54 protein-coding genes, 1 tRNA gene, 1 rRNA gene and 1 riboswitch are annotated in these 54,679 nt (G+C 46.2%); of the genes, 18 read left to right on the forward strand and 38 right to left on the reverse strand.

The features are described from left to right. Positions 1 to 571 precede the first annotated feature (571 nt). Entirely contained in the window at positions 572 to 1,027 is a 456-nt protein-coding gene (locus QTO06_RS19525; RefSeq protein WP_331409440.1) for an RNA-binding protein, read from the forward strand. Here QTO06_RS19525 and murI read toward each other — a convergent pair. The 3 genes from murI to QTO06_RS19540 form a co-directional block, all read right to left on the reverse strand. Next, on the reverse strand, positions 990 to 1,796 hold the full coding sequence (murI, locus tag QTO06_RS19530; RefSeq protein ID WP_045381901.1) for a glutamate racemase: 807 nt from the start codon (positions 1,794 to 1,796) through the stop codon (positions 990 to 992). The genes QTO06_RS19525 and murI overlap by 38 nt on opposite strands. Before the next feature lie 40 nt (positions 1,797 to 1,836). After that, the gene (locus QTO06_RS19535) at positions 1,837 to 2,520 is read right to left on the reverse strand and encodes an ATPase (protein WP_331409442.1); all 684 of its coding nucleotides are present in this window, start codon (positions 2,518 to 2,520) and stop codon (positions 1,837 to 1,839) included. An 82-nt stretch (positions 2,521 to 2,602) separates the two neighbouring features. After that, complete coding sequence (locus QTO06_RS19540) at positions 2,603 to 4,477, reverse strand: TonB-dependent receptor domain-containing protein (protein ID WP_331409443.1); 1,875 nt, start codon at positions 4,475 to 4,477, stop codon at positions 2,603 to 2,605. 58 nt (positions 4,478 to 4,535) lie between these two features. Continuing rightward, positions 4,536 to 4,736, reverse strand: a riboswitch (cobalamin riboswitch). A 184-nt stretch (positions 4,737 to 4,920) separates the two neighbouring features. Between QTO06_RS19540 and trmA the strand changes: the two genes are divergently transcribed. Then, positions 4,921 to 6,030 carry a tRNA (uridine(54)-C5)-methyltransferase TrmA gene (gene trmA / locus QTO06_RS19545; RefSeq protein ID WP_005451984.1) on the forward strand — a complete coding sequence of 370 codons (1,110 nt, stop codon included), beginning with the start codon at positions 4,921 to 4,923 and terminating at the stop codon, positions 6,028 to 6,030. 64 nt (positions 6,031 to 6,094) lie between these two features. Here the strand turns inward: trmA and QTO06_RS19550 are convergent, their stop codons facing one another. After that, the gene (locus tag QTO06_RS19550; RefSeq protein WP_005430908.1) at positions 6,095 to 6,460 is read right to left on the reverse strand and encodes a YijD family membrane protein; all 366 of its coding nucleotides are present in this window, start codon (positions 6,458 to 6,460) and stop codon (positions 6,095 to 6,097) included. Continuing rightward, the gene (gene fabR / locus QTO06_RS19555; protein WP_005430912.1) at positions 6,460 to 7,101 is read right to left on the reverse strand and encodes an HTH-type transcriptional repressor FabR; all 642 of its coding nucleotides are present in this window, start codon (positions 7,099 to 7,101) and stop codon (positions 6,460 to 6,462) included. Before fabR ends, QTO06_RS19550 begins: the two co-directional genes overlap by 1 nt. Before the next feature lie 261 nt (positions 7,102 to 7,362). Here fabR and sthA point away from each other — a divergent pair, with 261 nt between their 5' ends. Next, positions 7,363 to 8,793: a Si-specific NAD(P)(+) transhydrogenase gene (sthA, locus tag QTO06_RS19560; RefSeq protein ID WP_012126563.1), complete on the forward strand. Its 1,431-nt coding sequence runs from the start codon at positions 7,363 to 7,365 to the stop codon at positions 8,791 to 8,793. Between the two features lie 68 nt (positions 8,794 to 8,861). Here the strand turns inward: sthA and dinF are convergent, their stop codons facing one another. The 3 genes from dinF to lexA all read right to left on the reverse strand — a co-directional run bounded on the left by dinF (position 8,862) and on the right by lexA (position 11,910). Further along, positions 8,862 to 10,205: an MATE family efflux transporter DinF gene (gene dinF, locus QTO06_RS19565; RefSeq protein WP_050932463.1), complete on the reverse strand. Its 1,344-nt coding sequence runs from the start codon at positions 10,203 to 10,205 to the stop codon at positions 8,862 to 8,864. A gap of 55 nt (positions 10,206 to 10,260) precedes the next feature. Beyond that, on the reverse strand, positions 10,261 to 11,055 hold the full coding sequence (locus QTO06_RS19570) for a class I SAM-dependent methyltransferase (protein WP_009695929.1): 795 nt from the start codon (positions 11,053 to 11,055) through the stop codon (positions 10,261 to 10,263). Positions 11,056 to 11,289: 234 nt separating this feature from the next. Continuing rightward, complete coding sequence (lexA, locus tag QTO06_RS19575) at positions 11,290 to 11,910, reverse strand: transcriptional repressor LexA (protein WP_005438488.1); 621 nt, start codon at positions 11,908 to 11,910, stop codon at positions 11,290 to 11,292. Positions 11,911 to 12,278: 368 nt separating this feature from the next. Between lexA and plsB the strand changes: the two genes are divergently transcribed. Next, entirely contained in the window at positions 12,279 to 14,705 is a 2,427-nt protein-coding gene (gene plsB / locus QTO06_RS19580) for a glycerol-3-phosphate 1-O-acyltransferase PlsB (RefSeq protein ID WP_331409447.1), read from the forward strand. Positions 14,706 to 14,794: 89 nt separating this feature from the next. Here plsB and ubiA read toward each other — a convergent pair whose 3' ends face one another. Continuing rightward, the gene (gene ubiA / locus QTO06_RS19585) at positions 14,795 to 15,649 is read right to left on the reverse strand and encodes a 4-hydroxybenzoate octaprenyltransferase (RefSeq protein WP_005438493.1); all 855 of its coding nucleotides are present in this window, start codon (positions 15,647 to 15,649) and stop codon (positions 14,795 to 14,797) included. Further along, a complete protein-coding gene (locus QTO06_RS19590; RefSeq protein ID WP_005438494.1) occupies positions 15,650 to 16,189 on the reverse strand; it encodes a chorismate lyase in 540 nt (179 codons plus the stop codon). A gap of 153 nt (positions 16,190 to 16,342) precedes the next feature. On the opposite strand from QTO06_RS19590, the gene QTO06_RS19595 reads away from it, so the two are divergent. After that, positions 16,343 to 16,753 carry a flagellar basal body-associated protein FliL gene (locus QTO06_RS19595; protein ID WP_005438495.1) on the forward strand — a complete coding sequence of 137 codons (411 nt, stop codon included), beginning with the start codon at positions 16,343 to 16,345 and terminating at the stop codon, positions 16,751 to 16,753. 102 nt (positions 16,754 to 16,855) lie between these two features. On the opposite strand, the gene glpG is transcribed toward QTO06_RS19595, so the two are convergent. The 6 genes from glpG to ftsY form a co-directional block, all read right to left on the reverse strand. Further along, the gene (glpG, locus tag QTO06_RS19600; protein WP_331409448.1) at positions 16,856 to 17,698 is read right to left on the reverse strand and encodes a rhomboid family intramembrane serine protease GlpG; all 843 of its coding nucleotides are present in this window, start codon (positions 17,696 to 17,698) and stop codon (positions 16,856 to 16,858) included. After that, complete coding sequence (gene glpE, locus QTO06_RS19605) at positions 17,698 to 18,018, reverse strand: thiosulfate sulfurtransferase GlpE (protein WP_009701354.1); 321 nt, start codon at positions 18,016 to 18,018, stop codon at positions 17,698 to 17,700. Before glpE ends, glpG begins: the two co-directional genes overlap by 1 nt. Before the next feature lie 412 nt (positions 18,019 to 18,430). Continuing rightward, a complete protein-coding gene (gene rpoH, locus QTO06_RS19610) occupies positions 18,431 to 19,288 on the reverse strand; it encodes an RNA polymerase sigma factor RpoH (protein ID WP_005438499.1) in 858 nt (285 codons plus the stop codon). Positions 19,289 to 19,463: 175 nt separating this feature from the next. Continuing rightward, the gene (gene ftsX, locus QTO06_RS19615; protein ID WP_009705153.1) at positions 19,464 to 20,432 is read right to left on the reverse strand and encodes a permease-like cell division protein FtsX; all 969 of its coding nucleotides are present in this window, start codon (positions 20,430 to 20,432) and stop codon (positions 19,464 to 19,466) included. Continuing rightward, positions 20,422 to 21,096, reverse strand: a complete 675-nt coding sequence (ftsE, locus tag QTO06_RS19620) for a cell division ATP-binding protein FtsE (RefSeq protein ID WP_005535654.1) — start codon at positions 21,094 to 21,096, stop codon at positions 20,422 to 20,424. Before ftsE ends, ftsX begins: the two co-directional genes overlap by 11 nt. A gap of 22 nt (positions 21,097 to 21,118) precedes the next feature. Then, positions 21,119 to 22,357 (reverse strand): signal recognition particle-docking protein FtsY, encoded by a 1,239-nt coding sequence (gene ftsY, locus QTO06_RS19625; protein ID WP_331409449.1) that lies wholly within the window; start codon positions 22,355 to 22,357, stop codon positions 21,119 to 21,121. Between the two features lie 223 nt (positions 22,358 to 22,580). Between ftsY and rsmD the strand changes: the two genes are divergently transcribed. Together rsmD and QTO06_RS19635 are read left to right on the forward strand one after the other, a co-directional pair. Continuing rightward, positions 22,581 to 23,180: a 16S rRNA (guanine(966)-N(2))-methyltransferase RsmD gene (gene rsmD, locus QTO06_RS19630; RefSeq protein ID WP_038896753.1), complete on the forward strand. Its 600-nt coding sequence runs from the start codon at positions 22,581 to 22,583 to the stop codon at positions 23,178 to 23,180. 25 nt (positions 23,181 to 23,205) lie between these two features. Beyond that, positions 23,206 to 23,472 carry a DUF1145 domain-containing protein gene (locus QTO06_RS19635; protein ID WP_005438504.1) on the forward strand — a complete coding sequence of 89 codons (267 nt, stop codon included), beginning with the start codon at positions 23,206 to 23,208 and terminating at the stop codon, positions 23,470 to 23,472. A gap of 57 nt (positions 23,473 to 23,529) precedes the next feature. On the opposite strand, the gene QTO06_RS19640 is transcribed toward QTO06_RS19635, so the two are convergent. The 4 genes from QTO06_RS19640 to QTO06_RS19655 all read right to left on the reverse strand — a co-directional run bounded on the left by QTO06_RS19640 (position 23,530) and on the right by QTO06_RS19655 (position 26,524). Continuing rightward, on the reverse strand, positions 23,530 to 24,114 hold the full coding sequence (locus tag QTO06_RS19640) for a YhgN family NAAT transporter (protein ID WP_005438505.1): 585 nt from the start codon (positions 24,112 to 24,114) through the stop codon (positions 23,530 to 23,532). A 112-nt stretch (positions 24,115 to 24,226) separates the two neighbouring features. Then, positions 24,227 to 24,448 (reverse strand): YecH family metal-binding protein, encoded by a 222-nt coding sequence (locus QTO06_RS19645; RefSeq protein ID WP_331409451.1) that lies wholly within the window; start codon positions 24,446 to 24,448, stop codon positions 24,227 to 24,229. A gap of 69 nt (positions 24,449 to 24,517) precedes the next feature. Continuing rightward, on the reverse strand, positions 24,518 to 25,138 hold the full coding sequence (locus QTO06_RS19650; protein ID WP_020197731.1) for a lysoplasmalogenase: 621 nt from the start codon (positions 25,136 to 25,138) through the stop codon (positions 24,518 to 24,520). A gap of 1,020 nt (positions 25,139 to 26,158) precedes the next feature. Next, a complete protein-coding gene (locus tag QTO06_RS19655; protein ID WP_331409452.1) occupies positions 26,159 to 26,524 on the reverse strand; it encodes a DUF4145 domain-containing protein in 366 nt (121 codons plus the stop codon). Between the two features lie 240 nt (positions 26,525 to 26,764). On the opposite strand from QTO06_RS19655, the gene QTO06_RS19660 reads away from it, so the two are divergent. Further along, positions 26,765 to 27,094: a DUF2500 domain-containing protein gene (locus tag QTO06_RS19660; RefSeq protein WP_005438509.1), complete on the forward strand. Its 330-nt coding sequence runs from the start codon at positions 26,765 to 26,767 to the stop codon at positions 27,092 to 27,094. 1 nt (position 27,095) lies between these two features. On the opposite strand, the gene QTO06_RS19665 is transcribed toward QTO06_RS19660, so the two are convergent. Then, positions 27,096 to 28,109, reverse strand: coding sequence for an acyltransferase (locus tag QTO06_RS19665; protein ID WP_331409453.1), 1,014 nt, complete (start codon positions 28,107 to 28,109; stop codon positions 27,096 to 27,098). A 229-nt stretch (positions 28,110 to 28,338) separates the two neighbouring features. On the opposite strand from QTO06_RS19665, the gene QTO06_RS19670 reads away from it, so the two are divergent. Beyond that, entirely contained in the window at positions 28,339 to 28,713 is a 375-nt protein-coding gene (locus tag QTO06_RS19670; protein ID WP_331409454.1) for a cystatin domain-containing protein, read from the forward strand. Between the two features lie 90 nt (positions 28,714 to 28,803). Here QTO06_RS19670 and arsJ read toward each other — a convergent pair whose 3' ends face one another. The 6 genes from arsJ to rhtB form a co-directional block, all read right to left on the reverse strand. Beyond that, positions 28,804 to 30,021 carry an organoarsenical effux MFS transporter ArsJ gene (gene arsJ / locus QTO06_RS19675; protein WP_331409455.1) on the reverse strand — a complete coding sequence of 406 codons (1,218 nt, stop codon included), beginning with the start codon at positions 30,019 to 30,021 and terminating at the stop codon, positions 28,804 to 28,806. 258 nt (positions 30,022 to 30,279) lie between these two features. Beyond that, positions 30,280 to 30,774, reverse strand: a complete 495-nt coding sequence (locus QTO06_RS19680; RefSeq protein ID WP_010444506.1) for a cyclin-dependent kinase inhibitor 3 family protein — start codon at positions 30,772 to 30,774, stop codon at positions 30,280 to 30,282. An 11-nt stretch (positions 30,775 to 30,785) separates the two neighbouring features. Further along, positions 30,786 to 31,787 carry an ArsJ-associated glyceraldehyde-3-phosphate dehydrogenase gene (locus QTO06_RS19685; RefSeq protein ID WP_331409456.1) on the reverse strand — a complete coding sequence of 334 codons (1,002 nt, stop codon included), beginning with the start codon at positions 31,785 to 31,787 and terminating at the stop codon, positions 30,786 to 30,788. 43 nt (positions 31,788 to 31,830) lie between these two features. After that, the gene (locus tag QTO06_RS19690) at positions 31,831 to 32,166 is read right to left on the reverse strand and encodes a metalloregulator ArsR/SmtB family transcription factor (RefSeq protein ID WP_331409457.1); all 336 of its coding nucleotides are present in this window, start codon (positions 32,164 to 32,166) and stop codon (positions 31,831 to 31,833) included. Between the two features lie 102 nt (positions 32,167 to 32,268). Continuing rightward, positions 32,269 to 33,492 (reverse strand): EAL and HDOD domain-containing protein, encoded by a 1,224-nt coding sequence (locus QTO06_RS19695; protein ID WP_331409458.1) that lies wholly within the window; start codon positions 33,490 to 33,492, stop codon positions 32,269 to 32,271. Between the two features lie 28 nt (positions 33,493 to 33,520). Next, a complete protein-coding gene (gene rhtB / locus QTO06_RS19700) occupies positions 33,521 to 34,135 on the reverse strand; it encodes a homoserine/homoserine lactone efflux protein (RefSeq protein ID WP_005430372.1) in 615 nt (204 codons plus the stop codon). A gap of 65 nt (positions 34,136 to 34,200) precedes the next feature. Here rhtB and QTO06_RS19705 point away from each other — a divergent pair, with 65 nt between their 5' ends. Further along, positions 34,201 to 35,190 (forward strand): alpha/beta fold hydrolase, encoded by a 990-nt coding sequence (locus QTO06_RS19705; RefSeq protein WP_331409459.1) that lies wholly within the window; start codon positions 34,201 to 34,203, stop codon positions 35,188 to 35,190. Positions 35,191 to 35,361: 171 nt separating this feature from the next. Beyond that, positions 35,362 to 36,186 carry a Cof-type HAD-IIB family hydrolase gene (locus tag QTO06_RS19710; protein WP_005438534.1) on the forward strand — a complete coding sequence of 275 codons (825 nt, stop codon included), beginning with the start codon at positions 35,362 to 35,364 and terminating at the stop codon, positions 36,184 to 36,186. A 70-nt stretch (positions 36,187 to 36,256) separates the two neighbouring features. Here the strand turns inward: QTO06_RS19710 and QTO06_RS19715 are convergent, their stop codons facing one another. Further along, positions 36,257 to 36,727: an EVE domain-containing protein gene (locus QTO06_RS19715; RefSeq protein WP_005452022.1), complete on the reverse strand. Its 471-nt coding sequence runs from the start codon at positions 36,725 to 36,727 to the stop codon at positions 36,257 to 36,259. 41 nt (positions 36,728 to 36,768) lie between these two features. Here QTO06_RS19715 and QTO06_RS19720 point away from each other — a divergent pair, with 41 nt between their 5' ends. After that, positions 36,769 to 38,319 carry a COG3650 family protein gene (locus QTO06_RS19720; RefSeq protein ID WP_331409461.1) on the forward strand — a complete coding sequence of 517 codons (1,551 nt, stop codon included), beginning with the start codon at positions 36,769 to 36,771 and terminating at the stop codon, positions 38,317 to 38,319. Then, the gene (locus QTO06_RS19725; RefSeq protein ID WP_331409462.1) at positions 38,319 to 38,915 is read left to right on the forward strand and encodes a tRNA-uridine aminocarboxypropyltransferase; all 597 of its coding nucleotides are present in this window, start codon (positions 38,319 to 38,321) and stop codon (positions 38,913 to 38,915) included. The genes QTO06_RS19720 and QTO06_RS19725 overlap by 1 nt, the downstream gene beginning before the upstream one ends. A 110-nt stretch (positions 38,916 to 39,025) precedes the next feature. On the opposite strand, the gene QTO06_RS19730 is transcribed toward QTO06_RS19725, so the two are convergent. The 7 genes from QTO06_RS19730 to lptM form a co-directional block, all read right to left on the reverse strand. Further along, positions 39,026 to 41,512 (reverse strand): bifunctional diguanylate cyclase/phosphodiesterase, encoded by a 2,487-nt coding sequence (locus QTO06_RS19730; RefSeq protein WP_331409463.1) that lies wholly within the window; start codon positions 41,510 to 41,512, stop codon positions 39,026 to 39,028. A gap of 139 nt (positions 41,513 to 41,651) precedes the next feature. Next, a complete protein-coding gene (gene yigB, locus QTO06_RS19735; RefSeq protein WP_331409464.1) occupies positions 41,652 to 42,368 on the reverse strand; it encodes a 5-amino-6-(5-phospho-D-ribitylamino)uracil phosphatase YigB in 717 nt (238 codons plus the stop codon). Positions 42,369 to 42,380: 12 nt separating this feature from the next. After that, positions 42,381 to 43,322 carry a tyrosine recombinase XerC gene (gene xerC / locus QTO06_RS19740; protein ID WP_005533635.1) on the reverse strand — a complete coding sequence of 314 codons (942 nt, stop codon included), beginning with the start codon at positions 43,320 to 43,322 and terminating at the stop codon, positions 42,381 to 42,383. Continuing rightward, positions 43,288 to 43,992, reverse strand: a complete 705-nt coding sequence (locus QTO06_RS19745; protein WP_038890549.1) for a DUF484 family protein — start codon at positions 43,990 to 43,992, stop codon at positions 43,288 to 43,290. Before QTO06_RS19745 ends, xerC begins: the two co-directional genes overlap by 35 nt. A 20-nt stretch (positions 43,993 to 44,012) precedes the next feature. Further along, positions 44,013 to 44,843, reverse strand: a complete 831-nt coding sequence (gene dapF / locus QTO06_RS19750) for a diaminopimelate epimerase (protein WP_331409465.1) — start codon at positions 44,841 to 44,843, stop codon at positions 44,013 to 44,015. A 10-nt stretch (positions 44,844 to 44,853) separates the two neighbouring features. Beyond that, positions 44,854 to 46,107 (reverse strand): diaminopimelate decarboxylase, encoded by a 1,254-nt coding sequence (lysA, locus tag QTO06_RS19755; protein ID WP_009705173.1) that lies wholly within the window; start codon positions 46,105 to 46,107, stop codon positions 44,854 to 44,856. Positions 46,108 to 46,167: 60 nt separating this feature from the next. Continuing rightward, positions 46,168 to 46,284 carry an LPS translocon maturation chaperone LptM gene (gene lptM, locus QTO06_RS25570; protein ID WP_005533626.1) on the reverse strand — a complete coding sequence of 39 codons (117 nt, stop codon included), beginning with the start codon at positions 46,282 to 46,284 and terminating at the stop codon, positions 46,168 to 46,170. A gap of 74 nt (positions 46,285 to 46,358) precedes the next feature. On the opposite strand from lptM, the gene cyaY reads away from it, so the two are divergent. Next, positions 46,359 to 46,673: an iron donor protein CyaY gene (cyaY, locus tag QTO06_RS19765; RefSeq protein WP_005430390.1), complete on the forward strand. Its 315-nt coding sequence runs from the start codon at positions 46,359 to 46,361 to the stop codon at positions 46,671 to 46,673. A gap of 75 nt (positions 46,674 to 46,748) precedes the next feature. Here cyaY and QTO06_RS19770 read toward each other — a convergent pair whose 3' ends face one another. Continuing rightward, positions 46,749 to 49,277 (reverse strand): class I adenylate cyclase, encoded by a 2,529-nt coding sequence (locus tag QTO06_RS19770; protein WP_331409468.1) that lies wholly within the window; start codon positions 49,275 to 49,277, stop codon positions 46,749 to 46,751. Positions 49,278 to 49,625: 348 nt separating this feature from the next. On the opposite strand from QTO06_RS19770, the gene hemC reads away from it, so the two are divergent. From hemC to QTO06_RS19790, 4 genes are read left to right on the forward strand one after another with little or no spacing between them, the layout of a single operon-like run. Next, positions 49,626 to 50,564 (forward strand): hydroxymethylbilane synthase, encoded by a 939-nt coding sequence (gene hemC / locus QTO06_RS19775; RefSeq protein ID WP_005430387.1) that lies wholly within the window; start codon positions 49,626 to 49,628, stop codon positions 50,562 to 50,564. 2 nt (positions 50,565 to 50,566) lie between these two features. Next, positions 50,567 to 51,295 carry a uroporphyrinogen-III synthase gene (locus QTO06_RS19780; protein ID WP_331409470.1) on the forward strand — a complete coding sequence of 243 codons (729 nt, stop codon included), beginning with the start codon at positions 50,567 to 50,569 and terminating at the stop codon, positions 51,293 to 51,295. 17 nt (positions 51,296 to 51,312) lie between these two features. Then, positions 51,313 to 52,524 carry a uroporphyrinogen-III C-methyltransferase gene (locus QTO06_RS19785; RefSeq protein WP_005452033.1) on the forward strand — a complete coding sequence of 404 codons (1,212 nt, stop codon included), beginning with the start codon at positions 51,313 to 51,315 and terminating at the stop codon, positions 52,522 to 52,524. Further along, entirely contained in the window at positions 52,524 to 53,705 is a 1,182-nt protein-coding gene (locus QTO06_RS19790; RefSeq protein WP_331409471.1) for a heme biosynthesis protein HemY, read from the forward strand. Before QTO06_RS19785 ends, QTO06_RS19790 begins: the two co-directional genes overlap by 1 nt. 724 nt (positions 53,706 to 54,429) lie before the next feature. Here the strand turns inward: QTO06_RS19790 and QTO06_RS19795 are convergent. Together QTO06_RS19795 and rrf are read right to left on the reverse strand one after the other, a co-directional pair. Beyond that, positions 54,430 to 54,520 (reverse strand) — tRNA-Ser (locus QTO06_RS19795). A gap of 84 nt (positions 54,521 to 54,604) precedes the next feature. After that, positions 54,605 to 54,679, reverse strand: a 5S ribosomal RNA gene (gene rrf / locus QTO06_RS25575); the annotation flags it as partial.

Here is a 54,679-nt window from a genome sequence, read left to right on the forward strand (position 1 = left end):
ATCAAACTCTTCAATTTAAGATTTTGTTCGGCTCAATGAATACTGAACATTACATAAGTAATGTTTGAATTGACTGTGCTGAATCTTTCGATTCAATGGTCACTTCGTTTCATTGAAACCTAATTTGATACCGAAGTATCTAATTGGATTATCATCAACGAGTGCCCACACAGATTGATAGGTCTATATTTTTAAAGAACTTTTCTAACTAACTCACCGCCTCAGCGCCTCGTCGTTAGGGGTGCATATCTTACGCTTCCCAATTTGAGAGTCAAGCATTTTTTCAAATTCTTTTTTCTCTCTTCCCGACTCGCTGTGTGACTTTCGTCTCACTCCGTGTCGGTGGATGCGCAGTATAGGGAATCCAGAAATGAGCGCAACCCTTTTTTTGAAAAAAACATTCCAAGCGGTTACTTATCCATCAAATGCGTAATATCTGCATATTTCTTCGTCACATTTGAGACATATCACAGCAATTGGTTGGAAAAACACCAACCATATACGTAAGATTCATGTGTCTATTTTGTTAATAGGCAGCCAATCTCTTTATCATCTATATGTAGTAATCAAAATGACGTCTAAAAAAAATCTGATCTTGTGTGCTGGGTTGGCGGTCATTGGGGGAATCATCTTCTCTCAGTTACCTGTGCCACCTGCCTTGAGCTTTGTTATCGGTGTTGTCGCTACTGCTTTTCTTTTTTCACTTTCTAGCAAAACACCTGTTCTTCAATCTTCGGATTCCGATCCTTCAACTAAAACGCTGTATGTCGGCAACCTTCCTTATAAGGCAAATGAGAGTCACGTTCGTGATTTGTTTGCTGAGTACGGACAGGTTTACGCGGTACGCTTAATGAAAGATAAGCGTACAGGTAAAAGAAGAGGGTTTGGTTTCGTAGTGATGGCAGCGGCAGATGCAAAACCTGCTATCGCTAAACTTAATGAGAAGGAATATATGGAGCGTACGCTTAAAGTGCGTATTGCAAACGACCCTAAACACCCGGAAGGCGGTAAACCTGAACAGGATTAAAGCCTAAGTTCGCCAAACAGGTATTCAGTGCATCTTCTTGCCAAGGAGGTGCACTGGCATAAATCTTCTTACTCCCCTCTTCTCTACTCTCTTGCTTCATGTCATTAAGCAATAATGCTTTCACACGACGCGCAATGGCTTCACCCGAATCAACTAACGTTACTTCACCACCCAATGCTTGATGTATTTCTTCTTTGATTAGAGGGAAGTGAGTACAGCCCAGTACTGCGACATCTACTTTATTACGCAGTGGGAGAAGAATGCTTTCCAGCTCTGAAAGAGAAATACTTTCACCACGCAGCTTTTCTTCTGCCATATCCACTAGTCGAGTCGAGCCTAATAACTCGACAGGTTTACCTTGAGCAAAGTCGCGAATCAGTTCATGGGTATATTGACGAGTCACTGTCGCTGGCGTAGCAATTAAACCAACGCCTTGAGAAGCAAGTAGTGATGCCGGCTTTATCGCAGGAACTACACCAACAACTGGGATAGATAGATTAGCACGCAGTGAAGGCAGCACTATGGTACTTGCGGTATTGCAGGCGATGACCACGATGTCAGCTTGATGCTCTTCGACCAACGCTGCCACCAGCTTATTAACGCGAGTAATCAACACATCTTGATCGAGCTCACCATACGGGTAGGCTTCGTTATCGAACAGATACAAGTAATCCATATGTGGCAGAAGTCGGTGGATTTCTTGGAAGACCGATAACCCTCCGACACCGGAATCAAACACTAGGACTTTTTTCTTACTTGATGCTCGCACGAGTCTTACCTGCAAATTAGAGACTCGGCGATCATACTGGTTAGATTTGTTTTGGCAATGCTTTGGCTTGGTATCTTTGATGACTGAATCGCTCCCCTATTTCCACTTCAAGCATAGTCAATTCTATATGTCCTTGAAATGAAGGGGTTGATGTCACCAATGTATGGAATTCGCCATTTTCTCCGCAGGGATCAATATGACCGGGGAATGACTCTATTAGTGCTTTGTCATACCAACGTCCACACCACTCAGACTGCAACACTTCTCCATCGGTCGTTACCAGCATGGTTTGAATGCCACGCTCGACAATTTCAATTGCTAACACCCTGCTCTCTTCTCCTAGCAAAGGGAAGACACACTCCCAACCAGCAGGCTCAATATAGCTACGTCGATAATCGGCGATACCATTACAAAACATATCGCCAAACGCGACCGCTTCTAAATTCAGTCCACTGTTTTGTAATGCATTAACGATAATCGATTGATAAATGTCGTTACTCGGGAAGACTTCTGGCAGCTCAATAGTAATGAGTGGAAGACCAAGTAAGTCTGCCTGCATTTGCACAACCTCTAATGGCGTCGCTTGGAAAGGCACTTCTTTATCAACGTAGGTGGTGTACAAGCCAACCACCTGATAAAGCGGATTCTCGTTTAGTCGCTCCAACGTTAGCGTAGAGTCTTTGCCACTCGACCAGCTGACCACGACACGTTTTGCTTTTGTCATTAACTTTCCTCGTTACCTATTTCCACTCGGACCTGACTCACAATAAGAAAGACCGCCGATGTGGCGGTCTTATTAGATTTGATTAGAAGCGGTAGTCTGCCGAAACAAAGTACTGGCGCCCTGGTGTCGCGTAGCCCACGTACATCTCGTAATCTTTATCAAAAGCGTTGCTTAGCTTCGCGTTGATATCCCAGTTTTGGTTTACTGCGTAAGAAGCCGTAAAGTTCCATAGGCTGTAGCTCGGCAACCTTGTGCTGCCATTAAAGCGTTCACCTTGGTAAAGATATTGCGAGCCCAACGTCCATTGGTCAAACGTCGCGTAAGCGTTCCACTTAGCACCACGCTTAGAGCGGTAAGCGAGTTGCGTATCTTCTGCGCCAGATTTATCGACAGGGTCTTTATAATCTAGGTAGAACTCATGAGATACGATATCTGTATCGAGTTTCACTTCTAGTTCGACACCCTTGATCTCAGCTTCACCAACATTTTGCATGCCAGCGCCTTCCCAAATCAACATGTTCTCAATTTGGTTGTAGTAACCCGTTACCGTCCAATCAACAATCGATACAGCACCAGATAGCGACAGCTCGGTATTTTCTGATTCTTCTGGTTTTAGGTTTGGCATTTCGTAGCCTGGGTAATACAAATCAACAAAGCTCGGCGCACGGAAAGCAGTACCATGGCTCAGGGTTAACTCATAACCTTCGTAAAAGCTCCAACCCGCAGCAGTTTGCCACGTGGTGTTGTTACCAAACTGGTTGTTGTCGTCATTACGTACACTTGCTTCTAACGTCCATACGTCATAAGCGTATTGAGCAATGGCGCTTATACCAAAGTTGGTTCTTGGGTTCTTTTCTGGATCGTAACTCTGGGAAGGTCCCCAATCACTTGGCGCAATGTAGCCCTTAGCGAGCTTTTCTGTGCGGTAGTCCAAACCACCACCAACGCTCAACTCTTCGTTTACGCTGTACGAGTTCAACCAAATCGCATTGAACTGCTCAATAGCAACGTGATCGCCGGTTGATTTGCTTTGACCTGATTTATGGTCATAGTTGTCTTGTTGGCCGTAAGCCAGTTTCAATTCAGATGAGTAAACGTCTTTGTTGTATTCCAACGACAGATCGGCGCCTACATACTCTACTTCACCGGTTTTCTTCTCGTGCTTATCAACCTTGCCCCATGCAGGATTACCATAGCTACTGTTGTCGTAGTCGTACTCATTGTTGTAAGCACTCACCCCAACATAACCAGATAAGTTGTCAGAAAAGTTTTGTTGGTAACCTAACTTCAGGTTGAGCGTTTCAAAGCCGTGCTCATCGCCATCATTTACACCCGGCAACGGTTTCACATTAAAACCATCGGTTTTCTCGTAACCTAGAACACCTTTAAAGTGTTTACCGTCACCTACCGGCTTAGAGACAACAAACGTCCCTTTCTTATGGTTATCCGACCCATAACCTGCGGTCACATGGCTCGCATCACTATCAATGTTCGCTCGAGTAATAATGTTGATTACGCCAGAAATCGCTTCTGAGCCATAAATAGAAGCACGCGCACCACGAATGTAGTCGATACGTTCAATAGAATTGATTGGAAACTGATTAAAATCGACGCCGCCCATAATCGCACGAGGCATACGAACCCCATCGACTAAAACAAGAACTTGGGATGAACTACCCCCTCGCACATAAATAGAGGCGGATTGACCACGTCCACCGTACTGGGCAACTTCAACACTCGGTAGTGTACGGAACACATCAAACAGACTGTTTGCTTGCAGGCGCTCAATATCTTCTTGAGTTACCGTAACGGTTTGTGCGAGAACCGCACCATCAATTTGCTGGAATCGGTTTGCGGTAACCACAACAGTTTCATCTGCGGAAACTTCTTGAGCGTGTAAATAAAAGGTAGGTGAAAGCAGCGATGCACACGTGATCGCAAGAAATGTTTTTCTCATTGTATTGTCCTAAATCGCGTAATTCCTACCGAGCCCTACTCATATTGAGCAGTCCAGTGCTGTGGCTCAGTTGCTGGCAGGTATTCGGACTTAAGAGCAAGGTTGTACCGCCTACTTGCTCGACTTCCCACATAAACTAATGCAGTGTCTTGTTGAGCGTTCGTTCTCTTTTACCGCTGCGCGTCAGTTCTGGATTTCCACCAGATTCCCATTTCAGCCATCTAGATTGCTAGATAGCACCAGCTTGGGGCAAATACTATTAAGCTATTGATTATTTGTCCAGCCAATATTACCCCTGACAATTGTAACGATTTGGTTCATTGGTGTATCAACTGACACAGAACACACTATCTTTAAATCAATTAGGGTACAAAACTGGACATCCTATTGAGATTGAATAAAATCTGCGCTCTTAAATTGAATGCACCATAAAAGGTAAGATCATGGCTACTCTTGATGTAAACCCACAACGCTACCAAGAACAACTGGCTGAAAAAGTCGAACGTCTGAACGATATGTTCGCGCCATACAACGTGCCAGAACTGGAAGTGTTTGAATCACCAGAGCAGCACTACCGCATGCGTGCTGAGTTCCGCGTTTGGCATGAGGGTGAAGACCTTTACTACATCATGTTCAATCAAGAAACTCGTGAGAAATACCGCGTTGACCAATTCCCAGCAGCAAGCCGTCTGATCAACGACCTGATGCCACTACTAGTTGAAGCGATGAAAGACAACGAATCGCTACGTCGTAAACTGTTCCAAGTGGACTTTCTATCAACGCTTAGCGGTGAGATTCTGGTTTCACTGCTTTACCATCGCCAGCTTGATGAAGAGTGGATTGAAAACGCGAAAGCCCTTAAGCAGCGTTTGAATGATGAAGGCTTCAACCTAAACATCATTGGTCGTGCTCGTAAAATGAAGATTGTCCTAGACCGTGACTACGTGATCGAGAAGCTAGACGTAAATGGTCAAAGCTACATCTACCAACAAGTAGAAAACAGCTTCACTCAACCAAACGGCAAAGTCGCTGAGAAGATGCTGGAATGGGCAGTCGACTGTACTCAAGAAAGCACTGGTGATCTCCTAGAGCTTTACTGTGGTAACGGTAACTTCTCTTTGGCGCTGGCACAAAACTTCGACCGCGTTCTTGCAACTGAATTAGCGAAGCCATCTGTGGTTTCTGCGCAATACAACATTGCAGCGAACGAGATTGATAACGTACAAATCCTACGTCTATCAGCAGAAGAGTTTACTCAAGCAATCGAAGGTAAGCGTGAATTCCGCCGCCTACAAGATGCAGGTGTGGATCTGAAGAGCTACAACTGTAATACGATTTTTGTCGATCCACCACGCTCAGGTATGGATGTCGACACTTGTAAGATGGTGCAAGGTTACGAGCGCATCATGTACATCTCTTGTAACCCAGAGACACTTAAAGAGAACTTGGACATTCTATGCGAAACCCACAACGTGACGCGTTTTGCTCTGTTTGACCAATTCCCTTACACGCACCACATGGAAGCAGGTGTACTGTTGGAACGTAAAGCGTAATCAACCAGCATCAAACATAAAAAAAGCGAGCTCATGGCTCGCTTTTTTGTTGGATTCGTTTTGCTTATTCAGCGGTGGTCTTCTTTTCCATGAAACCCAGCTTCTTACCGATCCACGCTAGGAGAATCATTGAAACCAGAATAGCGAAGAAGTTAGAGCCTGCTTCTGGGTATTGCGCTTTAATAAACGCAGAGTGACCAAATGCACCTACGAAGAAACACGCCAGACCAACAAGTGGGATATCTTCTGATACTGGGTTGTTAAGGTATTCTTGGTACAGCGCCTGTACAGCTAGCACGAGTGCAATCAGAGGGAAGATTGAAAAAGATACTTCGCTCATGGTCAACCATGACAACAAAGCATCACCACACATACCTGCAACCAGTGCCAAAATCAGCGTTTTCTTTTCAGATTTATTTCCATTCGACATTATTCTATCCCGCCTTTTAATCGGTTACGTTCACGTTCTTTGCGATACCAATAGGCCCCTTTGGCTATCATTCGCAATTGCATGATCAATCGCTCGGCGAGTTCATCGCGCTCGCGTCGATCTAAATCTAAAGCTTCCGCACCAGAGCTAAACACCAAAGTAACCGACGCCTCTGCTTGAGTGAACGCCTCTTCTTTGGTCATGCCGGTGCTCATTAAGTACTCAGTTAATTCTGCCGCAAAATGCTGAATTTCTCGAGCGACGGCAGTACGAAATTCAGAGGAAGTGCCGGAGCGCTCACGCAACAATAAGCGGAAAACGTTAGGACTACTTTCAATGAATTCCATGAAGGTTTCAACTGAAGTTCGAATCACACTGCCTTCTTTGACAATACGCTGACGCGCCTGACGCATCAGCTGTCGCAACAACAAACCACCTTCATCAACCATGGTTAAGCCCAGCTCGTCCATGTCTTTGAAGTGACGGTAAAAAGAAGTCGGTGCAATTCCTGCCTCTCGGGCAACCTCACGCAAGCTCAGATTGGAAAAGCTGCGATCCGCACTGAGTTGATTAAATGCCGCATCGATCAACGATCGACGTGTTTTTTCTTTTTGCTGCGCGCGGATTCCCATCGATTTCATTCTTTAACTTGCTCTTTTTCTATTGGGTACGAGAGCTTCAATATAACGCATATCGCCCCCACGTATAAAGCGACGTTATCTGCCGATAAGCGGCGAGCACGTTACTATCGCCATGCATCTAATTGCAATCGCCTCACTTCAAATAGTAGACATACAGCATACCAATTAGTTCTTTTGGGCGATTCTGCGTGATCACTTCCACTCTCTAGCAGGCATTACGTGTTCCCAATAGAGTAAATGAGTTAAAATCCCGCTACAGCAATGTTAAGCAAATATAACAAGGAAGACATCATGGCGCATGCTAATCACTATGACGTGATCGTAATTGGTAGTGGCCCGGGCGGTGAAGGGGCGGCGATGGGATTGACCAAAGCCGGACTGAATGTTGCCATCGTAGAAAAGGAAAGCAGTGTTGGTGGCGGTTGTACGCACTGGGGAACCATACCATCCAAAGCATTGCGTCACGCAGTTAGCCGTATCATTGAATTCAATAGCAACCCGTTATTCTGCCGCAATAACACCAGCCTTCATGCAACATTTTCTGACATTTTAGGTCATGCAAAATCGGTAATAGATAAACAGACTCGACTTCGTCAGGGCTTTTATGATCGCAACTCATGCACACTGTTGTTTGGTACAGCCCGCTTTATCGATAACTACTCCATCGCCGTCATGCAAAGTGATGGTACGGAAGAAGTATACTCAGCAGATAAATTTGTTATCGCCACGGGATCTCGTCCATATCAACCAAATGATGTCGACTTCTTGCATGAACGCATCTACGACAGTGACTCTATCTTGAGCCTGAAACACGATCCTCGCCACATCATCATTTACGGCGCGGGCGTGATTGGTTGTGAATACGCATCAATCTTCCGTGGTCTAGGTGTGAAGACCGACTTGATTAACACTCGCGACCGTCTGCTCTCCTTCCTAGATAACGAAGTCTCAGATGCATTGTCTTACCACTTCTGGAACAGTGGCGTGGTAATTCGTAACGATGAAACGTTCGAGAAAATCGAAGGCACAGAAGATGGTGTTATCGTGCATCTTCAATCTGGCAAGAAGATGAAAGCCGACTGCCTACTGTATGCCAACGGTCGAACGGGTAACACAGACAAACTCAACTTACCTGCGGTTGGACTTGAAGGTGATTCGCGCGGACAGCTCAAAGTGGATGGTAACTACCGTACAGAGGTGGAACACATCTACGCCGTCGGTGATGTGATTGGCTACCCTAGCCTAGCGAGTGCAGCGTATGACCAAGGTCGTTTCGTGGCACAAGCCATCACTAAAGGACAAGCTGACGGCAATCTGATTGATGACATCCCAACGGGTATCTACACCATTCCAGAAATCAGCTCAGTAGGCAAAACTGAGCAAGAACTGACTGCGGCGAAAGTGCCTTACGAGGTGGGACGCTCTTCATTTAAGCACTTAGCTCGTGCGCAGATTGCAGGTAAAGACATCGGCAGCTTGAAAATCCTCTTCCATCGCGAAACCAAAGAGATTCTTGGTATTCACTGCTTTGGTGAGCGCGCCGCGGAAATCATCCACATCGGTCAGGCCATCATGGAACAAAAAGGTGAAGCCAATACGATTGAATACTTCGTCAATACCACCTTCAACTACCCGACGATGGCAGAAGCGTATCGCGTAGCGGCGCTAAACGGTTTGAACCGATTATTCTAATTCAATTGGGTTGCCATGATCCAAAAGCTAAAACAGCAGGTTTCGACCTGCTGTTTCTATTTGAGTGACTAGGCAAGAAAACTTCCCTTACGCCATTGATAAAAGAAGATAGCGCCGAGTCCAATCCCTCGCATTGCCATGAAACTGGTCATCGCAAACCATAGTGCATGGTTTTGCCAGCCAGAGAACAAAAAGAAGATTGCAAAGAAGCAGCAAGTCGCCACGAACATACTGTTTCGCATGTCTTTACCTTTGGTGGCACCAACAAAAATGCCATCAAACAGGAAGCACCACATCGACGCCAATGGCATGACCACCAGCCACGGCAGATATACCGCCGCTTGCTGCTGCACCGCTTCAATCGAAGTGATCATGGCGATCAAGTGCGATCCCGCCAAACCAAATACCGCAGTCAAACCTAAACAGATGATAAGGCTCCAAAAGAAAGTACCAATCAACGAAGCACTGAGCTGCGCTCGGTCTTTGGCACCAATCGCTTTGCCAACCATGGCTTCCATGGCATAAGCAAAACCGTCCATGCCATAGGAAATCATCATCAAGAAACTCATCAATACCGCATTGGCCGCAACCACATCATCACCAAAGCTCGCACCTTGGAAAGTCATAAAGCTAAACGTAGCTTGTAAACATAGCGAGCGTAAGAAGATATCGCGATTGAGTTTTACGAACCGCCCTAGCCCATGTTGAGTATCGGTTAGCAGGCTCTTAGGTGATGGCAACAGACGGGCACACCACGTCCTCCATACACACATCAAGCCAAACGCCATGCCAGAGTAATCAGCAATCACTGAGGCTAGCGCTGCCCCTTCAACTTTCCAACCCAAACCAATCACAAACAGTAAATCGAGCGCAATATTGGTCACGTTGGTGATGATCACCATCCACATTGGGGCTTTGGAGTTTTGCGTTCCGAGTAGCCAGCCCAACAAGACAAAGTTCATCAGCGCAGCGGGGGCACTCCACACTCGGATAGAGAAATATTGCATGCCGTAGTGCTTCACTTCAGCACTGGCATCACTCCAACCAAATATCAGATCCGCGATCGGGTTATGGGCAATAAGGAAGACTAACGCAAACAGCAGTGCCATCAGTGAGCCTTGCATAAACACCAAAGCAAGTTGTTTTCGGTCTTCACCACCATAGGACTGCGCCGCTAATCCAGTGGTCGACATACGTAAAAAGCCAAGCAACCAAAACGTCACACTGATCATGGTGCTACCAAGCGCAACACCACCTAGATACCAAGCGTGTTCAAGGTGACCGATCACCGCAGCGTCAACCAAGCCCAATAGTGGAACAGTAATATTCGACAGCACCATAGGGATAGCGAGCGCTAACACTTGGCGATGCACTTGAGGATTCGATAAAGGAGAGAAGATAGAGTTTGTCACAGGCACCTCGTTGTTTAGATCAGCGAGTGTACCTGAGTGTTCAATGCCTAGCCAATTACCACTTGATGTGAACGAGAACTGGCGTGAGACGATGCTTCAACATTGGGATCTTATTCAGCCAGCGCTGCCATGCTTTCCAGCGTGAGCAAAATCGGTCGAATGGCGAGAAGGCTTTGACCCATTGCGCCCATGGCAGCCAATGCAGTACTTGTTGTGCTGGTGCTTCAAAACCATGTGCATACGTATCTGAGCCGAGCTTCTGACCCCATTTACTTTCGGTTAAGTCACCTGCTAGTACCATGCACACTTCTGCCGATACAAAATGACGACCCAGAGTTTGGATGAAAGTCGCAACGCGCGATTCATCACAATCGAGTAAAGCCATCTCACACAGAATCAATACTGGTGCTTTTTCAGGAATGCGCAGTTCATCTAACCAATTCATGTCTTCTACGCTGCCACAACGATGCTCGTAGCGTTCGTTTTTATGAAACAATCGCTGACGCCAAACCAGATTCTCGGTGACATCCAGTTCAATCCAGTGACAACGACCATTGTCCAAACGGTAGAAACGCGTATCTAAGCCCGCACCAACGTTAATGATCCAAGCGTCTGAGTGTTGTTGAAGAAAGTGACTAACCTGCTGATCGCACAGCTGAGTTAAAGTCACGTGCAGCAACTGCTTCTGATCGACGTCGCCACTGATGCAATCTGGTGCCATCTTGCAGCTCAAGCACGCTTTTGCAGCGATCGGATCGTACACCAAGCCGTTATCAACCAAGCTTTCGCGGCTACGCAAAAACAACGGTTTCAACAGATGATTGGGTACGTGATGTTGAGGCTTGGACATGGGCATTTCCTTGCGCCGAAAAGAAAATGGTTAAATGGAATTAGATGATAATAAATCTCAATATCACTTGCAAGTTTTAACGCAACAGCCAAACGCTCTGAATCAGTGCGAGCGTAACTATGCTCGGAAGAAAAGAAATATGCTTTGAAGAAAATAAAAGTGGGAATAGAAAGTGCAGAAAACACAAAGCCCAGCAGAACGCTGGGCTTTATTAGAATGCTTGAGGTAAGAAACCTACATCCAGTCAGTGTTACGGATGATGCCAACCGCCAGACCTTCAATCGTCAGGTGTTGCGATGTTAGGTCAACTTGGATTGGTGAAAACTCTTCATTCTCTGCATGCAGTAGAACTGTAGAACCTTTACGCTCTAAACGCTTCACCGTCACATCATCATCAACACGTGCAACCACAACTTGACCGTCGCGCACATCTTGAGTTTTGTGCACAGCCAGCAAGTCGCCGTCCATAATACCGATGTCTTTCATACTTTCGCCATTTACGCGAAGTAGGAAGTCTGCTTTTGGTTTGAACATCGCAGGATCCACTTGGTAGTGAGACTCCACATGCTCTTGAGCCAGAATCGGCTCACCAGCAGCAACTTGACCAATCAAAGGCAGACCTTGATCGTCGTTTGCCGCATCTTCAAGTAGGATTCGGATCCCGCGAGATGCGCCTGGAATAATTTCAATCGCTTGTTTACGAGCAAGCGCTTTTAGGTGTTCTTCTGCGGCATTCGCAGAGCGGAAGCCAAGCTCACGCGCAATCTCTGCACGAGTTGGTGGCATTCCGGTGTCTTCGATTTTGCTTTTAATCAAATCGAAGACTTGTTGTTGGCGTGGCGTTAACGGCTTCATATGTCACCTGTCTTTTTATACAGTTAACTGTGAGTATATCCAGTAAATGGACAAATGAAAACCCAATTGGTTGTTTTTTAATTTATTTGCGCCAGTTTCAGATCCTACCCACAAACCTTAAGCGAACATGCGTTTTAAACACGAAACAACCAATTCGTCTAATGAAAGCAACAACCCAGGGGTTAGACTAATTTCCGCTCAATAAAATTAAAAGGTTTGACCAGTTTCTGGTATCCTTGCTGCGCTTAAAATTTATCGCCTAGGCTTATTTCTATTGCCGTATCTATTTCCTTTCCTATAGAAGATGGGGAAGCGGACGCAGAAATAAGGTTAGGCTTGTTTGAATACCTATTGAGGCTGTGAACTTTATGTCTTCTGGACAATCATTTTCACGTTCATTACTAAAACTACCTTTATCGGTAATGGTAAAGGGCACCACAATCCCATCGAATCCGATTGATGATCTCAACATCGACCTCACTAAACCGATTGTGTATGCCTTGCCGTTCCGTTCGAACGTGGATTTGCTGACACTGCAAAAACAAGCTTTGAGTCTTGGTCTGCCTGACCCGCTCAGTCCATTGGAAATCAATGGAAAGACATTAACTCGTTACGTGTTTATCGCGTCTCGTCCAACCGTGATGAGCAACGATAACGATGTACCAAGCGAGTCTGTTTCTCTGTTTACAGAGTTACTAGAACTGCACAAACTCGACAGCGAGCTAGACGTGCAAATGATCCCAGCAACTGTGCTTTGGGGTCGTAAGCCTGGTAAAGAAGAAAACCATAAGCCGTACCTGCAACCAATGAATGGTCCGCAAAAGGCAAAAGCGGTCATGGCAGCTGGTCGTGACTGTTTGGTGCGTTTTAGCCCAGTGGTTTCACTGCGTTACATGGCAGACTCTCACGGTACCGACAGCGCTATTGCACACAAGCTAGCGCGCGTTGCACGTATCCACTTCTCTCGTCAGAAGCTTGCGGCATCCGGTCCAAACCTGCCTCAACGCCAAGTGCTGTTTGCACGCTTAATGAAATCGCCAGCGATTGAAAAAGCGATTGAAGACGAAGCGCAAAGCAAAAACATTTCTATCGAGAAAGCACGCAAAGAAGCCCATGACATCATGGATGAGATTGCAGCTGACTTCTCTTATGGTTTGGTGAAAAACGGCGACCGTATTCTTGGCTGGTTGTGGACGAAGCTATACCAAGGTCTGCACATCAACAACGCTTCAACCGTTCGTCGCCTAGCGCAAGATGGTCATGAGATCGTGTACGTGCCATGTCACCGCAGTCACATGGACTACCTACTGCTTTCTTACGTTCTGTACCATGAAGGTATGGTGCCACCGCATATCGCTGCGGGTATCAACCTGAACTTCTTCCCAGCGGGTCCAATCTTCCGTCGTGGTGGTGCTTTCTTTATTCGTCGTAGCTTTAAAGGCAACAAGCTGTACTCAACTATTTTCCGTGAGTACCTATCAGAGCTGTTTGCTAAAGGTTACTCGGTAGAGTACTTCAGTGAAGGTGGTCGTTCACGTACTGGTCGTCTGCTTCAAGCAAAAACCGGTATGTTGGCAATGACGATTCAAGCCATGCTACGCGGTCTAAACCGTCCAGTAACACTAGTGCCTGTGTACATCGGTTACGAGCACGTCATGGAAGTGGGTACTTACGCCAAAGAGCTTCGCGGTTCACGCAAAGAGAAAGAGAACGCAGGTCTTGTGTTGCGTACTCTGCGTAAGCTGCGCAATTTTGGTCTTGGTTACGTTAACTTCGGTGAGCCAATTCAACTAAACCAATACCTAAACGAACATGCGCCAGAATGGACGAAAGACATCGATCGCATGGGCGGCAGCAAACCACAATGGATGAACCCTGTGGTGAACGGTCTGGCAAACAAGATGATGACGCACATTAACGATGCGGCAGCGACTAACGCGCTTACTCTATGTGCGACCGCGCTGTTGGCGTCTCGTCAGCGTGCATTGTCTCGTGACTCTCTAATCAACCAGATTGAATGCTACCTGAAGCTACTTAAGAACAACCCATACTCAAACACTTCAACGGTTCCAACAGAAACGGCTGAAGAGTTGGTGGATCACGCTATCTCACTTGATAAGTTTGTGATTGAAACAGACACCATGGGTGACATCATTTCGTTGGATCGTAGCCAGTCGATTTTGATGACTTACTACCGCAACAACATCATTCACTTGTTCGCCCTACCATCATTGATTGCTCAGATGATTATTCGTCAACGCAACGTGACCGTAGAGAAGATTCAAGAAAACGTCGCTCAAATTTATCCATTCCTGAAAAAAGAGCTATTCCTAAGCTACAAGGAAGAAGAGTTGAACGAGCTGGTCGTGAAGATTTTGAACGAGTTCATTGAACAGAAGATGGTTTGCCAAGATGGTGACAAACTGGAAATTAACCAGTCAAACAACCAATCATTGGTTCTGTTGGGTCGTACTATCACAGAAACACTGCAACGTTACTCCATCGCGATGAACCTACTGGTGGCAGACCAAGAGCTGGGTAAATCTGACCTTGAGCAGAAGAGCCAAGATATTGCGCAGCGTTTGGGTCGTCTGCACGGCATCAACGCACCAGAGTTCTTCGATAAAGGCGTATTTACTGCAATGTTCAATACGCTGAAAGAGCAACAATACCTAGATAGCGACGGTAACTGTGACCTTGAGAAGACACAGCAATTTGCCAAACTGCTATTTACCCTGCTTTACCCAGAAGTGAAGTTGACCATCGAAGAGAGTATCCACCAGCTGCAAGCATAGTTCGCTTAAGCTCGATATTCATCTCGACAAAAACACAAAAGGCATCCAATCGGATGCCTTTTTTCTATCTGAGTGTCTGTACTATGCCGTTACCAGAAAGCGATAACCAGACCGACCGCAATCACCATTCCCACATAGTTATTGTTAAGGAAGGCTCTGAAACACAAGTCGCGATCTCGATGGCGAATCAAATGTTGCTGGTACACAAATAATGAAGCAGCCACCAGAATCGTCCAGTAGTAGCTTTGGCCAAGTTCATAGTGCTGACCAAGTAGTACCAACATCGCCAAGGTAATCAACTGTAGAACGCCAATCACCAGCTTATCGTGGCGACCAAACAAGATAGCCGTTGATTTGATGCCAATCTTTAAATCATCATCTCGGTCGACCATCGCGTATTGAGTGTCGTAGGCGATCGTCCATAAAGCATTAATCGCAAACACAAACCACACAATCAAAGGCAATTCGCCTGTTTGTGCTGCCCACGCCATCGGAATCGCCCAACTAAAAGCCAAACCTAAAAACAGCTGAGGCAAATGGGTGTAACGCTTCATAAATGGATAAATGAACGCTAAAAAGATGCCCGCAAAGGAGAGCTTGATCGTCAGTGGGTTCATGGTCAGCACTAATAAGAAAGAGCTGATACCCAAAACCAAAAACAGACCAATCGCTTCTTTCGAGGTTACTTTACCCGATGGTAAAGGACGCTGTTTAGTGCGTTTCACATGCCCATCAACTTTACGGTCGGCAAAGTCGTTAATCACACAACCGGCACTACGCATTAGGAACACGCCTAGCACAAACACGATGAGTACATTCCAACTTGGTATGCCTTGGGCGGCAATCACAAGTGCCCAAACCGTCGGCCACAATAACAAGAGTGAGCCAATTGGGCGGTCCATTCGCATCAGTTGCCAATATGCTTTGGCTTTGTCTGCGGACATTTACACCTTCTCCTTAGCGTAAACTGGTGAATTTGGTAAGAATAACTCAGCAACCAGCATGGGTTTGTGATTCATCCACAGTCTTGAGCGTCGCGCTAAAAAGCGCCCCTGTGGCAAAGTAACCCATCCCATTTGCAGAGCATCGCGTTCAACGTTATCGGCGCTGAACACAGTTAAACCCAGCGGGATATCTCCTTGCTGAGCTAAGTCATATTGTTGATCGACCAAGGTTGAACGAGGAATGAGCGTGCGGCCAATGACCCAATCCGTATTGTCGCCACATAAAATCACCTCTCTCAGTAGGCAATCTTGCTCAGACAATAGCTGGCTCTCATCCTGTTTTAACGTCTTGGCTGTGACGATCTGATTGTGCAGCAATTCCACTGTTAAGCGTTGGCAATGCTGACCTAAACGACGTGACAAAGAGCCCTGTTCTTCAAGCCAATGCTTGGCGAATTCGCTAGGGAATTCAAAATCTTCGGGGTTTTGCCACTCTACTTCCAATAAAGAAGTAAGATAGAGTGATGTCGGCTGATTCATACTAGTATTCAATTGGAGGCTTTATGCGTACAATAAAGCAACAACTTACCGTCTTATTGAAACCGTAAGTTCCGTTATTTGTTTTAGACGGTCTATTGTATCAAGACTGAAGCGATTCGAATATCGCGATCCAGAGAAAGAAAAGTTAGAAATATGTACAAACGTTATGTAGCCCAAATTATTTTCGCGCTAAGTCTGCTTATTTCAGCACCAAGTTGGGCTGAATCAGAAGAAGCTGCACCTAAGTTAGCCTACTTCACGCTAGAACCCGATTTGACCACAAACTTCTACACCAAAGGCAACAAACTGGGCTATGTGCAAGTACGTATCGACATCATGGTCATGAGCCAACAAGACCTTGCGGTTGTAGAACATCATCAACCTCTGATCCGCGATGCGGTGATTGAGCTTCTAGGTAAACAAACAGAAGATACGATCAAGTCTTTGTCTGGCCGTGAAGATCTGCGCAAAACCCTGGTGAAAGAGCTCAACGAGACCTTGCTGCCAGAGACTGGCAAAACCATCATTGCTGATTTGCTGTTTACCAAATACCTTTACCAATAATGTGAACAGCTAAAGCTGACGAGCTGCTCCTATTAAACGAAAGACAGATAAACAAAAGACCACCGATTGGTGGTCTTTTGTTGGTATCTGTAAATCATTAACTCAGGAGGCTTGTTGGTATTTCTGTTTACCAGAATCAAACAACGCTATCGCCATACCAGAAAGTAAGCCAACTAAGTGGGCCGTGTTGGCAATCGCCATAAATGACTGAACAAAACCAAGCACTAGCCACACCAACATAAAGCCAATAATAGGTTTAGGCAGTGTTAAACCGAGATGTGGGCAACGGTAGCCAAGGATCCACAAGTAACCAAGCAGCGCATAAACCACACCAGATAAACCACCGAAGTTTGCCCCTTCTACATAAAACTGCCCCGCACCAGATAGTGCTGCAGAGATAAAGAAGATTTGCAGTAACTTACCAGAACTCAAACGGCGCTCGATATCCCCGCCCAATTGCCACCACCACAAGAGGTTGAACACAATATGGGTAACAGAGAAGTGCAGCAGTGCATGACTAACCCAACGCCAGAGTTGCCACTGTTGTCCTTCGAAAGCTGGGAAATGGAGCAGAGCAAACACGCCATCACCAAAACCGAACATCTGCAAAAAGTAGATAACTGTACAAACAGCCATGATCAGTAAGGTCACTGGCCCAGCTTTGGCCTTCACCATGCCCATGATACTCGGGCTGGAGTAATGAAATTTGCTCTTACGCGAATCGGCAACGTCCCACGAGGCGGCGCTGTATTTTGAAGCAGAGGGATTGTCCAAGAACTGTTTAAGCTCAGCTTCGACTTCAATTTCATGCTGCGCGTCCGTCAGCCAAAGAGCAAATTGCCCTTCACCTTCTGGCATCATCTGGATATCTATCTTGCGCGATGCCATGTAATCAATGAAGGCTTGCGCCATACGTGGATTATTTAACGTTACCAATCTCTTCATTAACTTCTCACTATCGGTAGTTCTGCTCGTTGCCAGGCTTCAAAGCCACCATCCACACTGTACACCTGTTCGAAGCCTTGGTTAACCAAATATTGCGCCGCACCTTGGCTACTGATGCCGTGGTAGCACATCACTAGGATTGGTTGTTCGAATTCCACATCGTTCATGAAAGGAACGATCGAATCATTAGTCAGATGAAAAGCGGACTCGGCATGCGCCACAGCAAAAGATTGTGGGTCACGAATATCAACAAGCTTTGCTTCACCTTGTTCGAGCAATGCTTGAGCGCCTTGTACATCGATATGTTGAAACTGGTCCATTTACTTTCTCTATGTCGTTTTCGTTATTGACGCCATTGTAACCTATCCAAAGCCAAACTTAGACACAGAGATAGTCAGGGCATTAAACGCTGTACACATTCGCACCGTTTGTGGATAAATCTGTGAATTGCGTTGATAAAGTGTATTTGGATCATTTGATCCACAATATGTAGTAATGATCTTGATCTAACTGTGTGTATATTCACAACTATCCCCAAACCAAAAACTGCTTCAAAGCCTTATTTTGTCCGGCTTTCGAACAGTTGATGAATAATTACTTCACAGAGTTATGCACAGGTAGCACAGATAAATTAGATCGCAAACGCTGTCTACTTTCGATCGAAAATAAAAAAGCCGAGATCACATGATCTCGGCTTTCTATGAAAATCTTACTTGAGATTAGAAGCGAAAGTTAGAACTCACCAACAGCAAGTTTCAATTTCTTCATCGCGTTCTTTTCTAGCTGACGAATACGCTCAGCAGAAACACCAAACTCATCCGCAAGGTCTTGCAAGGTTGCTTTCTCATCATCTAACCAACGAGAACGAACAATGCGCTGGCTGCGCTCATCTAGACTTGCAAGTGCATGGCCTAGACGGTTGTTGGTGTGTGTTTCCCAGTTCGCAGCTTCAATGTTATCGGCAACATCAGAAGACTTATCTTCTAGGTACACCATTGGCGCCGTGTACGAGTTTGCGCTGTCGTCATCGTCCATTGGCATATCAAACGTAGAGTCTACAGCCGCTAGACGAGATTCCATTTCGCGAACTTCAGAAGGCTCAACACCTAGCTCACGTGCAACGGTTTCTACCTCACCGTTGTTGAACCAACCTAGACGCTTTTTCGACTTACGTAGATTAAAGAACAACTTACGCTGTGCTTTGGTTGTCGCGATCTTAACGATACGCCAGTTACGCAGCACGTATTCATGGATCTCAGCTTTGATCCAGTGAACAGCGAAAGACACCAAACGCACACCTACTTCTGGGTTGAAGCGCTTAACAGCCTTCATAAGACCGATGTTGCCCTCTTGCACTAGGTCTGCCATCGGCAAGCCATAGCCTGAGTAGCCACGAGCAACGTGAACAACGAATCGTAGGTGTGACAAGATCAGGCCTTTCGCCGCATCTATCTCACCGTTGTAGTGTAATCTTTCTGCCAGCCCACGCTCTTCTTCTGGTGTCAGCATTGGGTAGCTGTTTACAGAACGGATATAGCTATCAAGGCTATCTTGCGTGACTAGAGCCATCGGATACGCTTCTTTTGTCATTCAATTCCTCATCAATCTCTGATCTGGAGCATTACATTGCAATTTAGCTTGGCCATCTTGAACTCAAAATGAACAAGTTTCAAGAAGGGCGAGTAATTATCCATAAACAAATAGTCTATACAAGGGGTAAAAATTAGCTTGTGCTAATAAATTCCAAGTATAAGACCTTTATCACCTAAACTGGTTCAATTTCTTTCAGGTGACGCTGCGCGGATACTCGAGCGGCAATACAACCTAATAGACTACCAGTCATAATTAGTAGCAGAGATTCATCCCAACTCAAGCCAATCAATCGGAATTGACTGTCGTAAAGCGAGGCTAATTGCTCAACCGCATTGTTCATAACAACCGTAATCAACGCCGTCACTAGCCACGCAATGCTTGCCCCAAGCACACCGAACCACATGCCAGTGTATAAGTAAGGGCGCAGAATGAAACTGTCGGTTGCACCAATCAGCTTCATGGTTTGAATCTCTTCTTTGTTCGCCAGCACATTAAAGCGCAATGTATTGCCGACGATTAAAAATACAGCACCCAACATCAGCACTGTCAGGGTGATGACAATAATGCTAGCAAGGGTTTTTATCGCATCAAGGCGTGCTAGCCAGTCTTCATCGAGCCTAACGTCGGTAACGTCTTGTTGCTCACGAACTTCTTTAGCAAGCGACTGAATATCACTTTTTTGTTCTGAATCTGGCGTAATCACCAACACACCAGGGAGCGCGTAACCACTCAATAAGCTCAACGCTTGGTCAAAGCCGGCGTATTGGCTTAGATCAGATAGACCCTGTTGCGGCGAAATATATTCCACCTCTTTTACCAAAGGCCAAGTTTCAATCTGATCTTTTAGCACCATCACTCGCGCGTCAGGCATGCCTTCGACTAAGTAAGCACTCACTTGAGATGGCGACGCGACGTCTTGCGCAGCACTCGCCACGTTTTTACCCAGCAAATACAAACAAGCCGGCATCGCTAACGCTACCGAGATTACAGCCAAGGTAAGAATGTTACCTAATGGACGACGCCATAATGCGCCAAAAGAAGATTTTGCTTGTTTTACATGGACAGAGAAAAAACCATCGGTATTTGCACGCTTGGCACTGCGACCTTTCCCTTTTTTCTGGGTGCGCTTGTTACCTACCATAGTCTTCTACCTCACTTAGGAAGCCTTGGTTCAATTCAAAATGGCGATATTGTGGGCGAGTGTTCACTAACCCGATATCGTGCGTCGCAAGCAGGATCGTTACGCCAGCACGATTAAATTCTTCAAACAGTCGTAACACACGGTTAGACAGTTCAGGATCTAGGTTACCAGTCGGCTCATCGGCCACCAGTAAGGTTGGTCGGTTTACGACTGCACGCGCAATACCAACGCGTTGTTGCTCACCACCCGAAAGTTGGCTTGGCAAACAACGGGCTTTATCCAGCAAGCCCGTTTTATCCAACGCCGCAGAAACACGGCGTTTGATTTCGTTTTCAGAAATCGATTCGATGCGCATCGGCAGTGCAACGTTATCGAATACACTGCGATCCATTAAGAGACGGTGATCTTGAAAAACAATCCCGATGTTGCGGCGCAAAAACGGAATGTCTTTGTTTGAGATACGAGTAATGTCATGACCATTGAAGTGGATTTTGCCATCCGTTGGTCGCTCTATCGCGCATATCAGTTTCAACAAGGTACTTTTACCTGCCCCGGAATGCCCGCCTAAAAACGCCATTTCTCCGCGTCGAAGGTGAAAGTCGACTTTCTGTAAGGCTTGTCGACCACCTCGGTAAGCTTTGCTCACTTGCTGAAATTTGATCACCGTTGATTTCCTCTAACTCTTGTTACTCTTCACGACTAAACAGAGCGTCAATGAACTCTTGAGTTTCAAATGGACGCAAGTCTTCGATGCCTTCGCCTACACCAATGTAGCGAATTGGAATTTCGAACTGATCAGCGATAGCGAAGATCACGCCACCTTTCGCTGTACCATCCAGCTTAGTCAATGTAATCCCGGTTAGAGGGGCAACATCGCTGAAAAGTTTCGCTTGGCTAATCGCATTTTGGCCTGTGCCTGCGTCTAGCGTCAGCATGATCTCGTGTGGCGCTGAGTCATCAATCTTCTTCATTACACGTACAATCTTACGCAGCTCTTCCATTAGGTTGGCTTTGTTTTGTAGACGACCTGCAGTATCGGCAATCACGACATCGACGCCACGCGCTTTTGCCGCTTCAATCGCATCATAGATAACCGAGGCACTGTCCGCGCCAGTGTGCTGAGCAATCACAGGAACGTTGTTACGCTCGCCCCAAACTTGTAGTTGCTCTACGGCTGCGGCGCGGAAAGTATCGCCCGCTGCAAGCATGACTTTTTTACCTTGGCTTTGGAATTGCTTCGCTAGCTTACCGATTGTCGTTGTCTTACCAACACCATTCACACCGACCATTAAGATAACGTAAGGCGTTTTGTTGGTATCGATCTCAAGCGGTTGCTCTACTTTAGATAGGATTTCGGCCATCTCTTCTTTTAGCAAGCCGTAAAGCGCTTCGCCATCTTTCAAATCACCGCGAGAGGCTTTCTCTGTCAGGTTATTGATGATTTTCGTGGTGGTATTCATACCCACGTCGGCGATAAGCAACTGTTCTTCTAATTCTTCGAAAAGGTCTTCATCGATTTTTTTACCGCTGAACAAACCGAAGAAACCCGCACCAATGTTTGCCTTGGTGCGACTGAGGCTGCGCTTAAGGCGAGCAAAGAAGCTTTCGGTTGGCTTTTCTTGTTCTTGGACACGAGGCGCAACCGGCACTTGTGGCTCTTCTGCTTCTGCTTCTGCTTCTGCTTCTGCTTCTGCTTCTGCTTCTGCTTCTGCTTCTGCTAGGACAGCCTCAACATCCTCTGGTTCTTGTTCAACCGTTGTTTTTTCTTCTGCTTGCTCGGCAACGTCTTCTGTTGGTTGTTGCTCGGCGGCAGGTGCTTCCACTGCTTCTTCTTTTACTGATTCTTCAGTTGTCGGTTTTTGGCTTTGCTCTTCATCACCAAAACCTAGCCACGAAAGTAATCCGCGCTTCTTTTTTTCCGTCATCTGGGGCTATCCTAGATTGTCTTCTTATCTATTAATGACTCTTTTCTGACAAGATTATTATCTTTACTGAAAAGGCGAATGACAAAGTTATGAAAACTTTCCAATTAGGTGAATCTAATCTTATTAGTGTTACACTCTGTCATCTTGAATATTCTGGGCTGTATCCAAGCTCAAAGCTTGGGCGATTGGATATAGTATCACTTTATTAGCGGTCAAAAAATCTATGGTAAGACGTCGCCAGCAAAACTCATCACAAAAAAAGCCAACAACGGGCTTTGTGCGCATTATTAGTGGCTTATGGAGAGGCAGAAAGCTCCCTGTTCATGATGCAGAAGGCTTACGCCCAACCACGGATCGCGTAAAAGAAACTCTGTTTAACTGGTTGGCTCAAGATGTCCCACAAGCGAAGTGTCTTGATTTGTTCGCTGGCTCTGGTGGCCTTGGCTTCGAATCCGCTTCTCGCCAAGCCGAACTTGTGACTATGATTGAGCTAAACCCGCAAGCATTTCAGCAACTGCAAAAAAATGTGTCCTCTTTGAATGCCAATAACATTCACGTTGTGAACACCGACGCTATCAGCTTTTTGCAACAACCAGGAACACCGCACCACGTAGTATTCATCGATCCGCCGTTCCGCAAAGGATTATTGGATGAAACCGTGACCTTGCTGGAGCAAAACGGCTGGCTTGCTGAAGATGCGATGATTTATATTGAAACGGAAAAAGAGCTAAGCATTGCTGGGCTGCCAGAAAGCTGGCGCTTGCACCGTGAAAAAACGGCAGGCCAAGTGAGTTATCGTTTATACGAACGCTCACCAGCTTAAAGCCTCGATTTAAAAGGATAGTTAAATGAAAGCACTATTGATACTGGCTAAAGCAGCCATCGCCTTCGTATGGTTCGTGTTAATCCTCAACTTCTTTATGCCATTCCCTGGTAAAGCGGCGATTGCGTTGTACATCATGACCGCTTTCTTGTTCATCATGCACGGTCTGCAAATGGCCATCTTTATTGGTGCATTTGGTGACAAGATTAAGATGAGCGCATGGGAAAAGTATTCGATTTTGATTTTTGGCATCTTTGCTCTGCTCGACATTCGCCGCAAGCATATGATGTAAAAGCCTCAGATAAACAAAAGCCGCTCACAAGAGCGGCTTTTTTGTATTTGTTTGGCGCTAGCCTAGGTAGCTTTTCACACCATCAAGAAACATTTGGGTAGAAATCATGACCAACAGCAAGCCCATCAATCGCTCGACGGCTTTTAAGCCACGTTCACCCAAAATACGGTGGAAGAAACTGTAGAACATCAAGATAAAGAACGTCGCCCCCCACGCAATCAATACCGCGGCGGAAAGCTCCATAATTTTGTCTGGGTGTTGAGAGGAAAGCAAAAGCAACGCGGCAATCACAGACGGCCCCGCAATCATCGGAATCGCCATCGGCACAATAAACGGCTCTTCACCCGCTGCAAGCCCAGTAATGCTGCCTGCGCTTGGGAAAATCATCTTAATCGCGATGATAAACAGGATGATACCACCAGAAATACTCAAGGTCTCAGGCTGAACATGAAGGAAGCTCATGATGCTTTGTCCTGCGAACAAGAACAGCATCAAAATCATCAAGGCGAACAGCAACTCTCGGATCAATACTTTTCGGCGACGCTTCGCATCAAGGTGTTTAAGAATGGAGAGCACAATCGGCAAGTTACCGAGCGGATCCATAATAAGAAACAGCATGGTCGCTGCAGAAAGAATGTCCATGTTCTGACCTCGACGGAAAAATTGGCGGCCAGTATAACAAAGTGATTGAGTGAATATATGGTTGAAGGCGAAATGAATGTATCGCCTTCATTAATGATGGGTTAGCCGCCGCTTAGTGATTACAAACGCGCGCCATATTGACGACAAACTTACCTTCCAGTTCGCGTACTTTTTCACGCTTTAGTAAAAACTCTAGCAATGCACCTAAGTCTAGATCATTCAGCTTGCAGGTATGAAAACGCACTTCACTACCGAAGTGAGCTGCTAGCTCATCACGATTCATTGGGGTTTCACGAAGTAGGTTCAGTAAGCTGTGAGCATGAATTTCAGTCATTATCGACTCCAGTCATTAAATGGAATCCACCCAGTTTACTCAAAACGTAGCCGCTGACTTTGACCTAAGTTAGTAAATGATAGAGGCAACAATAAGTGCATGAGCCAAGAAGTAACTGCCACTCACCCAAACATACGCTCGCTTCATCGGTTTACGATATCCATGTATCGCGTAGGCTAAGGCGGAATAAATCATGACTAGAGTGCCGCTAAAGCCGAGAGCATTGGCAAAGCTCGGCACTTGTAACCACACCTCTCCTGCTGCCCAAGCTAGCTGAACCAACATGATACCCATGATAACGACAGGAAAGACCATAGAATCTAGTTGAGGGAGCAACAAGAAAAAGGCCACGATACTCGCTGCAAGAAGCAAAGCTAACAGCCACCAAACGATGTCACCATTGAGTTGAACCCAGAACGATTTGCTGTAACAGATTTGTGCCAGTAGATAACCGGCAAAATAGAGAGGTTTTCGAGATTTAAACGAATGGAGGGTATCAGCGAACATTGATACCAATAAGCCACCAGCAATCCAGTAGGTGTGAGGTGCCGAAGCCCCCTCCGTGAGTGCCAGAACCAGCAGCAATAGCAGAGTAAAGATTTTAAATGCCAGAGACTGTGTCGGATTGGCCTGTTTCGCCCCCAACACGGAATATACTCCTGATAGCCCTATCGCTAACCAACTCCACATGCCGATACACCTTTCACGTAATCTCGCCGCTAGTCTAGGTAGACCAATCTTGATGTAAAGACACAATCAGTGAAAGTTGGATCTCGATAGCGAATCACGACATTTTGTAAACGGAACTTACTCAATTACTGATTATCGTTTTTCTCACAATTATTGAGCCCAACTATCTGACTTTGGATGTTATGGATAATTTCATCAAAAGACCTAACCTTCAGAAATTGAAAAACAAACCACCAATCTGTTCGCCATACAACCGCTATGGGCAAATAACCGACACAAAAGCCAGATCCACCACCTCTGACCACTCAAAAAGGTAAAAACACCGCCCCATAACAAGATAAACAACTACTGGCTCAACAATTGTGTAGAGTAAAAATTCAAACGATCACACTTAACTACCTGATATAACAAAGCATAATTCAGAAAAACAATAAAAACCTAACCTTAGCTATTGTGGATTAAAGCTAAACCCTTTTGGTGCTGAGATTTTCTCATTGGATAGGAAAAAACGAACAAGATGGACGTCCATAAATGTGAGCCTCATTAGCATAAAAGCCAATTTTCTCAACTTTTGAGAAATTCAGCAAAAATAGCCAACCAACCTCCCTACTGACACAAGAAACACTATTTCATCATAAGATTACTCATATTTAACACATTAAAATCATGAACTTAAAACATAAAAGAAGATAAAAACAACAAGTCGAACACTTAAAGAACAGCACAAAAAACACAGTTTTATTAGTCAATTCAGGGTAAAAACACTTAAGTTAAGTGCGAGTTTTGAAAACTTTTCCGCTTTGAAGTTGATCAAAGCTCAAAAACAGTGCTATATTATTTACATCGAGTTCATCAATGATTTTAGGGGTAGTGTTATGATTTCTTCTTCTCAAAAACAAGGGCTGGTAATGATTGCAGTGGTTGTTGGCTTAATGACACTGCCAATGATGTACTAAGTTACTGTTTCAAATAAAAAAGGGACGCTTTCGCGTCCCTTTTTTATTATTCAAATTTTGCTGTCTAAAAATGCTTAACTAGAATGTCCCAATGCATGTAGTAGAAGCCGAGTGCAGCAAGCGTTATCAAGGCCATTAACAAAATCGCCGCTCGCCAAATAAAGCGTGAACTTCTCGGTGTCAGCTCTTTTTCGCATGCATCACATGCCGCTAAAAAGCCTTTTCGATCGTCCAGTTTATAATCCTCTTCATGAACAACCTTATTCCGCACTGTTGCGATAAAACGCAGCTTTGCTACCACATCATGTGGTAAGCGCTCCTCGCAGCTAGTGATCAATTGATGTAGCCCTTTCCCTTCTGCATGGTATTGCGTGCGCAGAAGTTTTTCGATCGTTCGGGTACGCATGACTACTTTCTCAATATCTGACATCGTAACCCTCCTTACTGACCTTTCCTTTGTCCGTCATTTCATTCTTCTATAAATTTAGAGCTTTTTCGAGCGGTTAGGTGCAAATTTCCTTTTAAATTGTGCTCTTGCACGCATATAAAATGTGAGGTGCGCCGAATAAAATCTACGACACTTTTACTAGATCACGAATAATTTATCTCAACTCATAGTTTAATCAGGGAGTTCTGTAAAATAGGCACCAATGAAACATTGGAGGTTATCATGCCAATCTCACTTATTTTGGCTCTGTTCGCCCTGATCGCACTAGGTGCATGGGCATTTTTCCGCTTCTATAGCAAACATTACTTTGGTGAAGACGCGCCAGAGCAAAGCGCGCAAGTGACCATCTTAGACAAGCAAGCCATAGAGGTTCCGGATGCCGAGTTAGGTCAAGACGACCAAGAATATTGGATCTACGTTCAACGTGGCGCTATTGGCCCTAAACGCGAGTTCCAAATCGGTGTGCACTATTATCACGCGCTGAATCCTGGTGATAAAGGCACACTGACCTACCGTGGCGACAAGTTTTTACACTTCGCCCTAAAACGCTAGCCTACGGCAACAGCCAACGAGTCTTGGCGGATTTCGAGAATAGATAGCTCATCCCCAAGGCTCCTGCACCACTCAGAACAATCCATACAGGAATCACCCACGCAGGGTGGCCTTCATACCAACCAAACGCTTTCATCGGCCACAAGAAGATTGGATGTAACAAATAAATCCCTAAGCTGTGCTGACTAATAAAGCTCACTACTTTTTGTGTCTTCGGAGCCAAACCTTCACCGAAGTAGCGACATAACATAAAGATCATTGATGCCGCTAAAATCACATTCAATGTTTTGTATGAGAACCAACGCCCTACGGTGTACTTATCCAATTCCAAACTGTTGGTCACCACCATGGTGAAAGTCACGGCCAAAGCGACTAATCCTAAGCCAGTAAAGATAGAAACGGTAGAACGACTGAGAGGCATCTTTTTAAATAGCACATAGCCGAGCGGCAAATATCCCATGTAAAGCCAGTATTGATTGCTCCATGGACCATCAATCTTAAATAGGAACAAAGTGCTGGTCAGCAGCCAAACAGCAAGATACGCATAGAGGACATTATCATCGCAATTGCGGACCACCCATTGGAATAACGGAATAACAAAATAGAGCGGGATAAAGTAGTAGAAGAATCCAAGGTGGTAATAAGTCGCATGATGTGGGCTATTACCAACGACTTCTTTGACGGTCTCGAAATCAAAACCTTGCGCTGTCCAACCGGATAGATAGGCGTAGAACATCGACCAAACTAAGAAAGGCACCAACACTTTCCCCAAGCGCCGTTTAACGTAGTACTTGCCATCAAAAGGACGAGTATCACTGAGCATCAGCGCACCAGTGATCAAAATGAATACGGGCACCGCCCAGCGAGTCACACTGTTTACGCCTACCGCTGTCAACCATTGGTCAAATGGAATCACTCCCAACTCATTACGATATGGCGCTAACACATGAATGGCAATCACCGCGACCGCAGCAACACAACGTAATAAGTCGAAAAACAGAACCCTTTCTCTCATACCCTTACCTACTTTGATTGGCTTTACGTCTATAGCATAGGGTAATTTTCATCCAGTGAAATAGTTAACAATCTGTTTTTGCTTATTTTTAACGCTCAACTGATAAAACTCTACTATTGTTTATCCGGTCATGATTAATAGGCACTAACATGCATTGTTTAATATTTTAATGCCTACTTATCGTATTTCTAAGCAATTATTATAGTCATCTAATAAATGAGGTCCTGTTATGAAAAAAGCACTTTTAATTTCTGTTCTTTGTACTACTGCACTTGCTGGGTGTAATCAAAAAGAGGAAGCTACAGTAGCTCCACAACAAGAAGCTAATCCAGTCTGTAATACACAACAACTTCCTGGCGGTTGGACAGAAACAGAAGTTACTCCGGAGGCTAAAGAGGCTCTTGATTTCGTCTTAGGTCAAATGAACACCGCTACAAAATTAAAAGAAATCCTAACGGTACGAACTCAAGTAGTAAATGGACTAAATTACGCAATCGAGTTTGAGATGGATAACGATCAAGTCTGGAACACTATCGTTTACCGCTCACTGAAAGGTGATATGGAAATGACGCAACCTGCACGACAAGGTCGTCTTTGCCCATAAGCAAGACTTGCTGATTTTCGATACTGAATCGTAAAAACAAAAATGGCTCCCAATATGGAGCCATTTTTTATTTCTAAGTCGTAAACCGATTTAAGCCGTAGCCACTTTGGCCTTTGGTAGCTTGATAGAAATTAGAGTTGTTAGTGCTAAGAAAGCAAATGACACCCACAGACATGCCGCTAGACCCGCTTCTTGGTAAACCCAACCAGACAGAACCGTACCGATCAAACGTCCCATTGCATTCGCCATGTAGTAGAAGCCAACATCCAGTGATACTCCATCGCCCTTCGCATAACTAACGATCAGGTAAGAGTGCAGAGATGAGTTCACCGCAAACACAGCGCCGAAAATAATCAAGCCCACCACAATAACAAGCTCTGGTTGCCAACCGATTTGCACGCCATAAGCAATCGCACCAGTGATGACGGCAAGGATTCCTGCCCAAATCAGAGCCGCGCTGCCATCTGGCACTCGACCTTGAGCTTTGCCAGTAATACGAGGTGCAAAACCTTGAACGAATCCGTAAGCAATCACCCAAGACGCAAGGAAGCCGCCTACCATCAGATGATCCCAACCAAACACGCTGCCAAGATAAATAGGCAGTGCAACAACAAACCACACATCACGCGCGCCAAATAGGAACATACGTGCAGCGGAAAGAATGTTCACCGATTCTGACTTGGAGAAAATCTGACGGAACTTAGGTTTGCTCTTCGCCTTACCCATATCCGCTTCTAGCCAAATCAAGCTGCATACAAACACAACAGCCAGCACACTTGCCATGATGATCATCGAAGTTTGGAAACCAAACACTGATAGCAATAAACCACCAACGAAGAAACCCGCACCTTTCAGTGCATTCTTCGACCCCGTTAAGATCGCAACCCACTTATAAAGTGCACCTTGCTGTTCGTCTGGCACCAAAGTTTTGATCGCGCTCTTGGCACTCATCTTATTTAAGTCTTTGGCAATCCCCGAAATTGCCTGCGCCGCCATCACCCAAGGAATGGTCAACCAAGCATTAGGCACTGCCAGCATCAGCAGGGCAAAAATCTGCATCCCTAAGCCGACGTTCATGGTTTTGTTCAAACCAAGTCGAGCACCTAGCCAGCCACCAACCAAGTTGGTCACTACGCCAAAAAATTCATAGAAAAGAAATAGCGAAGCAATGGCTAAGCTTGAGTAGCCTAAGTCATGAAAGTAAAGCACCACCAACATACGGAGTGCACCATCCGTCACGGTGAAGTTCCAATAGTTGAACGTCACCAGCATATACTGGCGGATACTTTTGCTTAGTTTTGAAATCATAACGACCTCAGATGTACAGCGTTTAGGGCATTTAGATCATGATGTTCCAAATGCTCTATGACCTGAACACCAGTATTGAGTCATCTCAATACTGGCGCTAAATTGTGAAACAACAACTGATGAGAAAGCCAAATATTATTTATTAATAAACAATAAGTTAGGCATAATCCCAGTAAGCAAGAATCACATAAATTGGTAAACCATTACGGCATAAAGAGAGCTTTTGGATCATGATATTCCAAAAGCTCTATAAGCTGATCAAGCGTTTTGAGCTACACGCTCGATGTACTCAACTTGGACTGGCTTTGTGAAAGCACCTGGACGCAGCGCCTGCACTTCACGTACGATATCTTCTAGCGCCCAATCTTTCTCTAGCAGTAGGTGCGCAGCAAACAAACCTGTGCGACCAGAGCCACCCATACAGTGCATTGCAACCTTGCCACCTTGCGCAAGAATCGCGTGCAGTTCAGGACTCGCTTGTGACCATTTTGCCGCGAACTCTTCGCCCGGAGCACAGTCATCTTCAATCTCAATTTGGAACCATTTCATGCCCAATTGTTGAGTCAATTCGCCCAACGCAGACACATCTTTGGACGCTAGTTCAGCATTATCAAGGGCAGTAACAATCGCTTCTACGCCTTGCGCTTTTAGCTGCTCTAGCGAAGCTTGCAGCTCAACACCTTTAGTACCAGGACATGGAGTCAGTACCAAAGCGCCCGTTTCTAAATCTAATTGCCATGTAGGATGAGACATCTTAAAACTCCTTATGCCATACCAACGTTACGAACCAATTCTGCCGTACGCGTCGCGTAACCCATTTCGTTATCGTACCAAGCGTAAATCTTCACCATACGAGAGCCCACCACCATGGTTGATTGCGCATCAACGATAGTTGAACGTTGGTCGCCTTTGTAATCGATAGAAACCAATGGACGCTCTTCAAAGCCAAGGATGCCTTTTAGCTCGCCTTCAGAAGCTTCTTTCAGCAGTGCATTAACCTCTTCTTCCGTGGTATCACGTTTCACATCAAAAATGATGTCAGTGAGTGAGGCGTTTGCTAGAGGAACACGAACCGCGTGACCGTTAATCTTGTCTTTTAGGTCCGGGAAGATTTCCACAATAGCAGTCGCACTGCCCGTTGTGGTTGGGATAAGACTCATGCCACATGCACGTGCACGACGTAGGTCTTTGTGCGGCGCATCCAGAATCGTTTGTGTGTTAGTTAAATCGTGAATCGTTGTGAATGACGATTGTTCAATGCCCAGTTTCTCGTGAATCACTTTCACGACTGGTGCAATACAGTTCGTTGTACAAGACGCTGCGGTTACGATGCGGTGCTGAGCAGGGTCGAAGATGTGGTCGTTCACACCCACGACGATATTAGCTACGCCGTCTTCTTTTACTGGTGCGCTAACCACAACACGTTTTACGCCTTGTTCTAGGTATTTGTTTAGGAATGAGGTTTTGCGATGAACGCCCGTTGCTTCAATCACAACATCACATTGACCCCAGTTCACAGCATCAATATCACGCTCTTGTGAAGTCGTGATGCGCTTACCGTTGATCACCATGTCTGTGCCTTCAACTTGCACTGCATGGTTCCAACGACCTTGAACTGAATCGAACTCAAGTAAGTGGCCAAGAGTCGCTGCATCACCCGCTACATCGTTGATGTGCACGAACTCTAGCTCTGGCCAATCAAACGCTGCACGTAATGCCAAGCGACCAATACGACCGAAACCGTTAATACCTACTTTAATCGTCATAATCTTCTACCTTTTTAAACCTATAAACTGGTAACACTTACTATTAGCAGCAAGCTGCACGAGCTTTATCGTGCAATCGTGAAATGTCTTCTCGGTACTCTTTCTTCAAACAGTTCGAGGCCACCAAGTCATCAATCAATTTTTGCATCCATCCCGGTAATTGATCGGACAGCTCGTAGTACACCCATTGCCCCTGACGTTTATCAACTAAAATACCATTCGATCTTAGCTGGGCCAGATGGCGAGAAATCTTGGGCTGGCTTTGTTGTAATGCATGAGCCAAATCACCAACACAGGTTTCCCCTTCACGAACCACCAACATTAAGCAGCGCACACGAGTCTCGTCGGAAAGAAGTTTGAAGAACTGATGTGGAAGCATAAACACATACCTATATATGGATATGCGTATATAGTTATTTAAAACTGAGATGCCGTCAAGCGATCGCGCTCGACTGTAATAAAAGTTTAATATTTGATCAGATTAGGCGACAGAAAAGGTCTGACTCCAACGAACGGCTTCGCCAAGCTCAGACTTCACATCGTCGACAGAAAGCCCGAGCTGCTGAGAGAATTGCTCCACGCCCGCCCAATCGGCACGCTCGTAGCACTCTTCAATTGCCAGTAACGCGCCGTATTCACCTTGGCGATGCAACAAGGCTTGCTGCACGGAAGGACTTAACGGTAATTGTCCAACTAAAGATTCGACAGACAAATCGAGCATGGCATCGAGAATCGACAATAAGCCGATCATAAAACCCTGCTCGTTGAGATGCGCAAAAGGTTGATAGCGCGACATGGCTTCACAGAATTGAGCGCGTTGCAGAGATAAGTTGTACAACTCACGTGGCTTGCTACTGGAGATATAAGACGCCACCACCAGCGAGACAAACATTTTGAGCTTTTCTTGCCCAAGGTAAATCAAGGCTTGGCGGAATGACGTGATGGTCACTTCCAACGTAGTCGATTGTGTGTTCACAAAACGCAGTAACTTGTACGACAGCGTGACATCCTGAGTAATGATGTTTTCAATCCGGCCAAAGTCTGGATCAGGCACGCACACTTCTCTAAATAACTTGAGCGCCAGCACTTGTTCGGGGCTCACATATTTAGTCTGCATCACTTCGGGCTTACTGAAAAAGTAGCCTTGGAAGAATTTAAAGCCCGCCTCTTTGGTCGCTTCAAACTCGGCTTCAGTTTCGACTCGCTCAGCTAAGAAATGATACTTGGTGCGCTTTTTGGTGTGCTGCTTAACCAATTCACATGCTTTCTCAAGCCCCATCGCCATGATATCGAGTTTTACAATGTGGACATAAGGCAAGAAACGACGCCACTCATCAGTCAAAGTGAAGTCATCGAGCGCAATCAAATAGCCTTCACGGTAAAGTTCGCGAATGGCTTCAAGCAGTTCATCGGTCGGTTGGCAGGTTTCGAGTACCTCAACCACGATTTTGTTTTTCGGCAAACTCCTTGGTAGCCGACGCAACAAGCTCTGTTGAGGGAAGTTGATGAAGCATCGTGACGATGCAATCAGAGGGTTGGTTCCGACAGAGAGAAAATTCTCTACAATCAATCGGTATGTCGCCCTGTTTGAGTCGATGTGTGCAGGATAGGCATTACTTTCACCATCACGGAACAACAACTCATATCCCAGCGTCTGTCTTTTACGATTAAAGATAGGCTGGCGGGCGACATACGCATTTTTCATTCGAAATTATTGTGATTTTTATAATTTGTTACTTAGCTGCCGCTAATAATGCACCACAACCCATGAACATTGAACCGAATACTTTATTAATTTTGCCCATGATCTTATCTGAGCGAATAAAACGTCCCATTTGTGCAGCTAAACTGGTGTAACCCAGCATCACAAACGCATCAATGGTCACTGTGGTCACACCCAAAACCAACAGCTGAGTCAGCTGGTCTTTCGCTGGATCGATAAACTGTGGAAACAGTGCCACCAAGAAGACGATCGATTTTGGGTTTGTCAGGTTGATAAGAATGGCTTTGTACAACAGAGAAGTGCCTGACATGGCTTTGTGGCTTTCGGTTGCAACCAAGCCGGACGTATCACGCCACTTTTGAATGCCAAGCCACACAAGGTAAGCCGCACCCACCCACTTGATCACGGTAAATGCCGTTGCCGATTGCGCGACCAACGCACCGATACCAGCACCAACCAGAGCAATATGAATCGCCAAACCGATTTGTAAACCAACGATAGCACCCAATGACTTGCGCGTGCCGTAACTCAAACCATTACTGATTGAGTTGACGGTACCAGATCCCGGAGCCAGACTAAAAACGATTGCTGTTACCACATAGGCTAACCAAACGTGGGTATCCATTGCATTTCCTCAATAATTCTTCGATGATACATCGCGTAAACAACGTATCTTCAGGTAATCGACTAATGGCTATTAACCATTCACCTTTGACTTATACTCAAGAGACTTTATTTGAGCAAGCAATAGGTGGTCCGATCGCAGCACTTTGGCAAGAACGCCAAGAAGGCTTTGTAAAAGGGACAGAGAAAAAGAAAATCTACTGGTGCAAACTCACCAATCCTGAGCACACAAAAGCCGTGCTGATCGTTAACGGTCGCATTGAAGCTTCCTGGAAATACCAAGAACTGTTCTATGACCTGTACCGACAAGGTTATGACGTGTATTCGTTTGACCACCGAGGACAAGGTTTATCAGATCGCCTAATTCCAGACTCAGATATGGGTCACGTCTATGACTTTAATGATTACATTGAAGATATGGAATTGGTGCTGCAGCAGCTTGATTTAAGCGGATACCAACAGCGTTTTATCATTGCCCACTCTATGGGCGGTGCGATCGCCACGCGTTACCTGCAAACGCATCCAGAACACAACTTTGATGGTTTGATTCTGAGTTCCCCAATGTTTGGTATTAACCTACCGTGGTATCTCAGCCCTATCGCAATTCCGGTCAGCCAAATCTTAGCGGCAGTTTCGACAAAGCCTAGCTACGCGCCGGGTCATAAAGAATACTACCCAAAACCGTTTGAAGATAACCCTCTTAGCCAAAGCTACGATCGTTATCATTGGTTCCGTGGTTTATACAACGACAAACCCGAACTGCAAGTTGGTGGGCCAAGCACTCGCTGGGTTTGGCAAGGTTTAATGGCTGCCAAGCAATGTATTTTGCTGACACGCCAGATTAAAGTTCCGGTTTTATTGGTTCAGTCAGGCAACGATCGCATCGTGAGTAACGCCGCGCAGCAACGCTTTATCGATAAGCTAAATAAGACTAACCCCAATGCCAGCCTAGTTTCGATAGCTGGTGCAGAGCACGAAATCTTGTTTGAAAAAGACCAGTATCGTAACCAAGCACTCGATGCGGTCTTTTCCTTTATGCGTGATCAAAGCGCATAAAATTAATTAAAGAGGAAATCCGAGCTTAGCGATTTACCCTCTTTTTCCTCCTTATTTTGGCGTAAACTTCATCATGTTCCCCGCACTCGGAGCAGTACGACCTAGTCAATCTACTGCACTCCGTGTGCAATCAACCTGTTCTACTCTATCCGAACCGTTTACGAGGGCTTCATGAGCACATCGCTACCTTGCAAAGAGATCACCAAAATCGTTGCCTCAGATCTGGATGGCACTTTACTCGCACCAAACCACCAGCTAAGCGCTTACTCGAAAGAGACGCTAAAAGCGCTGCATGAACAAGGCTACACATTTGTCTTTGCAACGGGTCGCCACCACGTAGACGTCGCAAGCATTCGTCGCACGGTAGGTATTCCGGCTTACATGATCACTTCAAACGGCGCTCGTGTGCACGACCAAAATGATCAAGAGATGTACAGCCAGAACGTACCGGAAGATTTGGTGCAGCCAGTGATCGACACGATCAAAACGGATCCTGAAATACTTATCCACATGTATCAAAACGACGATTGGTTGCTGAACAAAGACGACGAACAACTGCGTGATTTCCACGAAGAGTTCACTTACAAGTTGTACGACCAAGACAATGCGCCAACAGACGGCATTGCAAAAGTTTTCTTCACCCACCCAGCGCAAGACCATGAACACCTTGTTACCTTCGAAACGAAGCTGCGTGAACAGTTTGGCGATCGACTAAACATCGCATTCTCAACACCTTGGTGTCTGGAAGTAATGAGTGCGGGTGTTTCTAAAGGTGACGCTCTAAAAGCAGTGGCAGAATCAATTGGTTTGACACTAGAAAACACCATTGCGTTTGGTGACGGCATGAACGACGTAGAAATGCTATCGATGGCGGGTAAAGGTTTGGTGATGGGCACCTCTCACGAGAAAGTGATGAAAGCACTACCAAACAATGAAGTGATCGGCAGCAACGCCGACGATGCGGTTGCACACTACCTGCAAGATCATCTGCTATAACCTGTATTGGCTATCAACAGTAGGTTATTAGCAAAATCACAAAGGGCTGCACTATGCAGCCCTTTTTCTTTTATCGTTGACTCGGCAACTTCTCTTTACCGAGGATTGCTTGCCACTCTTCTTCGCTCACCGGCATGATCGATAAGCGATTGCCACGTTTCACTAATGGCATGTTTTCTAGTTCTGGCATCGCCTTCATGACCGACAACGGAATCAAACGTTCAGTCTTACGTACAAACTCAATATCCACCATTATCCAACGTGGATTTTCTGGGTCAGATTTCGGGTCGTAGTAATCGCTCTCAAGGTCAAACTGGAAATGATCGGGATACGCTTCACGGGTCACTTTGGCAATACCAGCCACACCCACGTTCTTACAAGAGGAATGGTAAATCAGCACCAAGTCGCCCAATTTGACTTGGTCACGCATCATATTACGCGCCTGATAATTACGAACTCCCTCCCAACATGAAACCTTTTGGGTTCGAAGCGTGTCAATAGAAAAGGTATCTGGTTCTGTTTTAAATAACCAATATGCCATAATGCCATCCGATGCAGATTGAGTAATGAGGAAGATATAACATGAAGGCTTTGAAAAACCCAGTGGCATTAGCCACACTGCTGGTGCTGCAAGCATGTAGCATGCAACCACAGCAGTCCGATGCAGACGCACCAACCACTCCGCCTGCGTCCTTAGATAAGCCAGAAACTATCTTGCCTCAAACCTTTATGCTGCGTGGTGAAGTCGTGATTGGGCATGAAAGCCAGTACATCACACCTTGTGGTAGCGACAAACAATACTGGCTGCAGCTGTCACCACAACAGGTGCAACGAGCCATCGCATTAACCAATCAGCCTTATCAAACCATGTATGGAGAAGTGATTGGTCACCTTAATCCTCCTGGTGTTGATGGTTTCTCTGCAGATTTCGACGCGAACTTCGTGGTAGAACAAGTAAACTTCCTCACCACAGAAAACCCACAACGCTGCAAACAAACCAGTAAACCAACACGAGTCTTTGGTAACGAACCATCGTGGTCAGCCAGCTTTGAAGGCAACACACTAAAGTTCCAGCAAATGGGCAAGTCGACACAAATACTCGAAATCGACAGCAGCAAACTGCAGCCTCGCCAACGCACCTATCAACTTAACGATGGTGAGCTGCGCATGACCGAGAACTTGTGTTCAGACACCATGAGCAACTCTCTCTACGGCTGGAAAGCGACACTAGAGCATGACGATAAAACCTACCAAGGTTGCGGTATGGCGGCCAACGTAGACTCAACACTCGAGTGGGTGAACACTTACGTGGCAACCTCAACCCAGTCGCAAGGATTCGAAGTGCAAATGACACTCAACAGCGACCACAGTGCAATCACCAAATACAGCTATTCAGACGGGCAACCGCCATTGATTGAACGCGGCTACTGGCAGCAACTGAGCCCATCGCAAGTACAAGTATTGATGACTCACCACCAGCAACAACGCTTAATGACCGAGCGCCTATTTACTCGCGAAGGCAACCAGCTGAAAGCAGTCAAAGAGAAAGTGGGCAATTTGGTTTATCCCATTGCCGATGGCGGTTTAGTGCTATACCCAGCAACAGTACGTAACTCAGGCATTGAGCAAGAAGCGCCTGAACGCGGTAGTGCGCCAATTGCAGCTGCGGACATTCCATCCAGTGCCGAATTTAATTCAAAAGTGGATGCGGCGGTACGTAACTACTTTTTCATTAATCAAACCAACCCAAGCAATAACCAATACCGCTGGCTGACCTATGATCTGAATGGCGATGGTGATGAAGAATTACTGGTGCAACTTGATTGGTGTGGCTCTGGCGGCTGTACTCTACTCGTCTTCGAAAACTACGAGAAAGAGTGGCGCTTCAACAGCCGTATGACGCTAGTGCAAAGCCCAATTATGCTTGGTCAACAAACCTCGCACGGCTGGCGTGACCTGATTTTCAATGTCAGCGGAGGCGGTGCAGCGCCGGGACAACACGTGATGCAATACACAGGCGTGAGCTACCCAATCAACCCGAGCTTGGCGCCAAAAGCGAGCAAAGAACAAGTCAGCGGCGTGCGTCTGTTCTCAGACGGCATCAGCCCTGTTCGCGATGGAGTGCGCTTGTAATGGCGCAGCCTTGTCCACATTGTGGCTTCCAGTTCAACTGCATCTGTTCACTGCTGCCTAAGTTAAGCAGTGAACACTCGCTGATGCTATTAATGCACCCTAATGAACTGACGCGCGATACCAACACTGGCAAACTGCTCGCCCAGTGCCAACTGAATGTCACTCAAGTCGTTTGGGATCGTAAAGCGCCACCAGCGGAGCTACTAGAAACGCTAGCGAATCCAAGCCAGCTGCCAGTACTGCTATTCCCAAGTGAAGAAAGCCTAACGCTTGAACAAGTGCAGCAACAAAGTACCGAGCAAGACAGGCAACCGCTGTACATCATTCTTGATGCAACTTGGCAAGAGGCGCGCAAGATGATCAATAAAAGCCGTTGGCTAGAGGGCGTCGCGATGATGGGCTTAACCACTCAAGCCGATTCCCAATATCAACTGCGTCGCAACCAGCAAGAAGGTAATCTATGTACCTTTGAAGTAGCTGCGCAATTGCTGGGGCAACTCGGTGAAGAGCAAAACCAGAAACAGATGCTGAACTTCTTCGAGCAATACCTTCCTCGTTTCCAAGCTGAGAAAAGTGGTCACGAGTTCAATGCCTAACATTCTTAAGAATCAAAAAAACGCAGCTCTAACGCTGCGTTTTTTATTGAATGCTGTTTCACGTGAAACAAAACTTTGGAGCTCTTAAGCTCAATTAGAGCAAAGCCACATTAAAACAAGCGCGTCGGTTCACCCAAATAATAACCTTGCAGATAGTCCACCCCCATGTCCTGAGCAATGTCGCACACCTCTTTGTTGTGCACGAACTCCGCGACAGTCTTAGCGTTAAACACCTGACACAAACGCACCAACTGCGAGGCAATCTTGCGCTGCTTTTGGTCTTTGTCGATATAGCGAATCAAACTGCCATCGAGCTTAATCACTTCTGGCTCTAACTTGAGGATCTCATCAATATTGGAGTAACCCGAACCAAAATCGTCCACAATGATGCGTGCACCTAGGCTTCTAAAGTGACTGCACACCTCAATCATTCGCCCGTAGTCTTTGATTTGCTCCGACTCCAAGACTTCTAAACCAATCCGTCTTGGGTCGTTCAGTTGGGTAATGGCATGTTCAAGCAACATCAAGGTTTTATCGCTGAGTAAATCCTGAGGTGACAAGTTAATTGAGAAGTCACCTTGCTTGTCCTTCATGTAATTCAGCGTGGAACGGATCATGTGACGGCTCAAACGCGTGTACAAATGCGTATCAGAAATGATGGGTAAGAAACGCCCCGGCGCAATGATGCTGCCATCCTCTTCCATGATGCGTACCAAACACTCTTGGCTCGCGGGACGATGGTTGTAAGCGTGCACAATTGGCTGACTGTAGGTAATGATGTTCTGCTTGAGAATGGCGCGGCTCACACAGCTCAACCAACCCAACTGCTCTTTTCGCACATCTTCATTGACCTCAATGTCTTTGGCATTACAGATATGAGTATTACTTCGCACCCCAGCTCTTCGTGCTTCAATGCCTTTGAGGAGCAATTCATCCGGCGATGCAGTTGGAAAATCACGACGGCTAACTAAGCCACCGCACAATGAAATCGAAAGGTAATCAATATCTCGTAAGCCACTTGGTTCAAAGTTGGTTTGCTCAACCGCATCAGCAAAGCGAGTAAAGTGTTGCTTAATCATTTCACTGCTAGTGTCAGCTTTGAATAAGAACGCCCACTCACCGACACCAATGCTATAAAGTTGCAGCGCGGCAGGTTTACCAAGCCGTTTACGCAGGCGATTGCTAAAGTGCATCGACAAGTCTTTCAGCAGTTGGTCGCCAACGCGATAACCGTACTTTTCGTTGATATGGCTAAAGTTAAGCAGTTTGAGCGTCAGTAAATGCTCATCGGTATCAATGCTGATCAAACGCTCTTGCAGCGCAACACGATTTTGTAATCCTGTGCGGCTATCTCGGCGGAAGCTCTGTTCTAGCTTTTTCGCTTGGCGATCGAGTTGATACCCCATATGAGCGTTCATGTTATTTAGATCGCCAATCGCATTGCGGATCAGGCTAAACAAGGGAGAGATATAAGTGCTCACTTCTTGCTGTGGCATATTAAGCGCAGCAACTTCATCCCCCTCACGCATCGCCAAGTAAGTCAGGCTATGGTGCAGAATTTCTTGTTGGTGATTCTCGCCGTACAACTCGCCCATGCAGTAACTGCCCGACGTGTGAGAAATGTCCGTGAAGGCACGAACTTCATCGCTGCTATCAATAAAATCAAGTCGCGATGCGCAGTTATAAATCATCACGGCTTCAGGCTGATGCATGGAAAGCTCCACCACTCCATGGCGAACTTGTTCAAGCGTTAACGAAGGATGGTTGTAACAGAACTGAACTTCATCACCCAAACACCAAGGACGGTCGAAGCTCATGCTGCCGTCGGGATGGATTTCCGTCACGGCACACACCTCTTTTCGCCCAATGGATTCTCGATAAAGTGGGAAATTCAGCAGTTGATTGAGCGATAGGTCGTGCCCGTCAGCAAGGTAATGTTTGTACACTTCCAACGCTTTACGCTCGCCCAAGCGATACAAGCGCGTCCCTTTGGCGTGAGTAACCTTATGCGGCATACCAATCGGGTTCCACTCAGAATACGCGCTCGTCCATGTTTTCAAAGTATTGCTGTGCAAGGCAACCGCGACAACCGCTTCATCATAAACTTGGTCTTGATGCAGAACCCAGCAACCATCATCAATGGCTTGAGCCAAACCGCCAGAAACTATTGGGCCTTCGGTATTAAATACGCGATACACGGGGTAGTCACGTCGTTCGATTTGGACAGAAAAGCTAATAATGGCTTTGGAGCTATCTTGCAGTTGTAAAGCTTGCTTGAGGTCGTAGCCATCAATATCTGGCGAGAAGGAATAATGCTGAACCGCAGAAGTGAGTGTGGTTTGTTCAAACTCCATCACACATACTAAGCAGCCATGGTTGATGATCTCACCTTCTAGAATAACGTGGCGCGTGCTATGGCCGATAATGTGGGTATCAGGCAGTCTTTCTAGAATTGCTCGAGCGAGTGCCGTTGCAGTATCGCGTGATTGTGTGGATAGCAGTTGCACCAGATAACGTTTATCCGCACAACACCGAGAAGTGACTAAAAAGTCATTAAGCTGATCCACATTTTGAACCAGTTGAGAGAATGCTCGCATTTACCCTACCACTGCCGTCATCAAGCCAAAATACATGAAGAATGCTTTTATTATTTTACTGTTATGAGAGTAATTTACGTGGCTTTACGTGGCTTTGCTAGGGTCAGAATGAAGATTGAATGGATTAATGCGAAAGTGATTACAAAAGCGTAAGCAACGACTGCAAGTTATTGATTTCAACATCAGGTAAGGTTCGTATTTTTGCCTGATTAATGACATTTTTATTCATATCATTAAACCAGCATGCGGCAAAACCCGAGAGTTTTGCACCTTGAACATCCGTCACCAGGTGATCGCCAACATGAAGAATGTGCTCACTTGGTAAGTCTAGAAACTGCTGCGCTTTGGTGAACATATCCGACGCAGGTTTCGCGCTGCCATCCGGTCCTGCTTTCAGCACTTGCTGGAAATAAGGCGTAAGACCAATTCTATCTAAATCCACATTGCCGTTAGTGATCGCCACCAGCGGAATTTCTTGCCCCAGTTGAGCAAGTACATCGAGACTTTGTTGTGGCACCTCAAAACGGTTACGCCAATCTAAAGCTACCTCGACTGCGGCTTGCGCAGCGGTATGCGCCGCTTCGTTATCGTACCCAACTTGAGAGAAGGCTTGCTTGAGCTGTACTAAACGCCACAAAGTGACATCACTCTTCAGCTCAGGTTGTTGCTGCACGACAAGTTGCTTGAGTGCAAACCAATCGGTTTTATCCATGTGAGCGACCGCCGGATGATGGTGTTTAAGCCAAGATAACAACTCACGCTCCATACGAACTATCACTGAGTAGTTGTCATAGAGGGTGTCATCAAGGTCAAACGTCATCGCCTTTACAGGCGCAATACGGCGGTAGAATTTCATGGGATTCCTTGGTTAATCCGACTTGTCGTCGTTTCTCTTACGCGCTCTTGGATGCGCCTGATCATAAGCTTGCGCTAAATGTTGGAAATCCAAGTGGGTATAGATTTGGGTGGTCGAGATATTTTCATGCCCCAATAGCTCTTGCACCGCACGTAAGTTATTGCTCGATTCCAGCATATGCGTTGCAAACGAGTGACGCAGTTTGTGCGGGCTAATGTGACTCGCGACCGACTGTTTCTGCCCCCACTCCGCCATGCGCTTTTGCACACTGCGGTGTGAGATCCGTGTACCCAGCTTGGAAACAAACAGTGCAGGTTCACCCGGCGCGGCTAGATCACCACGCACACGCAACCATTTACCAACCCATTCAGTTGCCATACCAGAGAACGGCACTTTACGTTCTTTGTCACCTTTACCAATCACTCGTAATTCGCCACTGCGTAGCTGAACATCACGCACATCGACACTTACCAGCTCTGCCAAACGCAGACCAGCGCCGTACATGAGCTCCATCATGGCACGATCGCGCACCGCTAGCGGGTCGTCTTCGTTCACTTCGAGCAGTTGGTTTACTTCATCCACATCGAGGTTTTTCGGCAGTGGGCGTTGCTTACGTGGTGCCGAAACCCCTTTGGCTGGGTTCGCTGACATTTCTCCACGTAGGATCAGGAAATCGAAAAAGCTGCGTAGAGAAGATAAGCGCGTCGCTAAGCTGCTGGCTTTCATGCCTTCACGCATGCCTTTACCTGCCAATTGACGCACCCAACCCGCATCGACTTGCGACCAATCTTTCAACCCCATCTCAGCCAAGTGGTGAGCCATGGTTTCCAATTGTTGTTTGTAGTTGCGTTGGGTGTGCAGGCTAAGCCCCTTTTCGCTTCGCAGGAATTCGTAGAAGCGTTCAAGAGGCTTTTGAAGACTATTTGGCAGAGGAGTGTTGGGAGTTGTCGTCATCGTGACTTTGCCATACCAATGTTTGAGCGAGATGTGCCACTACTAAGGATAGGTGACGCAAAAACAAGGTATCCATATCTGGTTGGAAATGACCGCCATCCTCGCTAGAAAATGCCAGTACGCCAAGCGTCTGTTTTTTCACAAGCGGTAGCACCACATAGGAACCCATTTCTGGAACGTCCATATCCCCAAACAACGCTTCGCGATCCACTTTACGCAGACGACCTAAGTAAGCCTCTTTGCCGTTTAAGTGATTGGTAGCAAAACGTTGATAGCTTTCCTTACTCAATTGAGTCGCAGCATCACACTGGCTCAATAGACGCACATACGCCTTCAAACCAAGGTCTTTGGCTTTGAGTTCAATGGCGCTGATGACTTGCTTGAAATCACCACACTTAAGGATTTGCCCTTGCAGATCCATGAACTCGTAGAAGGTGCGATCGTTGTTCGCTGCCAAAGACATCAGTGTGGTGATCTCTTCTTCCAGCTCTTCAATACGCTGACGCTGACGGTTCATTTGAATATGAACCAACGAGACCGCGCCTAAATCTGCATGAGGTAGAGAAAGGCGATCGACCAATTCTGGGCGTTGAACGAAGAAGTCTGGATGGTCTTTTAAATACTGAGCAACGACTTCCGCAGTCAGCGCATCCGCTTCAACTTCTGAGATTTGGTTTTCTTGCTCTTCAACTAGCACGACAATTGACCATCAAATACGTGTGTTGCTGGGCCAGTCATAAACAATGGTTTGCCTGGACCTTGCCAAGAGATGCGCAAGTCACCGCCCGGAAGTGAAACTTTCACATTCTCGTCCAGTAGACCTTGCAAGATGCCAACCGCAACCGCACCACAGGCACCGCTACCACAAGCTTGGGTTTCACCCGCACCACGCTCATACACGCGCAAACGGATGTTGTTGCGATCCACGATCTGCATAAAGCCTGCGTTCACACGCTCAGGGAAGCGTTCGTGTGATTCTAATAGCGGACCGAGTGTTTCCACTTCTGCCGTATCCACATCGTCGACCACGGTCACCACATGCGGGTTACCCATGCTCACCGCGCCACAGAACAGGGTTTTGTCGCCTATACGCATGATGTAGGTTTTCTCTTTCTGCTTCGCTTTAAAAGGGATCTTGCTCGGCTCGAACTCAGGCTCACCCATGTTCACCGTAACTTCACCATCGTCTTCGACATCAAGAATCATCTTACCCTTCTTGGTGCTAACGCTGATGCTGTACTTGTTAGTCAAACCTTTCAAACGGACGAAACGCGCGAAACAGCGAGCGCCATTACCACACTGCTCAACTTCACTGCCATCGGCATTAAAAATGCGGTAGTGGAAATCGGTTTCTGGATCATAAGGCGCTTCAACCACGAGCAATTGGTCAAAACCAACGCCCGTGTGACGATCCGCCAAGCGACGGATCAAATCTTGCGAGAAAAACACGTTCTGGGTAATGCAGTCGACGACCATAAAGTCGTTGCCCAAACCGTGCATTTTGGAAAAGTGGAAATGCATTTGTTGTGTGTTACTCCGGTAGAATCTGTTCCAGCTGCCACAAACTGGTCAGCTCCTCACGCTGGCGAACAAGGTGGCTTTGGTTGCCATCCACCATCACTTCCGCCGCTCGGGTACGAGTATTGTAGTTCGAAGACATCACAAAACCATAGGCGCCTGCAGAGCGAACCGCGAGTAGATCACCTTCTTGCAGCACTAGTGCTCGATCTTTACCCAAGAAATCGCCCGTTTCACAGATAGGACCGACTAAGTCATAAGTCTGTGCTTCACCTTCACGCGGTGCAACAGGAACAATATCTTGCCACGCTTGGTACAGCGCAGGACGCATTAAATCGTTCATCGCCGCATCGATAATCGCAAAGTTCTTGTGCTCTGTGTGTTTTAGGAATTCCACACGCGTTAGCAAGATACCGGCGTTAGCTGCAATCGCACGGCCTGGTTCGAAAATCAGTTCAAGATCTTGATGGTTCTCAAGACGACCTAGCAGTGCTTTCGCATAGTCTGAAGGCTGTGGTGGCAATTCATCACGATATACCACGCCTAGACCACCACCAACGTCCAAGTGACGGATGTTGATGCCTTGCGCTTTTAAGTCATCAATCAGTGCTAGCAGACGGTCTGTAGCGTCGATGAAAGGTTCAATCTCAGTCAGCTGAGAGCCAATGTGACAGTCGATGCCTTGCACGTTGAGGTTTGGTAAGCTCTGAGCAAATTTATATACCGCCGGAGCACGGTCAAAAGCGATACCAAACTTGTTGTCACGCAGACCAGTCGAAATGTAAGGGTGCGTTTTTGCGTCTACGTCAGGGTTAATTCGTAGAGAAATAGGTGCAACCACGCCTAGCTCGCCCGCGACTTTGTTCAAGCGCTCAAGCTCAGGTTCTGATTCCACGTTGAAGCATTTAATGCCCAATTCCAGTGCTCGTTTCATCTCTGCAGGCGTTTTACCAACACCCGAGAACACCACCTTCTTCGCATCACCGCCAGCCGCGATAACACGCTCAAGCTCACCACCTGATACGATATCAAAGCCTGAGCCCAAACGAGCCAGTGCATTCAATACGCCAAGGTTTGAGTTTGCTTTTACTGCGTAACAAACAAGATGAGGATGCTGACCCACTGCGCTGTCAAACGCATTCCAGTGGCGCTCTAGCGTTGCACGTGAGTAAACATAAAGAGGAGTGCCATGTTGCTCGGCAAGAGCTTGGAGTGAGACGTCTTCGGCCCAAAGCTGGCCATCATCCTGATAGTTGAAGTAATCCAAAATTTGCTTCCCTTAATTAATTCGACTGCTAAACCCTGATTTCACCCTAAGGGTGGCTAATTATTGTGACTGCTCGTTCTGCTGAGCGTCATCTGGGATGTAAAGTGAACCTGATTGACCGCAACCAGCAAGTGTCGCTGCAACCATCACAAACAACACCGTAAGTAATTTTTTCATTTTGCATATCGTGATTATTAAACCAATGCCCCCTATAATCGCACCACACTCAGGAAAAGCAATAGGATAGACGGATGAACGATACTGAATTTCATCAACTGGTGGATGCGCAGATGCAACTCATCGAAGAATCCATCGATGATTCAGGTGCAGACATTGATTACGAAGTCACTGGCAACGTAATGACATTAGAGTTTGAAGACCGTAGCCAAATCATCATTAACCGCCAAGAGCCAATGCATGAGATCTGGTTAGCATCGAAGTCTGGTGGCTTCCACTTTAAGCTAGTCGATAACAAATGGACTTGCTCTAAAACGGGCATGGAACTGTTTGCAATGGTGAAAGAAGAATGTGAAAAACACGCTGGTGAAACGATCGATTGGGCATAAGCCAAATGGGTCTTCGTGACGACCAGTCACCTAAACGAAAAAAGAGCACCGAGGTGCTCTTTTTTGTTATTCATTTTACGCGTTCACCGCTTTCGTTGGACGAGTCGGCGTACAGCCATCATTACGGTAAGGGATAATGTAGGTGTTCCCTTCTTCTGGATGAATAATTTGGTAGTACTGCGGCAAGTTAAAGTTAATAAACTTCGACGATACACGATTATCATCTTTCACCGAGGTGTAGAAGCTGTTCACTGACGCAATCATTTCATCTTTCGAACCACTGAATTGATGATAAACCTCAACTTGGTTTGACTCATCCAATACGTAGATATTGAAACCATCGTCAGTGTCTTCAAAGAAGAACTGCACCAAACCTTCACTGGCAAAGCCATCCACTACTTCTGGTAGTTGATACTCTTGCTCACGATCCAGCATCAACAACGGTGAACCTTTCAGCTTGTTAGTTGAAATGCTGCGGTAGAAATCGACCGAGTTTTCTAGCTTTTGAACCGATACGCCACGACGCTCAAAGAACAAGCCGTAAGTTTGGTTAGCAAGACGCATGGCTTTAAAGCGACGGCGTTTCTCTTGTTCAACCGGCTTCAAACGTAAGTCGATACACTCTGCCAATAGCTGATACACCATATTGCGCATCACACCACGCATGTTCTTCGCGTAGCAGAATACATCCACCGACTCTGGCGGAATCGCATCTTGGTGCATTTTGCCAAGAATGGTCTTCAATGCATCTAGCATCGCGGTTTCGCCTTTGAAGTGCAGGGTACGCACTTCATGCCATGAATTGCGATAAACCAAATCGACACTGCCGACCAAGTTAATTTGCTCAGGGCCAAAGCTGAAGATATCGGTGTTTTTCACATCTACTTTGAGTGAGCGACCGGACAATTCTGCCGTCGGGTCATTTTCAAAGTTGATGAACATCGCCATCTGACTAATTTCGCACGGGCTACCGAGCGCTTGCATGGTTGGGCGACGCTTGCGTAACGAGAAGGTGTTACGTAGGTCGCTCACCATTTGGTAGAACTTATCGATGTCTAACTGCGCCTCACGCACCACTGCGTGCAAACGCGTTGACTCGGTAATCAAACCGTTGAAGAACGCCCAAGAAACCAACTTGCTCAAGTACTCATGGTGCTCAAGACAAGGTTGCCCAAGAATGCGGTGCGCAATCAGTGGTTGCTTGTACAAGTACCAGCCTGATTTGTTCACCCCACCCTCTTTTACTTCAATGAAGCTCAAGTCGGGTTCGTGCAAATCTGGCGAGATCTGAGGGTTAAGCAAGGTAACTTTACCTGGCAGCACTTCGAATGCCGCGTAAAGCTTACGGGCAAGAATGCTAATATCTTGCGGGCTGATCGCCGAAGTAATGTCGTTACGACGCGCAAACTGAATCAAGTTACGGTAGCTTTGCATCAAAGCATCCAACAGTGCATGGTGCACCACTTTCACTTGTTCTACTTTCCAGTTACGGCGATCGTCGAGCTCTGCCAATACCGCTTCATCCCAATCCCATTTCGCAATCATGTCGCTCAAGGCTTCACGACGCCAAGCTACCGAGCCTACATCAGGTTCACGAGACAGCTTTTCATGGGTTTTAAGGTAGAAACAACGGCGAACTAAATCCAAACGTGTGTCGTCTTGGATTCGCTCTAAGTAACGCGTTACTTTCTCTAGCATCAAGTAGTACGCATCCATGCCGTACAAGTCAGGCTCGTGGGCAAAGAAGCGACGTTTGGTGTCGATACTGAGAAGTTGTGTGTGCGGGTATTCCCACGAGTAAGCTTCAAGCAAGATCGCTTTCAACACGGATTTGTAAGGGGAATCGATACTCTTGTACAGCTGCCACAAGTTCGAGCCGAAGTACTCTTCAGCAGGAATGCGGTTAAGCTGACCAAAGTTGATCCACTCATCACAATTGATGTAGCCATCTTTACAAAGCTGTGCAACGTACTCGTCGTAACACTCTTCCATTTCTGGCGGCACGATTTGCCACAACAAACGCTGTCCTGCCAGACGAACCGCCGAACGGTAGAATTCATCCAGCAGTAATAGGTGCTGAGAAGAACCACAGTTATCGCCGGTCATCTCTTCTGAACGGTTGCTACGAAAACGCTCTTCATCCATTAAGAAGAAGTTCGCTTCTACACCTTGGCTTTGTGCCCAGTCGGTGATCAGCAAGCATTTATTGGTCAGCAGTTCACGTTGGTCGTTATCCATCTCCGGTGAGATACACACCCAAATATCCAAATCACTTGAAGTACTTTGACCAATAGAAGAGGTACTGCCCATGGTGTACAAACCTAAGATCGCAGGTTGCTCTGCTGTCTTAAGCGCTTGACCAATCGTCAGTTGAGTATCATCAAGGAATCGTTGTTGGAGTTCGTTCAGCTCTAGACCAAACACACCATAAGGGACGTCTGCATCGTAGTAGCCGGGAATAACAGGATGGTTGTAGTTCAACAAGGCAGGAATCAAGTGGAAGACTTGCTGGCTTTGCGAATCCATAAGCGCCAGCGCACGGTCGATCCGTTGCTGGTTCAGGTTATCTAATCGCTGAATAAGTTTTTGGGTGTAAGCCTGCAAGGGAAGTTCCTTGGTTGAACAATCACGAAAATCTGCTGATGTTTTAAACCAAAACGGCTTAAAAACGTGATCAATTTAACACTTTCATCAGGATTGGTAAAGATTTCCACCTGCAAATAGTTGTGGTCTAAAAACCCCACACTAGTCGCAAAAATTGATAGCGCAGTAGTGTCGCTTGTATTCGCCTATAACTAATAATAGTCCTTAGTCTAAATGAGAATCCAGTCACACTATTTCCATAACGTTATGTAATTCCATTCATGACGCTCAGAGAAGACTAACTAACATTAAGATTTTCACGCGTTGAGTGGTAGGATTAGGCAAAACTAAAACAGCATTGAGAAGACCATGACACAATCTACGCCAATTCGCATTGCAACTCGAAAAAGCCCTCTTGCCCTATGGCAAGCACACTTTGTAAAAGACGCACTTCAAGCCGCTCATCCAGGTTTGGAAGTAGAACTCGTCACTATGGTGACCAAAGGCGACATCATTTTGGATACGCCGCTAGCCAAAGTTGGTGGTAAAGGCCTGTTCGTTAAAGAGCTAGAAGTGGCAATGCTTGAAGGTCGTGCAGACCTTGCGGTGCACTCAATGAAAGATGTACCAGTAGACTTCCCTGAAGGTCTTGGCTTGGTGACGATTTGTGAGCGTGAAGACCCACGCGATGCCTTCGTTTCTAACACTTACAACAACATTGATGAGCTGCCACAAGGCGCAGTTGTAGGTACTTGTAGCCTGCGTCGTCAGTGTCAGTTAAAAGAATACCGCCCAGACTTAGTTATCAAAGAGCTGCGTGGCAACGTAGGTACTCGCCTAGGAAAACTAGATGCAGGTGAATACGACGCGATCATTCTTGCTGCAGCAGGTCTGAAACGCCTTGAGCTAGAAGAGCGCATCCGTAGCTTTATCGAGCCAGAACAATCACTGCCAGCAGTAGGTCAAGGTGCGGTGGGTATTGAGTGCCGTGTGGATGACGAGCGTCTACTTAAACTGCTTGAGCCACTAAACCACCAAGACACAGCAGATCGCGTACGCTGTGAGCGCGCGATGAACCTAACCCTTGAAGGCGGTTGTCAGGTGCCAATCGGCAGTTACTCACTGCTTGATGGCGATAACATCTGGCTTCGCGCACTAGTTGGTGAACCAGACGGCAGCCTAATTGTGCGTGGTGAAATTCGTGGTCACCGCAACGATGCCGAAGCACTCGGAGTTCAACTGGCTAACGAGCTACTTGAAAACGGTGCGCGCGACATCCTAACCAAACTGTACGCAGACCACGAATAATCATGGCAGTGTTGGTCACTCGTCCGGGAGAGCAAGGCATGGCGCTTTGCTCTCTGCTCGAAAGGCACGGCAAAACTGCAATTCATCATCCTCTGATCGACATCGTCGCCGATCTCAGCGACACACAACTCTCCAAATACATTGAAACCGCTCAAATCATCATTGCTGTTAGCCAACATGCGGTGCAATGCGCAGAGCAAATCTTGCAGAACCACGCGAAATCATGGTCTAAGCAGGCTATATACCTTGCCGTTGGTCAAAAAACAGCACACTATTTGAGCAAATGTACCCAACAGAAAGTACACTATCCACAAGTCAGTGATAGTGAGCACTTGTTGCAGCTTCCCGATCTAAACAATGTAGAAAAACAAACAGTTCTGATCCTCCGTGGCAACGGTGGCAGAGAGCTGATAAAAGATGCATTGGTGAGACGTGGAGCAAAAGTTCACTATAGTGAGACTTATAAGAGAGAATTTATCCCATTCGATCCAGTAAGCTGTGTCTCACTATGGAAAACCCAACAAATCGACCAGATTATCGTCACCAGTGGTGAACAACTGGATTATTTGTGCAGCCAATTGACGTCAGAGCAATTGACTTGGCTTAATCAACAAGAGTTGTATATCCCCAGTCAGCGAATCGCTGACATCGCAATTCAACGGGGCTTCACTCAGGTCAGGTGCACAGGAAGCGCATCCAACCAAGAATTACTGGCTGCTCTCCAGCCCTAGCTACACAGGATATAGGCATGACAAGTAAAAATAACGACCAAAAGAATAACGATAAAAACCTTTCCGAAGAAACCACATCGGCACCGCTAGCTGAAAAAGACACGCCTAAGAAGGAATCTGAGCCAAGCAAGGCAGAATCAAAGCCTGCTGAGCCAACTAAACCAGCAGAACCAAACAAAGTTGAATTTGAAGAGAAGCAAGGCAAACGCGGCGTCAAGCTGGGTACTGTTGCTATCGTCTTATCACTGATTTTTGGTGGCGGTCTCACTTACAAAATGCTTGAGCAGCAATCTGAATACCAAACTCAGATCGCTCAACTGCAAAGCCAACTGGAACAAGCTCAATCAGCAATGAAGCAAGAGCTTAGCCAAGTAAAAGAAGAAACCATTGAAAAAGCGACCACTGTCACTCACAAAGCAGAAGTGGTATTGGGTCAGCAACAAAAGAGCATCGAAAGCCTGCAACTGGCAGTCGCTGATGTGAAAGGTCGTCGTCCAAACGACTGGTTACTGGCAGAAGCTGACTACCTAGTAAAACTGGCAGGTCGTAAATTGTTCCTAGAGCACGACGTAGAAAGTGCTACTCAATTGATGGAAAGCGCGGACCAACGTATCGCAGCGCTGAACGACCCAAGCTTGGTCGGTCTGCGTAAAGCCATGGCAAATGACATTACTAAGCTGCGTGTTGTTCCTTTGGTAGACCGTGATGGCTTGGTATTGCGCCTCACTGCCCTACAGCAGCAAGTCGACAAACTGCCACTTGCGAATGCTTTGCTACCAGAAGCGGCAGCGGTAGAGAAGCAACAAGTGTCTGAAGACATTGCAAACTGGCAAGATAACCTGATGACGTCATTAAAAGACTTCTCAGAAAACTTCATCACCTTCCGCACTCGTGACGGCAACGTAATCCCTCTATTGTCACCACAACAACACTTCTACTTGAAAGAAAACATCAAAGCGAAGTTAGAGACGGCAATCAAAGCGGTTTACCAAGAGCAAGGTGAAATCTACACCACCTCTTTAGAAACAGCAGACAAGTGGGCAATGGCATTCTTCAACCAAGACGACAACTCGGTGAAAGAATTCAACAAAACACTGAGCCAACTGAGCAAGCAAGACATTCAAGTTGAATACCCTGCGAAGCTAGAAAGCCAAAACCAACTCTCTGACGTGATTCGGGAGCGCCTACGTCGTGAAGTGACCACAATGACAGGTACGGAGGATAAGTAATGGTTCGTCTTATTTTCCTATTTGTTGTTCTTGGTGCCGGCTTATTTGTTGGCACTCAATTCTCAGGTCAGCAAGGTTACGTCCTGATCTCAGTTGCCAACAAAACCATTGAGATGAGTGTAACCACTCTAGTGATCTTCGTGATTGCTGCCTTGGCGGCGCTGTTCTTCCTAGAATACGTGGTCAAGAAAGTGGTTTATGCAAGCTCAAGCACTTGGAACTACTTTAGTGTGCGCAAAATGCGTCGCTCTCGTCGCTACACCAACGAAGGCATCATCAAGCTACTTGAAGGTGACTGGAAAGGCGCAGAGAAGAAAGTAACACGCTGGGCAAACCACCACGATATGCCTCTTCTGTGTTACTTAGTGGCTTCAGAAGCTGCGCAAGGTCAAGGTGACAAAGCGAAGCGTGACCAGTACCTAGAACTGGCAAGCCAGCAAGAAAACGCGCACCTAGCGGTAGAGTTAACTCGCGCGAAGCAGTTCATTCGTGATAACGAATTCGAATCTGCATTCGATACACTGCAAGCACTGAAAGGCCAGTACGCGAATAACTCGATCGTTCTTAACCTGCTAAAAACCACTTACATGCAGCTTAAGCTATGGCAACCACTGATCGATCTGATGCCTCAGCTAACCAAAGCCAAGCTGGTAACAGAAGAAGAGCAAGCGGAACTGATTCAGAAGGCACAGTGTGGCTTACTACACGAAGTCGCCCAGCAACAAGGTAGCGAAGGTCTGATCTCACATTGGAACGGTCTGCCACGCAAAGTAAAACAAGATACTCACCTCATTGCTTGCTTCGCTCGAGAACTCATTTCACGTAAAGCAGATTCTGAAGCCTTCACGGTTATCAAAGAAGCACTGAAGAAACACCCAACACCTGAACTATACCGACTACTGCCTGAGCTAAATTTGTCAGACAGCCATCCTGTAGTTGTATTCTTAGAAGGTGTATTAAAGCGTGAATCGGATAATGCCGCTGCTCATAGTGCTTTAGGACACTTCCTATTCCGCCAAGAAAAATGGCAAGAAGCACAACAACAGTTCGAGGTTGCTCTTAAGCTCCACTCAGACGTCTCTGACTACGCATTCCTAGCAGATACACTAGAGAAGCAAAACCTGACTAAAGCGGCTCACGAGGTCTCTCGCAAAGCCTTAACGCTAGTTCAAAACAACTAAGCGATGCAGGAAGTAGAAAGCCGACAGTGAACTGTCGGCTTTTTTATTGCCTGCAATTCCTCATGCCCCTTTATTGCTTCAACTAACTACCCAAAAGTTGTGTTCCCTCTGCTGACTATTCTTCATTTGAGACAATCATCAAAGCTTCTGTCGTTCATTCCAAACGGCACATCTTCGTGTCATTAAGAACCACATGAAACAATCTCGAGCACTTTCTGCAAAACAGAGTGATTGAATCTAAATGACTAAGAAGGCAACTCTGTACTCGCAGAACATAACTACATTGGATTGATGTAGAGACAATTAACTGAATACATTAATTAACTAACTGATGTTATGTACTCAGCTCGATGAGAGAGAGCCCTATACAGCGCTTGGACAGCGTTTGTTGTAAAACGACAGTAAGTATCAGAAGGTGTTCAGAAACGCTAATACACATTGAATACTGCAGCGAGGAGATACGCTTAGCACAACACTTCTCAATAGATGAAGAGTAAAGGCGCCTAGTTTGTAGCTCGTGTTCGGCTAGGAGGTTGATTCAGATGCCTTAAGCTACATCCCAAGCATCAGAAACAACGAAAGCCCGCTGATTTTTCAGCGGGCTTTCTATGTATTGTCTGAGGTTCGGGGTTGCGCACAACTAGGGATTGACTAAATCCCTACCATTCCCAGTTTGCGCTGAAATGAAAAAAGCCTCGCTATTTCTAGCGAGGCTTCTTAATAGTGGCGGAGAGATAGGGATTTGAACCCTAGATACGCTATTAACGTATGCCGGTTTTCAAGACCGGTGCTTTCAACCACTCAGCCATCTCTCCACAAATTGTCACTAAAATTTAGTCTTACTTAAATAATGCTAAATCTCAGTTTTGCCTTTAGATTTATCTAAAAGCGATATTAAAGCCTGGCGATGTCCTACTCTCACATGGGGAAGCCCCACACTACCATCGGCGCTAATTCGTTTCACTTCTGAGTTC

The organism is Vibrio sp. M260121 (genome assembly GCF_036533715.1).
Taxonomy (GTDB): domain Bacteria; phylum Pseudomonadota; class Gammaproteobacteria; order Enterobacterales; family Vibrionaceae; genus Vibrio.

Bases quoted from the DNA above. Each gene is read 5' to 3' on its own strand.
- QTO06_RS19710 (WP_005438534.1), top strand. From the start codon at position 35,362: ATGAGCACATCGCTACCTTGCAAAGAGATCACCAAAATCGTTGCCTCA.
- QTO06_RS19645 (WP_331409451.1), bottom strand. From the start codon at position 24,448: ATGACTGAAATTCATGCTCACAGCTTACTGAACCTACTTCGTGAAACC.
- QTO06_RS19695 (WP_331409458.1), bottom strand. From the start codon at position 33,492: ATGAAAAATGCGTATGTCGCCCGCCAGCCTATCTTTAATCGTAAAAGA.
- QTO06_RS19635 (WP_005438504.1), top strand. From the start codon at position 23,206: ATGAAAGCACTATTGATACTGGCTAAAGCAGCCATCGCCTTCGTATGG.
- glpE (WP_009701354.1), bottom strand. From the start codon at position 18,018: ATGGACCAGTTTCAACATATCGATGTACAAGGCGCTCAAGCATTGCTC.
- QTO06_RS19550 (WP_005430908.1), bottom strand. From the start codon at position 6,460: ATGTCGAATGGAAATAAATCTGAAAAGAAAACGCTGATTTTGGCACTG.
- QTO06_RS19595 (WP_005438495.1), top strand. From the start codon at position 16,343: ATGTACAAACGTTATGTAGCCCAAATTATTTTCGCGCTAAGTCTGCTT.
- fabR (WP_005430912.1), bottom strand. From the start codon at position 7,101: ATGAAATCGATGGGAATCCGCGCGCAGCAAAAAGAAAAAACACGTCGA.
- QTO06_RS19525 (WP_331409440.1), top strand. From the start codon at position 572: ATGACGTCTAAAAAAAATCTGATCTTGTGTGCTGGGTTGGCGGTCATT.
- QTO06_RS19720 (WP_331409461.1), top strand. From the start codon at position 36,769: ATGAAGGCTTTGAAAAACCCAGTGGCATTAGCCACACTGCTGGTGCTG.
- sthA (WP_012126563.1), top strand. From the start codon at position 7,363: ATGTTAAGCAAATATAACAAGGAAGACATCATGGCGCATGCTAATCAC.
- ftsX (WP_009705153.1), bottom strand. From the start codon at position 20,432: ATGGTAGGTAACAAGCGCACCCAGAAAAAAGGGAAAGGTCGCAGTGCC.
- arsJ (WP_331409455.1), bottom strand. From the start codon at position 30,021: ATGATTTCAAAACTAAGCAAAAGTATCCGCCAGTATATGCTGGTGACG.
- QTO06_RS19535 (WP_331409442.1), bottom strand. From the start codon at position 2,520: ATGACAAAAGCAAAACGTGTCGTGGTCAGCTGGTCGAGTGGCAAAGAC.
- rhtB (WP_005430372.1), bottom strand. From the start codon at position 34,135: ATGGATACCCACGTTTGGTTAGCCTATGTGGTAACAGCAATCGTTTTT.
- QTO06_RS19670 (WP_331409454.1), top strand. From the start codon at position 28,339: ATGAAAAAAGCACTTTTAATTTCTGTTCTTTGTACTACTGCACTTGCT.
- QTO06_RS19715 (WP_005452022.1), bottom strand. From the start codon at position 36,727: ATGGCATATTGGTTATTTAAAACAGAACCAGATACCTTTTCTATTGAC.
- QTO06_RS19730 (WP_331409463.1), bottom strand. From the start codon at position 41,512: ATGCGAGCATTCTCTCAACTGGTTCAAAATGTGGATCAGCTTAATGAC.
- QTO06_RS19705 (WP_331409459.1), top strand. From the start codon at position 34,201: ATGGCTATTAACCATTCACCTTTGACTTATACTCAAGAGACTTTATTT.
- QTO06_RS19680 (WP_010444506.1), bottom strand. From the start codon at position 30,774: ATGTCTCATCCTACATGGCAATTAGATTTAGAAACGGGCGCTTTGGTA.
- ubiA (WP_005438493.1), bottom strand. From the start codon at position 15,649: ATGTCCGCAGACAAAGCCAAAGCATATTGGCAACTGATGCGAATGGAC.
- QTO06_RS19785 (WP_005452033.1), top strand. From the start codon at position 51,313: ATGACAAGTAAAAATAACGACCAAAAGAATAACGATAAAAACCTTTCC.
- QTO06_RS19540 (WP_331409443.1), bottom strand. From the start codon at position 4,477: ATGAGAAAAACATTTCTTGCGATCACGTGTGCATCGCTGCTTTCACCT.
- QTO06_RS19725 (WP_331409462.1), top strand. From the start codon at position 38,319: ATGGCGCAGCCTTGTCCACATTGTGGCTTCCAGTTCAACTGCATCTGT.
- ftsY (WP_331409449.1), bottom strand. From the start codon at position 22,357: ATGACGGAAAAAAAGAAGCGCGGATTACTTTCGTGGCTAGGTTTTGGT.
- hemC (WP_005430387.1), top strand. From the start codon at position 49,626: ATGACACAATCTACGCCAATTCGCATTGCAACTCGAAAAAGCCCTCTT.
- yigB (WP_331409464.1), bottom strand. From the start codon at position 42,368: ATGAAATTCTACCGCCGTATTGCGCCTGTAAAGGCGATGACGTTTGAC.
- QTO06_RS19570 (WP_009695929.1), bottom strand. From the start codon at position 11,055: ATGTCCAAGCCTCAACATCACGTACCCAATCATCTGTTGAAACCGTTG.
- QTO06_RS19640 (WP_005438505.1), bottom strand. From the start codon at position 24,114: ATGGACATTCTTTCTGCAGCGACCATGCTGTTTCTTATTATGGATCCG.
- dapF (WP_331409465.1), bottom strand. From the start codon at position 44,843: ATGCATTTCCACTTTTCCAAAATGCACGGTTTGGGCAACGACTTTATG.
- QTO06_RS19685 (WP_331409456.1), bottom strand. From the start codon at position 31,787: ATGACGATTAAAGTAGGTATTAACGGTTTCGGTCGTATTGGTCGCTTG.
- QTO06_RS19790 (WP_331409471.1), top strand. From the start codon at position 52,524: ATGGTTCGTCTTATTTTCCTATTTGTTGTTCTTGGTGCCGGCTTATTT.
- cyaY (WP_005430390.1), top strand. From the start codon at position 46,359: ATGAACGATACTGAATTTCATCAACTGGTGGATGCGCAGATGCAACTC.
- trmA (WP_005451984.1), top strand. From the start codon at position 4,921: ATGGCTACTCTTGATGTAAACCCACAACGCTACCAAGAACAACTGGCT.
- rsmD (WP_038896753.1), top strand. From the start codon at position 22,581: ATGGTAAGACGTCGCCAGCAAAACTCATCACAAAAAAAGCCAACAACG.
- QTO06_RS19655 (WP_331409452.1), bottom strand. From the start codon at position 26,524: ATGTCAGATATTGAGAAAGTAGTCATGCGTACCCGAACGATCGAAAAA.
- QTO06_RS19780 (WP_331409470.1), top strand. From the start codon at position 50,567: ATGGCAGTGTTGGTCACTCGTCCGGGAGAGCAAGGCATGGCGCTTTGC.
- QTO06_RS19590 (WP_005438494.1), bottom strand. From the start codon at position 16,189: ATGAATCAGCCGACATCACTCTATCTTACTTCTTTATTGGAAGTAGAG.
- QTO06_RS19650 (WP_020197731.1), bottom strand. From the start codon at position 25,138: ATGTGGAGTTGGTTAGCGATAGGGCTATCAGGAGTATATTCCGTGTTG.
- lptM (WP_005533626.1), bottom strand. From the start codon at position 46,284: ATGAAAAAATTACTTACGGTGTTGTTTGTGATGGTTGCAGCGACACTT.
- QTO06_RS19665 (WP_331409453.1), bottom strand. From the start codon at position 28,109: ATGAGAGAAAGGGTTCTGTTTTTCGACTTATTACGTTGTGTTGCTGCG.
- glpG (WP_331409448.1), bottom strand. From the start codon at position 17,698: ATGAAGAGATTGGTAACGTTAAATAATCCACGTATGGCGCAAGCCTTC.
- QTO06_RS19660 (WP_005438509.1), top strand. From the start codon at position 26,765: ATGCCAATCTCACTTATTTTGGCTCTGTTCGCCCTGATCGCACTAGGT.
- rpoH (WP_005438499.1), bottom strand. From the start codon at position 19,288: ATGACAAAAGAAGCGTATCCGATGGCTCTAGTCACGCAAGATAGCCTT.
- xerC (WP_005533635.1), bottom strand. From the start codon at position 43,322: ATGACGACAACTCCCAACACTCCTCTGCCAAATAGTCTTCAAAAGCCT.
- QTO06_RS19690 (WP_331409457.1), bottom strand. From the start codon at position 32,166: ATGCTTCCACATCAGTTCTTCAAACTTCTTTCCGACGAGACTCGTGTG.
- plsB (WP_331409447.1), top strand. From the start codon at position 12,279: ATGTCTTCTGGACAATCATTTTCACGTTCATTACTAAAACTACCTTTA.
- lexA (WP_005438488.1), bottom strand. From the start codon at position 11,910: ATGAAGCCGTTAACGCCACGCCAACAACAAGTCTTCGATTTGATTAAA.